At 36.7% G+C, this 57,671-nt stretch carries 60 protein-coding genes (1 of these 60 running past the window's edge); 33 read left to right on the top strand and 27 right to left on the bottom strand.

What is annotated here, in order from left to right; all coding sequences use genetic code 11:
* The 4 genes in view from fliD to HDT10_RS08600 are tightly spaced (at most 41 nt apart) and all read left to right on the top strand, a layout consistent with a single transcriptional unit that may run on beyond the window.
* A protein-coding gene (fliD, locus tag HDT10_RS08615; RefSeq protein WP_290882361.1) for a flagellar filament capping protein FliD crosses the window boundary here: on the top strand, nt 1-688 show its 3' portion. The gene continues 1,421 nt to the left of window position 1, outside the view; the window shows 688 of its 2,109 coding nt (coding positions 1,422-2,109); its start codon lies beyond the left edge, outside the window; it ends in the stop codon at nt 686-688.
* A gap of 13 nt (nt 689-701) precedes the next feature.
* Nucleotides 702-1,079, top strand: a complete 378-nt coding sequence (gene fliS / locus HDT10_RS08610) for a flagellar export chaperone FliS (protein ID WP_290882359.1) — start codon at nt 702-704, stop codon at nt 1,077-1,079.
* On the top strand, nt 1,066-1,317 hold the full coding sequence (locus tag HDT10_RS08605; protein ID WP_290882356.1) for a hypothetical protein: 252 nt from the start codon (nt 1,066-1,068) through the stop codon (nt 1,315-1,317). Before fliS ends, HDT10_RS08605 begins: the two co-directional genes overlap by 14 nt.
* 41 nt (nt 1,318-1,358) lie before the next feature.
* Entirely contained in the window at nt 1,359-2,261 is a 903-nt protein-coding gene (locus HDT10_RS08600) for a phosphatidylglycerol lysyltransferase domain-containing protein (RefSeq protein ID WP_290882353.1), read from the top strand.
* A 13-nt stretch (nt 2,262-2,274) separates the two neighbouring features.
* On the opposite strand, the gene HDT10_RS08595 is transcribed toward HDT10_RS08600, so the two are convergent.
* Genes HDT10_RS08595 through truB form a run of 9 tightly spaced genes read right to left on the bottom strand, consistent with a single transcriptional unit; the run spans nt 2,275 to nt 9,187 of the window.
* Nucleotides 2,275-3,018 carry an OmpA family protein gene (locus HDT10_RS08595; RefSeq protein ID WP_290882350.1) on the bottom strand — a complete coding sequence of 248 codons (744 nt, stop codon included), beginning with the start codon at nt 3,016-3,018 and terminating at the stop codon, nt 2,275-2,277.
* Nucleotides 3,018-5,711, bottom strand: a complete 2,694-nt coding sequence (locus HDT10_RS08590; protein ID WP_290882348.1) for a hypothetical protein — start codon at nt 5,709-5,711, stop codon at nt 3,018-3,020. The genes HDT10_RS08595 and HDT10_RS08590 overlap by 1 nt, the downstream gene beginning before the upstream one ends.
* Before the next feature lie 19 nt (nt 5,712-5,730).
* The gene (locus HDT10_RS08585; RefSeq protein WP_290882345.1) at nt 5,731-5,913 is read right to left on the bottom strand and encodes a hypothetical protein; all 183 of its coding nucleotides are present in this window, start codon (nt 5,911-5,913) and stop codon (nt 5,731-5,733) included.
* Nucleotides 5,914-5,925: 12 nt separating this feature from the next.
* A complete protein-coding gene (exbD, locus tag HDT10_RS08580) occupies nt 5,926-6,315 on the bottom strand; it encodes a TonB system transport protein ExbD (RefSeq protein WP_290882342.1) in 390 nt (129 codons plus the stop codon).
* A complete protein-coding gene (gene exbB, locus HDT10_RS08575; RefSeq protein WP_290882340.1) occupies nt 6,312-6,764 on the bottom strand; it encodes a TonB-system energizer ExbB in 453 nt (150 codons plus the stop codon). Before exbB ends, exbD begins: the two co-directional genes overlap by 4 nt.
* A gap of 8 nt (nt 6,765-6,772) precedes the next feature.
* The gene (gene smpB / locus HDT10_RS08570; protein ID WP_290882337.1) at nt 6,773-7,231 is read right to left on the bottom strand and encodes an SsrA-binding protein SmpB; all 459 of its coding nucleotides are present in this window, start codon (nt 7,229-7,231) and stop codon (nt 6,773-6,775) included.
* Nucleotides 7,228-8,109 carry a 4-(cytidine 5'-diphospho)-2-C-methyl-D-erythritol kinase gene (locus HDT10_RS08565; RefSeq protein WP_290882335.1) on the bottom strand — a complete coding sequence of 294 codons (882 nt, stop codon included), beginning with the start codon at nt 8,107-8,109 and terminating at the stop codon, nt 7,228-7,230. Before HDT10_RS08565 ends, smpB begins: the two co-directional genes overlap by 4 nt.
* Nucleotides 8,110-8,114: 5 nt before the next feature.
* Nucleotides 8,115-8,351, bottom strand: coding sequence for a carbon storage regulator CsrA (gene csrA / locus HDT10_RS08560; RefSeq protein WP_290882332.1), 237 nt, complete (start codon nt 8,349-8,351; stop codon nt 8,115-8,117).
* A complete protein-coding gene (gene truB / locus HDT10_RS08555; protein WP_290882329.1) occupies nt 8,345-9,187 on the bottom strand; it encodes a tRNA pseudouridine(55) synthase TruB in 843 nt (280 codons plus the stop codon). Before truB ends, csrA begins: the two co-directional genes overlap by 7 nt.
* Before the next feature lie 68 nt (nt 9,188-9,255).
* On the opposite strand from truB, the gene HDT10_RS08550 reads away from it, so the two are divergent.
* From HDT10_RS08550 to HDT10_RS08495, 12 genes are all read left to right on the top strand, one after another.
* Entirely contained in the window at nt 9,256-9,699 is a 444-nt protein-coding gene (locus HDT10_RS08550) for a hypothetical protein (RefSeq protein ID WP_290882326.1), read from the top strand.
* 1 nt (nt 9,700) lies between these two features.
* Nucleotides 9,701-10,822 (top strand): hydrogenase formation protein HypD, encoded by a 1,122-nt coding sequence (gene hypD, locus HDT10_RS08545; RefSeq protein WP_290882324.1) that lies wholly within the window; start codon nt 9,701-9,703, stop codon nt 10,820-10,822.
* A complete protein-coding gene (locus HDT10_RS08540; protein ID WP_290882321.1) occupies nt 10,782-12,512 on the top strand; it encodes an AAA domain-containing protein in 1,731 nt (576 codons plus the stop codon). The genes hypD and HDT10_RS08540 overlap by 41 nt, the downstream gene beginning before the upstream one ends.
* Nucleotides 12,513-12,536: 24 nt before the next feature.
* Nucleotides 12,537-13,973 carry a hypothetical protein gene (locus HDT10_RS08535; RefSeq protein ID WP_290882318.1) on the top strand — a complete coding sequence of 479 codons (1,437 nt, stop codon included), beginning with the start codon at nt 12,537-12,539 and terminating at the stop codon, nt 13,971-13,973.
* Between the two features lie 66 nt (nt 13,974-14,039).
* Complete coding sequence (hisC, locus tag HDT10_RS08530; RefSeq protein WP_290882315.1) at nt 14,040-15,143, top strand: histidinol-phosphate transaminase; 1,104 nt, start codon at nt 14,040-14,042, stop codon at nt 15,141-15,143.
* Nucleotides 15,144-15,152: 9 nt separating this feature from the next.
* The gene (gene fliF / locus HDT10_RS08525) at nt 15,153-16,871 is read left to right on the top strand and encodes a flagellar basal-body MS-ring/collar protein FliF (RefSeq protein ID WP_290882313.1); all 1,719 of its coding nucleotides are present in this window, start codon (nt 15,153-15,155) and stop codon (nt 16,869-16,871) included.
* Nucleotides 16,871-17,905: a flagellar motor switch protein FliG gene (gene fliG, locus HDT10_RS08520; RefSeq protein ID WP_115550754.1), complete on the top strand. Its 1,035-nt coding sequence runs from the start codon at nt 16,871-16,873 to the stop codon at nt 17,903-17,905. Before fliF ends, fliG begins: the two co-directional genes overlap by 1 nt.
* Complete coding sequence (gene fliH / locus HDT10_RS08515; RefSeq protein WP_290882309.1) at nt 17,898-18,731, top strand: flagellar assembly protein FliH; 834 nt, start codon at nt 17,898-17,900, stop codon at nt 18,729-18,731. The genes fliG and fliH overlap by 8 nt, the downstream gene beginning before the upstream one ends.
* The gene (dxs, locus tag HDT10_RS08510; protein ID WP_290882307.1) at nt 18,731-20,593 is read left to right on the top strand and encodes a 1-deoxy-D-xylulose-5-phosphate synthase; all 1,863 of its coding nucleotides are present in this window, start codon (nt 18,731-18,733) and stop codon (nt 20,591-20,593) included. Before fliH ends, dxs begins: the two co-directional genes overlap by 1 nt.
* 9 nt (nt 20,594-20,602) lie before the next feature.
* Complete coding sequence (locus tag HDT10_RS08505; RefSeq protein WP_290882305.1) at nt 20,603-21,343, top strand: VacJ family lipoprotein; 741 nt, start codon at nt 20,603-20,605, stop codon at nt 21,341-21,343.
* Nucleotides 21,344-21,461: 118 nt separating this feature from the next.
* A complete protein-coding gene (locus HDT10_RS08500) occupies nt 21,462-22,004 on the top strand; it encodes an ABC transporter substrate-binding protein (RefSeq protein ID WP_290882419.1) in 543 nt (180 codons plus the stop codon).
* Nucleotides 21,973-24,411: an MMPL family transporter gene (locus HDT10_RS08495; protein WP_290882303.1), complete on the top strand. Its 2,439-nt coding sequence runs from the start codon at nt 21,973-21,975 to the stop codon at nt 24,409-24,411. The genes HDT10_RS08500 and HDT10_RS08495 overlap by 32 nt, the downstream gene beginning before the upstream one ends.
* Before the next feature lie 67 nt (nt 24,412-24,478).
* Here the strand turns inward: HDT10_RS08495 and recJ are convergent, their stop codons facing one another.
* The 3 genes from recJ to HDT10_RS08480 form a co-directional block, all read right to left on the bottom strand.
* Complete coding sequence (recJ, locus tag HDT10_RS08490) at nt 24,479-26,062, bottom strand: single-stranded-DNA-specific exonuclease RecJ (protein ID WP_290882300.1); 1,584 nt, start codon at nt 26,060-26,062, stop codon at nt 24,479-24,481.
* On the bottom strand, nt 26,059-27,720 hold the full coding sequence (locus HDT10_RS08485) for a CTP synthase (protein ID WP_290882297.1): 1,662 nt from the start codon (nt 27,718-27,720) through the stop codon (nt 26,059-26,061). The genes recJ and HDT10_RS08485 overlap by 4 nt, the downstream gene beginning before the upstream one ends.
* 72 nt (nt 27,721-27,792) lie before the next feature.
* Complete coding sequence (locus HDT10_RS08480; protein WP_290882294.1) at nt 27,793-28,137, bottom strand: helix-turn-helix domain-containing protein; 345 nt, start codon at nt 28,135-28,137, stop codon at nt 27,793-27,795.
* Nucleotides 28,138-28,288: 151 nt separating this feature from the next.
* On the opposite strand from HDT10_RS08480, the gene HDT10_RS08475 reads away from it, so the two are divergent.
* The 3 genes from HDT10_RS08475 to HDT10_RS08465 all read left to right on the top strand — a co-directional run bounded on the left by HDT10_RS08475 (nt 28,289) and on the right by HDT10_RS08465 (nt 30,030).
* Nucleotides 28,289-28,885, top strand: a complete 597-nt coding sequence (locus tag HDT10_RS08475; protein ID WP_290882293.1) for an NAD(P)H-dependent oxidoreductase — start codon at nt 28,289-28,291, stop codon at nt 28,883-28,885.
* Nucleotide 28,886: 1 nt separating this feature from the next.
* Entirely contained in the window at nt 28,887-29,366 is a 480-nt protein-coding gene (locus tag HDT10_RS08470; protein ID WP_290882291.1) for a nuclear transport factor 2 family protein, read from the top strand.
* A 70-nt stretch (nt 29,367-29,436) separates the two neighbouring features.
* Nucleotides 29,437-30,030 (top strand): LysE family translocator, encoded by a 594-nt coding sequence (locus HDT10_RS08465; protein WP_290882289.1) that lies wholly within the window; start codon nt 29,437-29,439, stop codon nt 30,028-30,030.
* Between the two features lie 25 nt (nt 30,031-30,055).
* Here the strand turns inward: HDT10_RS08465 and HDT10_RS08460 are convergent, their stop codons facing one another.
* Nucleotides 30,056-30,790, bottom strand: a complete 735-nt coding sequence (locus HDT10_RS08460; protein ID WP_290882287.1) for a hypothetical protein — start codon at nt 30,788-30,790, stop codon at nt 30,056-30,058.
* Nucleotides 30,791-30,867: 77 nt separating this feature from the next.
* On the opposite strand from HDT10_RS08460, the gene HDT10_RS08455 reads away from it, so the two are divergent.
* Nucleotides 30,868-31,356: a peptidylprolyl isomerase gene (locus HDT10_RS08455; RefSeq protein WP_290882284.1), complete on the top strand. Its 489-nt coding sequence runs from the start codon at nt 30,868-30,870 to the stop codon at nt 31,354-31,356.
* 181 nt (nt 31,357-31,537) lie between these two features.
* Here the strand turns inward: HDT10_RS08455 and HDT10_RS08450 are convergent, their stop codons facing one another.
* On the bottom strand, nt 31,538-32,905 hold the full coding sequence (locus HDT10_RS08450) for a hypothetical protein (RefSeq protein WP_290882281.1): 1,368 nt from the start codon (nt 32,903-32,905) through the stop codon (nt 31,538-31,540).
* 223 nt (nt 32,906-33,128) lie between these two features.
* Between HDT10_RS08450 and HDT10_RS08445 the strand changes: the two genes are divergently transcribed.
* From HDT10_RS08445 to cysK, 9 genes are all read left to right on the top strand, one after another.
* Nucleotides 33,129-34,010: a carboxymuconolactone decarboxylase family protein gene (locus HDT10_RS08445; RefSeq protein ID WP_290882278.1), complete on the top strand. Its 882-nt coding sequence runs from the start codon at nt 33,129-33,131 to the stop codon at nt 34,008-34,010.
* A gap of 238 nt (nt 34,011-34,248) precedes the next feature.
* Nucleotides 34,249-34,383: a hypothetical protein gene (locus HDT10_RS08440; RefSeq protein ID WP_290882276.1), complete on the top strand. Its 135-nt coding sequence runs from the start codon at nt 34,249-34,251 to the stop codon at nt 34,381-34,383.
* A 369-nt stretch (nt 34,384-34,752) separates the two neighbouring features.
* Nucleotides 34,753-36,792 carry a contractile injection system protein, VgrG/Pvc8 family gene (locus HDT10_RS08435; RefSeq protein WP_367159075.1) on the top strand — a complete coding sequence of 680 codons (2,040 nt, stop codon included), beginning with the start codon at nt 34,753-34,755 and terminating at the stop codon, nt 36,790-36,792.
* 153 nt (nt 36,793-36,945) lie between these two features.
* On the top strand, nt 36,946-37,278 hold the full coding sequence (locus HDT10_RS08430; RefSeq protein WP_290882274.1) for a hypothetical protein: 333 nt from the start codon (nt 36,946-36,948) through the stop codon (nt 37,276-37,278).
* Nucleotides 37,279-37,358: 80 nt separating this feature from the next.
* On the top strand, nt 37,359-38,105 hold the full coding sequence (locus HDT10_RS08425; RefSeq protein ID WP_290882271.1) for a hypothetical protein: 747 nt from the start codon (nt 37,359-37,361) through the stop codon (nt 38,103-38,105).
* Between the two features lie 395 nt (nt 38,106-38,500).
* Nucleotides 38,501-39,316, top strand: a complete 816-nt coding sequence (locus HDT10_RS08420) for a hypothetical protein (RefSeq protein WP_290882268.1) — start codon at nt 38,501-38,503, stop codon at nt 39,314-39,316.
* Entirely contained in the window at nt 39,313-39,606 is a 294-nt protein-coding gene (locus tag HDT10_RS08415) for a hypothetical protein (RefSeq protein ID WP_290882266.1), read from the top strand. The genes HDT10_RS08420 and HDT10_RS08415 overlap by 4 nt, the downstream gene beginning before the upstream one ends.
* A 3-nt stretch (nt 39,607-39,609) precedes the next feature.
* Nucleotides 39,610-40,863, top strand: coding sequence for a hypothetical protein (locus HDT10_RS08410; RefSeq protein ID WP_290882263.1), 1,254 nt, complete (start codon nt 39,610-39,612; stop codon nt 40,861-40,863).
* 649 nt (nt 40,864-41,512) lie between these two features.
* Nucleotides 41,513-42,430, top strand: a complete 918-nt coding sequence (cysK, locus tag HDT10_RS08405) for a cysteine synthase A (protein ID WP_290882260.1) — start codon at nt 41,513-41,515, stop codon at nt 42,428-42,430.
* 76 nt (nt 42,431-42,506) lie between these two features.
* Here the strand turns inward: cysK and HDT10_RS08400 are convergent, their stop codons facing one another.
* Genes HDT10_RS08400 through ribA form a run of 3 tightly spaced genes read right to left on the bottom strand, consistent with a single transcriptional unit; the run spans nt 42,507 to nt 45,070 of the window.
* Nucleotides 42,507-43,247, bottom strand: coding sequence for a DNA alkylation repair protein (locus HDT10_RS08400; RefSeq protein WP_290882258.1), 741 nt, complete (start codon nt 43,245-43,247; stop codon nt 42,507-42,509).
* On the bottom strand, nt 43,244-44,470 hold the full coding sequence (locus HDT10_RS08395; protein ID WP_290882255.1) for a molybdopterin molybdotransferase MoeA: 1,227 nt from the start codon (nt 44,468-44,470) through the stop codon (nt 43,244-43,246). The genes HDT10_RS08400 and HDT10_RS08395 overlap by 4 nt, the downstream gene beginning before the upstream one ends.
* A 9-nt stretch (nt 44,471-44,479) precedes the next feature.
* Complete coding sequence (gene ribA / locus HDT10_RS08390) at nt 44,480-45,070, bottom strand: GTP cyclohydrolase II (protein ID WP_290882254.1); 591 nt, start codon at nt 45,068-45,070, stop codon at nt 44,480-44,482.
* A 122-nt stretch (nt 45,071-45,192) separates the two neighbouring features.
* Here ribA and hypB point away from each other — a divergent pair, with 122 nt between their 5' ends.
* Both hypB and HDT10_RS08380 read left to right on the top strand, forming a co-directional pair.
* Nucleotides 45,193-45,885: a hydrogenase nickel incorporation protein HypB gene (gene hypB, locus HDT10_RS08385; RefSeq protein WP_290882253.1), complete on the top strand. Its 693-nt coding sequence runs from the start codon at nt 45,193-45,195 to the stop codon at nt 45,883-45,885.
* A complete protein-coding gene (locus HDT10_RS08380) occupies nt 45,863-46,126 on the top strand; it encodes a HypC/HybG/HupF family hydrogenase formation chaperone (protein WP_290882251.1) in 264 nt (87 codons plus the stop codon). Before hypB ends, HDT10_RS08380 begins: the two co-directional genes overlap by 23 nt.
* Before the next feature lie 447 nt (nt 46,127-46,573).
* Here the strand turns inward: HDT10_RS08380 and HDT10_RS08375 are convergent, their stop codons facing one another.
* Nucleotides 46,574-47,671 (bottom strand): methyl-accepting chemotaxis protein, encoded by a 1,098-nt coding sequence (locus HDT10_RS08375; protein ID WP_290882250.1) that lies wholly within the window; start codon nt 47,669-47,671, stop codon nt 46,574-46,576.
* A 161-nt stretch (nt 47,672-47,832) separates the two neighbouring features.
* On the bottom strand, nt 47,833-49,356 hold the full coding sequence (locus HDT10_RS08370; protein WP_290882247.1) for a Na+/H+ antiporter NhaC family protein: 1,524 nt from the start codon (nt 49,354-49,356) through the stop codon (nt 47,833-47,835).
* A 164-nt stretch (nt 49,357-49,520) separates the two neighbouring features.
* Between HDT10_RS08370 and HDT10_RS08365 the strand changes: the two genes are divergently transcribed.
* A complete protein-coding gene (locus tag HDT10_RS08365; RefSeq protein WP_290882246.1) occupies nt 49,521-50,033 on the top strand; it encodes a hypothetical protein in 513 nt (170 codons plus the stop codon).
* A gap of 111 nt (nt 50,034-50,144) precedes the next feature.
* On the opposite strand, the gene HDT10_RS08360 is transcribed toward HDT10_RS08365, so the two are convergent.
* The 6 genes from HDT10_RS08360 to HDT10_RS08335 all read right to left on the bottom strand — a co-directional run bounded on the left by HDT10_RS08360 (nt 50,145) and on the right by HDT10_RS08335 (nt 55,507).
* A complete protein-coding gene (locus HDT10_RS08360; protein WP_290882243.1) occupies nt 50,145-50,426 on the bottom strand; it encodes a hypothetical protein in 282 nt (93 codons plus the stop codon).
* A 54-nt stretch (nt 50,427-50,480) separates the two neighbouring features.
* Entirely contained in the window at nt 50,481-50,939 is a 459-nt protein-coding gene (locus tag HDT10_RS08355) for a hypothetical protein (protein WP_290882240.1), read from the bottom strand.
* Nucleotides 50,929-51,144, bottom strand: a complete 216-nt coding sequence (locus HDT10_RS08350) for a hypothetical protein (RefSeq protein ID WP_290882237.1) — start codon at nt 51,142-51,144, stop codon at nt 50,929-50,931. The genes HDT10_RS08355 and HDT10_RS08350 overlap by 11 nt, the downstream gene beginning before the upstream one ends.
* Nucleotides 51,145-51,358: 214 nt before the next feature.
* Complete coding sequence (locus HDT10_RS08345; RefSeq protein WP_290882236.1) at nt 51,359-52,003, bottom strand: hypothetical protein; 645 nt, start codon at nt 52,001-52,003, stop codon at nt 51,359-51,361.
* Nucleotides 51,996-53,192: a DUF262 domain-containing protein gene (locus tag HDT10_RS08340; protein ID WP_290882234.1), complete on the bottom strand. Its 1,197-nt coding sequence runs from the start codon at nt 53,190-53,192 to the stop codon at nt 51,996-51,998. The genes HDT10_RS08345 and HDT10_RS08340 overlap by 8 nt, the downstream gene beginning before the upstream one ends.
* Nucleotides 53,193-53,281: 89 nt before the next feature.
* On the bottom strand, nt 53,282-55,507 hold the full coding sequence (locus tag HDT10_RS08335) for a galactosyltransferase-related protein (RefSeq protein ID WP_290882232.1): 2,226 nt from the start codon (nt 55,505-55,507) through the stop codon (nt 53,282-53,284).
* A 125-nt stretch (nt 55,508-55,632) separates the two neighbouring features.
* Here HDT10_RS08335 and HDT10_RS08330 point away from each other — a divergent pair, with 125 nt between their 5' ends.
* Nucleotides 55,633-56,043 (top strand): helix-turn-helix transcriptional regulator, encoded by a 411-nt coding sequence (locus HDT10_RS08330; protein WP_290882229.1) that lies wholly within the window; start codon nt 55,633-55,635, stop codon nt 56,041-56,043.
* Nucleotides 56,044-56,146: 103 nt separating this feature from the next.
* Here HDT10_RS08330 and HDT10_RS08325 read toward each other — a convergent pair whose 3' ends face one another.
* Nucleotides 56,147-56,401: a hypothetical protein gene (locus HDT10_RS08325; protein WP_290882226.1), complete on the bottom strand. Its 255-nt coding sequence runs from the start codon at nt 56,399-56,401 to the stop codon at nt 56,147-56,149.
* Nucleotides 56,402-56,621: 220 nt separating this feature from the next.
* Nucleotides 56,622-57,398 carry a TIGR02757 family protein gene (locus tag HDT10_RS08320; RefSeq protein WP_290882225.1) on the bottom strand — a complete coding sequence of 259 codons (777 nt, stop codon included), beginning with the start codon at nt 57,396-57,398 and terminating at the stop codon, nt 56,622-56,624.
* Nucleotides 57,399-57,671 lie beyond the last annotated feature (273 nt).

Raw genomic sequence — 57,671 nt, 5'->3', positions numbered from 1 at the left:
TGATGATGTGGTTTCTGGATTGTCTTTAGAACTCACTAGTGTTACAGAAGCTAATAAAGATGTTATTGTACGTGTTACCCGTGATGATTCTGGAATCGCAGAAGAGTTCCAAAAGTTTGTAGATAATTACAACACAATGTATAATAAAATTCAAGAATTAATGCGCTACGATGAAGACACTAAGGTTGCTGGAGTATTTAATGGAAGTAGTGAAATTAGAGAAATCATTAGAGGATTTAATTCTATTATTTCTTCTAATGATGCTCAAGGAAATAACCTTATGAAATATGGAATCTACTTCAACGATAATGGAATGCTTGAAATGGATACAGAGAAATTCAACTCTGCATTCAAGAATGACCCTGATGCAGCAATGGCTTTCTTTAGAAGTTCCACTGCTACCGTTAGAGGAGTAGAAACAGAAGTAGATGGTATTTTTACACAACTTCAGAAAAAGATGGATAGCTTAATCACGGGTAGTAATTCTACACTAAAAAACTTGGAAACCTCTCTTGTGAATGAGCAAAAAACTCTTGACAAGGATAAAACTTCCACACAGGAATCCATTGATAATCGTTATGATATGATGGCAGAAAGATGGTCAGCTTACGACCAAATGATTGCAAAGATTAATCAAAATGCCAATACGATTTCAAATATGATTCAATCAATGTATTCATCTAATTAGGAGAGAATAAACAATGAAAGGTAATTTGGCTTATAGTTCTTATCAGCAAAATTCTGTTGCGGTAGAATCGCCAGCAAAGCTTGTAGAAATGCTCTATGAGGGTATTTTACGCTTTGCCTCTATGGCGAAACGTTGTATTGATTCTCAAGATATTGAGAAAAAGATTTATTACATTAACCGCACTACGGATATTTTTGTAGAGCTTTTAAATTCGCTTGATTACGAGAAAGGTGGGCAAGTCGCCCACTATTTGACAGGGCTTTATACACATCAAATCAAGCTCCTAACGCAAGCAAATATGGAAAACAATAAAGACAAAATTGATATTGTGATTAAAGTAGTCAAAGGATTGCTTGAAGCATGGAAAGAGGTAAATTATGAATTGGCTTAATGAATTAAAAGTAGCATATCTAAACAAAAACGATAACAAAATCAATGAACTTTTGGATAATACACCCATTCTCAAAACACGCGATGAAATGTTTGAAGCATTAGCGATTATGGAGCAAATCACAGAATACGCTAAGGCTCAAAAAGAAAAATTAGGTATGGAAATGCGCAAACTCAAACAAACAAAAAATTTCCTCCCTAAACAAGAAAATGCACAAAAGCTTAATATTTCTTTTTAACTCTTTGTATTAAAATATCCTTTTAACTAAAAGGAATGCAAATGCAATGGAAACCAATTGATATTGAAGATAAAGAATTGCTTACTAGCTTCTTTACTTCACAAAATATTCTTGTTTCAGACCTTACCTTTACTAATCTTTATCTTTGGCATTATGCGCGTCATATCAGTTGGACGATTCTTAATGATTGTTTAATTATCAAAACACAATACCCTAACGAAAATCCATTTATCTTTTATCCAATCCACAAACAAAATGACTTGAATCAAAAAAAACAAACCTTAATGCAATTACAAGAAATCTGCAAAGCAAAGGGGTTGGGATTCTCTATCCACTCTCTAAGCCAAGTAGATAAAACCGAATTAGAATCCCTATTCCCCGATACTTTTGATTTTATTTATCGTGAGGACCGCAGTGATTACATTTATTCCACTCCTGAACTCATTGAGCTAAAGGGTAAAAAATATCACAAGAAAAAAACACATCTCAATCGCTTTACTGAACGTTATGCCTTTACTTACGAAAGATTAACTAATGATAATCTTAATGAATTGATTGCCACTTACCAAGCTTGGTTTGGCAAGATAAACGATACTGCAAGCGATGGTTTAAGAAATGAGTATGTTGGCATTATAGAATCGCTCAAGCAATTTCGCAGACTAGATTTTAAGGGTGGAATCTTGCGCGTAGATAACAAAATCATCGCCTTTAGTTTTGGAGAACCTCTCAACGAAAATACCGCTGTAATCCATATTGAAAAAGCCGACATTGAATATCAAGGGGCTTATCAGGCAATTAATCGCGAATTTTTGGCTCACGAATGGAGTGCCTATCCTTTTGTTAATAGAGAAGAAGATTTAGGCATTGAGGGCTTGCGCAAAGCCAAGCAATCCTACCAACCGCTTTTTTTACAAGCCAAATTTGACGCATTTTTGAAATCTTAATCAGCCAATTAATTTAATTTTCGCCATTCTCTGCATTTTGTAATTCTTGATTGACATTCAAAATCTTAAGAATCTTTTGATTGCTTTTTGTCAGGGCTTTAAACTCTACCCTCCTTGAAAGTTCAGGCGTTTCTAAAGGCTTAGCAAAAGATAATCCATTAGCACGTAAAACACTAATCAACCATTGTTTTTGCGTGTCAATTTGCTTATTATCAAAGCAATATTTCAAGACTTCTAACGCTCTTGCTTGAGAGAGTTCAGCATTTCCAAGATAACGAGATTCCAATGTATTTGCATTTTGCCATTCTGTTGAAGTATGCCCCTCAATGCGAATCTCCTCAATATCTTGCTTATATTTTTCTTGGCTTAGGATTTTGATATAACGTGGGAAAAAATCATCTAAAATCTCTTTGAAGCGCATTTTAACTTCTTTTTTTCCTTGGTCAAATAAAATCTCTGGCTCTTTGAATCGCACCGTATTATCTGTATCAATCTCGGCATTCCAACGTTCTAAATTGCTAGAAAATTCCGAAATCAAATCTTGGTAAAGCTCGGTTTGCAAGTCTTTATGGGTTTTTGCAATATCACTCATCTGACGATTCAGTTCTAAAAGTTCGGCATTTTGAATCGCAAGCTTTTTCTCTGTTTTGCTAATGACTACCATATAAGAAACAGCAATCAGCAAAAAAATCATCATTACACCCGCCATCATATCCGAAATGCTAATCCATTCATTGCCTCTATAAGAATTTGCCATTAGCCTCTAGCTCCCATTAACTCTCGGATTCTGCGCAAAAACCATTCATAATCTTGACGGAATCCTAAAGTAATATTTGAAAGTGCCCCGTCCAAATCACCGAGAGATTTACAAAGATTTTCATTCAAACTAGAGGTTTGATTCAAAGAAGTTGCGATATTGGTTTGTATGATTCTTAAAATCGTATCAATTTCTTTGCGGTTATTTTCCAAAGATAGATAAGTCTTATCAAGCGCATCGCTTAGATTTTTTTGCAGTTTATTAAATTCATTCAATAGCTCCACACTCGCATTTTTAGGAGTTTCTATGCTTTGTTTTGTAAGAATCTCAAGACTTGTCAGATAGTTTTTTGCCATTTCAACTAAAGTTGCTTTAATGCTCTTATCCAACGCGCTAAAACTCGCCATCATCTCTTTTGTATGCGATTCTAATTGCGCATTGTTTGATTTTAGCAAATGATTTGCCAAGTTTTCAGAGCTTGCCAAAACTTTTTGCGCATTGCTTTCAAAACCTTGTGCAATAGCTTGTAAGCGCATTTGCAAATCCTGCTCTAGTTTCTGATGTGTTTCTAGGCTTGTCTTCTGTGTATTTTGCGCCAATGTCGTGAGTTGTGTTTGATACGCATTGGTTGTATTCTTTAAAAATGCGCTTAAGGATTCCAACGCATTTTTATAGGATTCACCAAAGCTGCTACGCATTTGATTCTGAATCTCTACATTATGGTTTTGACTCTCTTTGTGCATTGTTTCTAAACTTTGGCTAAATGTATCAACGCTTTTTGCCATTAAATCTTGGAGATTTTGATTATGTGTCTGATTCTGCGTTATCAAACGCGTTACGCTCGTCCCGATTTCCTCTGTGGTTTTGGCTAGATTTTCTCTCACATTGTCATTAAAACTTCGGAATCCCTCCCCTATGCTTTGTGTGCTTTGGGCAAAAGAATCCATTAAGGTTTGATTGGTATGCACGAGAGATTCTTCAATATTTTGCGTGCTTTGGCTTAAAGTATTTGCCGTGTCATTAAGCAAAGAATCTAAAGACTTTGTAGTTGTCAGCATAGAGCTTTCTATCTCTTTGCTAAGTGTTGTAAGCGTATCTTTAGAATCTCGGAAATTTTCCTCTAGGGTTTTTGTCGTATTTCCTAGAAGCTTATCAAAGTTTAACACCGCATTAGTAATATGTTGCTCTAGCGCATCAGAATTTTTCGTGAGATTCTTTTGTGTTTGCTCGCCTAATGCTTGCAAATTATTGCTTGCTTTTTCTAAAGAACTTTCCATTTCTTGCGTATGACGCAACAAGGCTTCATCACTTCTTTTTGTTTGTTCCTCTACCAATAATAAGGATTCTTTTTGCGCATTTTCTAGTGTCTCTAAACTACTTTCAAAGCTTTCTTTAACTCCCTCTAAACGTTCTTTGATACTTCCCTCAATCTGCGCTATCATCTCTAAGTTTTTATGCTTTAATGCGGAATCGCTCTCCACTAAAGATTCCATAAAGTCTTGGGATTTTGCTTTAAGGGATTCCAATGCCTTAGCCAAATGCTCTTCATTTTGTGTTAAATACGCCTGATTAAATTCACCAAAAGCATTTTGCAAGGCGTTGAGTTGTTCTGATTGCCTTTGTGCGTCTTCCTCAAGTGCTTTGAAGCTATTTTCTAATAAATTCTGTGTCTGCTCTTGATGTGTCCTTGTGCTTTTTGCCAAGAAATCTTGCACTTCCTCTAGCGATTCCTTAGTGTATTCCAATGTTTGCTGATGTGTGTGCTGCAAATTTTGACTTAGATTTTCTACACTCACAAGGGCTTCCCTTGCGTCCTCGTGCATTCTCTCAAAGCCTTGTAGAAGATGTGAGAGCTTCTCATTCTCAATACGCGAAGCCTCAATGCTATGCGCTAACGCGTTATAGACTTCCAATACTTCTGTATTGCGCTGCGCAATCAATTCTAAGGATTCTTTTGTAGATTCAAATAGCTTCAATGTGCCTTTAAGGCTAGAATCCAATCCTATAATGGAATCCTTATAATTGTTCTGCCATAAAATCATCTGCGCCACAGCACTATTTAATTCTTTAAAATTATCTCCGAATTGCTCCGTAATGCGCTGATTGAAATCCTTAATCACTCCCTCTAATGCCGCAATCAATTCCTTTGACGCCCCTTGTGCAAGATGGTGCATTGCTTCTTTTAAGGAGACATTGGTTTTAACAAAATTATCCTCTAAAACCTTAAAATTACTGACTTGCTGCTTATAATAAGCATTTTGTGAATCCATTTGTTGCTGATTTTGCGTAACGATTTCTTGTAATTTGCCTAGAGATTCCAACTTCTCTAGTTTTTCTAATTTGTCTAACTTTCCTGCTTGTAAGGAAAAATAATCTAGCATATTTTCAAAATCACTCTTGACGGCTTTGCTTTTTTGCACAATAGAGAGTAGAATCGCTAATACCATTCCCAAAATTGAAGTATAAAATGCGGTTTTTAAACCCGCAAGCAATGAGGGGACAGAATTTTCTACATTGCCGACATCAAAATCTTGCAAACCGACAAAAATCCCGACAAATGTCCCCAAAACCCCTGTGCTCATAATGATAGATTTAAAATCGCGATGCTTTTGCTTACCATAGCTTAGATAGTCCCAAAACGCAAGTGCGAGCATAAATGCAGTAAAAATTGCATTGATGATTAGATTCTCCATTGTTCTTCCTTATCTTGATTTATTTTCGTTTGTGTTTTTTCGTCTGCACATCAAAACGTTCATCTTCTAGCCAATCAGGCTTTTGAATCTGTGAGTTATTGCGATTCGCTAGATAGAGCGCGAAACGAATCGCAAGCACGACAGCCATAAAGGTAACCACCGCTGAAATAATCGTTGATAAATCATAGCTTTCTCTAAACATCAAAATCCTTTATCATTGACTTTGTTCCACTTGCACATCTATATTATCGTGCCCGCTAGAGCTCAAAACCCCAACCAAAGCGATAAAACTTTCAAAATAACTTTTTTGGTCTCCCCGCAATAAAATAGGTGTATCCTTTGGAATCTTTAGGATTTCACTTTGGATTAATTCCAAACTCATAGGAGTTTTATCAAGATAATATTGCCCTTGTGCATCAATGGTGATTTCAAGCGTTTTTAAGGGTTGCGTGATTTTATCAGAACCTTGTGCTTGTGGTAAGGCAATGGGAATCTTGCCTTGTGCGATAAAAGTCGCACTTGTGAGGACAATCACAAGCAAAACAAGCATAATATCTATAAAAGGCACGATATTAATGCTATCCATTCTCCTAAAATGCTTCATTGCACGCCTTTGTTTGCTTTATTTTCCTGCATAATTTCCCATTGCGCAATCAAAACTTCACTTTTACGCATTAAGAGATTATAAAACACAATGCTTGGAATCGCTACAAGCAATCCACCCGCTGTGGCTTGGAGCGCAAGTGCAAGCCCTGTCATAATATTTGCCGTATCTACCATACCGGATTGTCCAATCTGCACAAAGGTAATGATAATCCCAAACACCGTTCCTAGAAGCCCAACATAGGGAGCATTAGAACCAATAGTAGCAATCAAAGTAAGATTCTTTGAGAGGTCTATTTCTAATTCTGTTTTATTTGTATAAAGCACGAGTTTAATGTATTTATAAAACAATAGTCGCTCCAATGTTGCCCAAAGTGCCACTACACTCATCAACATTAAAACTCCAATCACTCCATATTCTACCAATTCTTTTAGGGATAATCCAAGCATTTTTTTCCTTATTTTCTTTGCATTTCTTTTAGGGTTTGTGCAATCTCTCGTTTTTGGATTTTTTCTTTTAGAGATTCGCGTTTATCGTGCAAATTCTTACCCTTAGCCAAAGCAATTTCTAGCTTTGCTTTATTGCGGGCATTAAAATAAAGCTTCAATGCTACAATACTCATACCAGAAACTTGGCTTTTGCCGAAGAGTTTATCAATCTCCTTGCGGTGCAAAAGCAATCTGCGTGCACGTTTTTCATCGGGTTTGTAATGGAGATTCGTTGTTGCAAGTGTCGCAATATGCGCTTGAAACAAAAAGGCTTCTCCTTGAATGATTTTCACAAAGCTATCCTTGAGATTCACGCGTCCCGCACGAATAGATTTCACTTCACTCCCTTTGAGCTCAATCCCTGCTTCGTATTTTTCTAAAATAAAAAAATCAAAAGTTGCTTTTTTGTTTGTTGCGATGATTTTCATCTTCTTGCCTCTTTGAAATCACAAGCTTTATACAACGCTTGCTTATCTTGGGATTCCTTTGATGATAATCGCCAAAAAGAGCTACCACTTCCACTTAAAAACAATCCCTCTTTCCTATAAGATTCCAACTCTGGATAAAGAGCCAAAACCGCGGCAAACAAATCATTATTTTCTAAAGCATTGTTTTGCAAAATGGCTTGGTTTGACTTCTCTAACCAATTTTGTGCTTTAGTTTGTTGGATTTTTGTTTCATTATAAAATGATTCCGCATATTTTTGATACACCTTTGCGGTATTGCAATGTAGTTTTGGCATCACAATTTCCACTTCAAAAGGTGCAAATCCTTGCGATTCTTTCTCTTGCTGGCAAGATTCTATAATTTCTCCCCTACCCTTGACATTTGCAATCTCTAAACCGCTTAAAAAAAACGGCACATCACTCCCGACTTGTGCGCCAAGATTCATCAAAGCTATTGAGTCTAAACCCATTGCCAATTTCTGATTCACTACCTGCAAAAAACAAGCGGCATTGGAACTCCCTCCGCCCAATCCCCCGCCACTTGGTATGTTTTTTTCTACTCTAATGCTTAAATGCTCTAATGTTTGTTTTTGTGATTCTGTAAGATAAGGCATAAGGAGACGATAGGTTTTAAAAATAGTATTTTGTTCTGTGGCACAATCAAAATTTCCCACAATCTCAAAAGCAGGCGTATTCCAATCAAAAGCCAAAGTATCATAGAGGCTTGACACTCTCATAAAACGCGATTCTAAGAGATGATAATTCACTCCATTAATGCAAGTTTTGCCGACAATTTTTAAAAATAAATTAATTTTTGCATAGGATTTATAAATATCTTGCGTCAAAGAATCGCAAACCATTATCTTTAAACTTTCTTTCTAGCTGCCACAAGTTTATCAAGCACATTGCCTTGTGTTTGCTGCTGGAGAGATTTTTTATTCTCTTCTGAAATGGCAAGTTTTAATTCCTCGCGCAAAATTAATAATTCTGGGGGCGCATCAAAACCAATCTTTACATTACCTTTATCAATAGAAATCACCCTAATTGTGATATTCTCACCAATAGTAATACTCTCGTTTTCTTTTCTTGATAAAATTAACATAAAGGAATCCTATTTACTAAATATTGTAAGTTTTGATTTTCGTATGAAATTATAGAGAAAAAATCTTCAAATTGCACTATATATTTTCCAAATTCATTAATTTTCAACATTTTTGGAGAAATTTTTTTGCCCTCTTGCATTAAAGAACGTAAAAACAAATGATGACGCAAATCCAACTTGGAAAAAGGCAGAATCTCCAAAGGATTTAACGCCCTCTCCCCTTGATAGCTCAATCCTCCCTCACTGATACGTTCCAAATAGCTAAGAGAGCCGACACAGCCTAGTTTCCTTGCGATTAACGCCCCTAAAGAGCGAATGTAAGCCCCCTCACTTACCCAAGCCCTAAAGCTAATAAAAGGGTGAGAATAGCCCAAAAACTCTATTTTATCTACCAACATCGTTTGTTCTTTGAGATGCTGCTCTAACAATTCCTCTTTTCCCGCACGCGCTAATTTATATGCCTGTGTGCCTTGTATTTTTTTGGCACTATACTTTGGAGGCACAAAGGACACAATCCCAACAAAACTTTGTAAAACAGATTCTACTTCGCTTTCAGAAAATTTCGGCACAAACTGCACCTTGCGCACATTTTCCAAATCTAGCGAATCGCTCTCCATTCCAAGCCAAAGTGTCGCCTGATAGACTTTGGGGGATTTTTCCAAAAAACGAAAAAGTTTCGTATATTGCCCAAATGCCACAAGCAACGCTCCGCAAGCAAAAGGGTCTAAGATTCCACTAAATCCGCCCTTTTTCTCTCCAAATCTTCGCTTTAAAAGATTGAGATAATGATTAGAAGAAATAAAAAGTGGTTTTTTTGCAACAAAAATACGATTCAAACTTTAAAATCCTTATTTATTTTGCTAGAATTTGCACTTCAAAATTCTTTTAATCCAAGAGAAATAGAATGCAAAGCAAGATTCTAACATTTTTTCTTTTAAGTATCGGCTTATTTGTCTTTCTGGGTTGCGCCAATCCCCCTTTAGCAAATCCTAATTTTTCTTACCCCAAGATTACATATTTGAAAGCCAACGATACAGATATTGTGCCCCAAGATTTTGCAAACACTTTCATTAATCGTTTTCAAATCCTTTATGAACGCAATCCCAATGAAAATTTACAAGAAGTGCAATTCTATTTCAAAGACTATCACAATGAGGCAAAGGAGGATTTCTCTCCCACTGCTTCATTGAGCCTTGTGCCGCGTTATTTGTTTAAAATTTATGTGCAAGCAATTACCTTTTCGCATACACAAACTTTCACGCAATATTATGAGATTCCTGTAATGGGCTTCAATCCTCCTTATTCACAAGACTTTGATGGTTTAATTACAAAAATTTTACGAGAATGATATGATACACAATCCCTACATTGACACTTACCGCGATAGCAAAGCCATTAGCAGAATCTTTAATGCCTTAAAAGTTTTAAGCAAAGATTTGATACAACCTCTAAAGATTATGGAGGTTTGTGGCGGACATACACACACGATTATGAAATATGCTTTGCCAGAACTTCTGCCTAGCACAATAGAATTTGTACACGGACCGGGCTGCCCTGTGTGCATAATGCCCAAAAGTCGCATTGATTGCGCTTACAAAATTGCAAGCCAAAAAGATGTGATTTTGGTTACACTTGGGGATATGATTAAAGTGCCCGGAAGCTATGGAAGCCTACAAAACGCTAGAGCAAAGGGGCTAGATGTGCGGTTTGTTTATTCTCCACTAGAAGTCTTAACGATTGCAAAAGAGAATCCCACAAAGCGCGTAGTGTATTTTGCAATCGGCTTTGAAACTACCACTCCAATGTCCGCTGCCTTGCTAGAACGCGCAATTTCCCTTAAACTACAAAATGTCTTCTTGCACACCAATCATGTCTTAGTACCTCCCCCACTAGAAGTGATTTTAAGTGCGCCAGATTGCCAAATCAACGCACTTTTAGCACCCTCACACGTCAGTGTCATCACAGGTTCTAAAATCTACCAACCGCTTTGCGAGAAATTTAAGATTCCTATTGTTGTATGTGGATTTGAACCCTTAGATGTTGGGGAGAGTCTTTTGAGTATCGTCCAACAAGTCTTAAACAAATCCCCTAAAGTCGAAACACAATACGCGCGCAGCGTAACAACGCAAGGTAATCTTAAAGCCCAAGAACTCACCCAACGTTATTTTGAACTAGATGATAGCTTCTATTGGCGTGGGCTCGGAGAGATTCCACATTCCTCCTTACGTTTAAAAGAAGAATTTGCAAACTATGACGCGGGCATTCTCTTTAAAGAATATCTAGGCGGAATCGCAAAGGAAGAGCATAAAGGCTGTTTGTGTGGTGAGATTCTAAAAGGAAACAAAAAACCTTTTGACTGCAAACTCTTTGGTACTCTTTGCACACCACAAAACCCTCTAGGAAGCTGTATGGTGAGCAGTGAGGGAGCTTGTGCGGCATACTATAAATATCAAGGAATGCGCCCTGTTTAGTTTAAATTCGCGCTCCAAAGCCTTTTTGATTCAAGCAGCAGAAAATTATCTGCAATATATGCAAACTTACGACAAAGGATTTGAGATTATCAAAGTCCAAAATATTTCTAAAGATATTTTTGGATTGCGTTTGCAGTTGGAATACAAACTAAAAAGCACTGAAACCCTCATTCTCCGTACTCCACTAGGAGAATTTGCACTAGAAAAAGAATCTGAAGAGGACATTAGCATTCTTTCTTATGATGAAAAATCCAAAGTGTTAAGCCTTAATGTAGAGGAAAGACTTTGTGAAAAACTATTCCAACAAAAAGAATCGCTCCAACTCATTTCGGATTTGAAATTTTTAGTTCAAAATGTCATTAATTTCTATCTGCAAGATTATTCCTTGCAACTCCCTGCGATTCCGCCTATTTTAAATCCCGATATTGACGCATTAAAAGAGCTCCAAATCCCGCCACATTTAGAGCAACTCAATGCGCTTAAAGGAATCTTTAAAAGCCCCTTTTGTTATGTTTGGGGTGCTGCGGGCAGTGGCAAAACAAAAGTCGTGTTATTGCACGCATTGGCGTTTTATCTCAAAGCCAATCTCAAAGTAGCGATTCTTGCGCCCACAAATAACGCCTTAGAACAATGCTTAACGACTTTGATTGTCAATTTAGACGAAATTGGCATTGAAACTTCCAAGATTCTAAGACTTGGCACACCTAGTCAAAGATTTGCCGAAAATTTCCCTAAAAATTGTGATTTATTACTCATAAATAAAGCCATAGATTACAAAAAATCTCTACAAGAAGCCTTAGTTATCGCAATGACTTTAGATACTTTTTTGCGCAGAAATGATTTGCATACGATAGATTTCAAGCATTTCTTCATTGATGAAGCGGGATTTTCTCCCTTAATTAAAACTCTGCCACTTTGCGCATTTAACAAACCTATCACACTTCTAGGAGACCACAAACAACTCCAACCCGTGTGCTTATTGGGTTCTACTAATGCTAAAGAATCCCAATGGAAACCCTCAAGACTTTGGCAATATTCTGCACTTTTTATGGAAAAATTCTTTGCAACACAGAGTAATTTAGATGAGGATTCTCCTTTTTTGGATTCTACTTTACCAAACGAAAATCCTCCGATTACACAGACCTTTACTCTCACGCAAACCTATCGCTATGGCAACAATCTCGCACAATTACTCAATGCCTACATTTATAAGAACGATTTGCAAGGATTAAGCACGCAGACCTATTTGCATTGCCTAGATATTTCACAAATGCCTAAGGCACAGCCCCTAGACAAGGCAAATCATAATGAAGCGTTGCAATGCTGCAATTTAGCGCGCGAGTTTCTTAACACACATCAAGATTTTGCGATTCTTACTCCTTTTGTCAATCAACGTCGGTTGATTCTTGAACTTATGCCTGCTCTTTATAGGGAAGAATGTGTTTGGACGATTCATTCCTCTCAAGGACAAGAGTTTGATTATGTGCTTTTCTCCCCTGTTATCTTGCACTATCACCTAAACAATTCCAATAATCAAAATGCACTTTTTGCGCTTAATGTCGCACTCTCTCGTGCAAAAAAGGGGATTATTTTAGTTTGCGATAAAGCCTATTGGCTTAGACAAAAAAATCAATTTTTGAGTGATTTAGTGCGAATCGCAAAACCTTATCCAAATAAATTTTTGATATAATAAAATTTTATTACAAGGGACAAAATGAATGGTTTTTTGGTTGGGTTAAATGCGCAAGCAAAGCGCGGTTTAATTGAACAAGCACACAACAAACGCAAGTTTGAATTTGATTTGCGCGTATGGGACGGAGATTTCAAAGAAATTTCACCCAATATGGAAGTAGAATTTGAGCTTGCAGATAACAACAAACAAGTCAGCGTGGTGCGTCCCAAAAAACAGCCAAAAGAAGAATTCACAATCCACCAAACCAAAAGCATTAAAGACTGCATTTATGACTATTTTGGAGGGGTAGAAAATCTCATCAAGCATTATGAAAAAGAAATTAATTCCAAAAAAGATTTAGATTTCTTACGCATTAAGCGATTCTTATTCACAGCCTATAATGACTTATTTGAGCTAGATAGTACGATTCCAAACTTGGCTTTAAGCAACCTAAAATCCGAGCTTGGAAAATTAGATAAGGAATATGAATCTTTTATTAAAAAATCTTCCTATCCTCCACAATACTCCTATGAAAAAATCTTTCTTGCACACCAAATTGAGTTTGTCAAAAACGAGGAATTAATCCAAACCACACAATCTATCATCAAAAGCACTACAATCCAGCAAGCCTCTATGGGACAGGCACTTAAAAATATGGAAAGCCAATTTGCCGCACGCAATGACACGAGTAGTGCGAGCTATCTCCAAGCACAAAACAATTTAAAAAGCTTCCGCAAACGTTATGTGGATTTGCTTCATTATCTCTCACAACAAAAAGAAAAATTAGCAAAAATCACCAAAGCAGGGGAGGATTTTTCAGAGAAATTTTTCGAGCCATTTTTGAAAAGCTATCTCCCCCTTACAAAAGAATTAAAACAAGATTTTATTAAACTCTTAAATGCTAAAGCTTACGATTTGGATTCTTTGTTATGGCAGCGGGCAAAACGTAGTTTAAGCGTGCGAAGATTCTTTATTGAAGCAGGCATTACAGGCACTTATAGTTCTAAAACTTTTCTCAAATACTTTTTGCGCAGTTTAGACCACAATAAACTAAGCAAAGAAACCAAAGGGCTTTTTGATTTATTAAAGTATCTTGAAGCATTTTCCAAAAAAAACATTCTTTTAATCCAAGAAGACCCTAAAGATAGCAAATATTACAAGGAATATTTAAAAAATTTTGACAATAGCTTGCAAGTTTCTACTTCTAACGACCCACGCGACAATTTACGCTTGTCTCACCCCGCAGAAATTCATATTGTCGTAATGGAATGGGAAGTAAAGGAAATGAACATTTTAAACTTTAGACAAAAATATATTGAAATGTTTAAAGATTCCGTTGGCACACCTATTTTTTGCGCAATTATTCCCAAAGAAATGGAAGAAGAAATTTTGCAAAACGCCAAGCAAGAGGGAATCTCTTATTTTGTTATCAAGGGCAGCACAGACCAGTTTATTGATATGATGCGTATGATTTTATAAAATTTTGCTTCTTATTGGCTAAATTTTGCTACAATAGCAAAGTTATTTTAATTTTAGGGTATTTAGATGACTTTTAACACCACGCTTGATTCTATTAAAACCTACGAAGCGGGAAAACCTATTGAACTTGTTGTGAGAGAGTTTGGAATCCCAGAAAATGAAATCATCAAGCTTGCCTCTAATGAAAATCCACTAGGCGCGAGCCCCAAAGTCATAGAAACAATCATCAAAAACGCTTGCAATGCGCATTTGTATCCAGACGATTCTATGTTTGCTTTAAAAAACGCTTTGAGCAAATATTATAATATGCAAAGCAAAGAAGTGATTATTGGTTCAGGAAGCGACCAAATCATTGAGTTTTGTATCCACGCTAAAGCCAATCAAAACAGCAAAATCTTAATGGCAAAAACAACTTTTGCAATGTATGAAGTCTATGCTAAAGCCGTAGGCGCACAAGTCATTCGCACTGCAAGTCATGAACATAATCTAAAGGAATTTTTAGAATCCTACCAGCAACACAAACCACAAATCATTTTCCTTTGTATCCCCAATAACCCTTTGGGAGAATGTTTAGACGCAAAAGAAACCTTTGATTTTTTAAAACAAATAGATAAAGATTGTTTGATTGTCATTGACGGGGCTTATCAAGAATATGCTAAAGCCAAAGATTCTAGCAAAGAAATCAATCCAAAATCCCTCATTGAGACATTCCCTAATGCGATTTATTTAGGCACTTTTTCCAAAGCTTATGGATTAGGAGGTATGCGCGTAGGTTATGGAATCGCAAGGGAAGAGGTTATCCAAGCCCTTTTAAAGCTCCGCCCACCTTTCAATATCACGACTTTATCCTTAGCTGCAGCTATTGAGGCTCTAAAAGACCAAGAACACATTAGAAAAAGCATTCAAAACAATCTTGCCCAAATGCCAGAGTTTGAAAAATTTGCCCAAGAAAAAGGCTTCAAATACACCCCGAGTTTCACTAATTTCATCACTTATTATTTTGAAGCACCTCTCAATTCTACCCAGATTGCAGATTATTTATTGCAAAGAGGTATGATTATTAGAAACCTTGCTTCGTATGGCTTAAATGCGATTCGCATTACTTTGGGCACAGAGACACAAAACAAAAAGTTTTTCACACTTTTTCATCAATATTTAGTTCAAAAATAGGATTAAGCATTGGATTTAAAAGCATTATTTGAACAAATTAGAAGCCTCTATAAGCGGCTTAATCAAAGGCAAAAAATCGTTATCTTGGCAACAATCGTTGCGGTAGTTGGCTTCATCTCTGCTCTTGTGGTTTGGAATTCCTCCAATAAAGCGGGTGTCTTATATCCGGGTTATGCAGTATTGTTTGAGGGAGTAAGCCCAGAAGATGGCGCGCTAATCGTGCAGCAACTCCAACAGGATAGAATCCCCTACCAAATCCCTAAAGACAATACGATTCTGATTCCTCAAGAATCTGTCTATGAACAAAGAATGAAGCTAGCAAGCAATGGAATCCCAAAAAGTAGCAAAATTGGTTTTGAGATTTTTGACACTAAAGACTTCGGTGCAACTGACTTTGACCAACGTATTAAATATTTGCGTGCGCTTGAGGGAGAATTATCCCGCACCATTGAGAGTTTAGCCCCCATTCAAAAAGCAACCGTGCATTTAGCGCAACCTGAAAAAACCGTCTTTGTCAGCGAGCAAACACCTCCTACTGCTTCTGTCGTCCTTGTTTTTAAACCCGCGCAAGCCTTGACTCCAAAACAAATTTCGGGAATTAAAAACATTGTTTCCTCTGCGATTCCAAATTTAACCGTTGAAAATGTGGAAGTCGTTAATGAAAAAGGCGAGCCCTTAAGCGAACTAGACGAACTAGGAGGCGCGCGTGAGCTTGCCGCTGCACAATTGCGTTACAAAACAAATTTTGAACAAACCTTAGAGGAAAAAATCGTCAATATCTTAGCACCCATTACAGGCGGAAGAGAGGGCGTTGTCGCAAAGGTTACCGCAGAATTTGACTTTGCGCAAAAAGAAAGCACGCAAGAATATTATGACCCCAATAATGTGGTGCGAAGTATCCAAGATTTAGAAGAAAAACGTGAAGGATTTCGTCCAAAAGAAATTGGCGGGGTTCCGGGCGTTGTAAGCAATATTGGTCCTGTGCAAGGACTAGAAGATGAAGACACAAAAGAAAGATACGAAAAAACTCAAAATACCACTAATTTTGAAATTAGCAAAACAATTTCTAATATCAAAGGAGAGTTTGCCACGATTCGCAGGCTTTCTGCTGCGGTTGTCGTAGATGGCAAATATTCTCGTCAGTTAGATGAAGAGGGAGTGGAAAAACTAGAATACACCGCACTTAGTGATGAGGAGATGGAACAAATTTCAGCCCTTGTGCGTCAAGCTATTGGTTATAGTCAGCAAAGAGGAGATGAAGTCTCTGTGAGCAATTTTCAACTCAATGGGCAACTCTCTGGATTCAAAGCACGCACTCCTTTAGAGAGATTCTTAGAGGGCGCATCTGCCCTCTTAGCACCTTTTATGCCATTGCTTAAATATGCGATTGTGGGCTTGATTCTCTTCTTCTTCTACAAAAAAGTCATTGTGCCCTTTAGTGAGCGTATGCTTGAGGCAAGAGCAGATGAAGAAGAAGAGCTTGATTCTCTCATTAAGATTGATGAAGACGAGGAAGAAAATAGTGATAGGTTGAATGAAGTGCGTCGTAGAATTGAAGACCAACTTGGCTTTGGCGGAGGAAATGAAGACGAAATCAAATACAATGTCTTATTAGAAAAAATTAAGGAAATTGCAATGGAGAAACCAGCTGAACTTGCGAATCTCTTTCAAACCTTAGTGCATGATGAACTAGGGCTTGAAAATATGGGTGGAGGAGGAAAACACTAATGCCTTCTATTACGCTAAGTCCGCGCCAACAAGCACAATATGACGAATTTTCAATGGCGGAAAAAATCGCGATTCTACTCGTGCAACTAGGCGATGAAATCACGGGTGAAATTTTTTCAAACCTAGACTTGGATTCTATCACAGAGGTTTCTAAATATATTGCTCAAAATTCAGGGATAGATAAAGCACTTGGGGGAGCAGTTTTAGAAGAATTTTACGCAATTTTCCAATCTAATCAATATATTTCTACCGGTGGTTTTGAATACGCCAAAGAATTGCTTTACCGCACACTAGGACCAGAAGCTGCGAAAAAGGTTTTGGACAAGCTTGCCAAATCTATGCAATCCTCTCAAAACTTTGCTTACCTTTCTCGTGTGCGCCCACAACAACTTTCAGACTTCATTATTCACGAACACCCACAAACGATTGCTTTGATTCTAGCGCATATGGACCCGACAAATGCCGCAGAGACATTAAACTTTTTCTCCGATGATTTGCGGGCAGAAATTGCGATTCGTATGGCAAACTTGGGTGATATTTCCCCTAATGTCGTCAAGCGTGTTTCTACGGTGCTAGAAAATAAATTAGAATCCCTCACAAGCTATAAAGTAGAAGTAGGTGGAATCCGTGCAGTTGCAGAAGTTTTCAACCGCTTAGGACAAAAAGCAGCCAAAGCAACGATTGCCTATATTGAACAAATTGACGACCAATTAGCCGCAGCAATCAAAGAGATGATGTTTACTTTTGAAGATATTGAGAAACTAGACAACAATGCGATTCGTGAGATTTTAAAAATCATTGACAAAAAAGACTTGATTTTAGCACTCAAGGCTTCCCCAGAAGAACTAAAGCAAAAATTTATGTCCAATATGTCGCAAAGGGCGGGAGAACAATTCTTAGAGGAAATGCAATTTTTAGGTGCGGTAAAAGTCAAAGATGTTGAAGCAGCTCAACGTAGAATCGTAGAAACCGTCCAATCACTTTCAGAACAAGGCATTATCCAAATCGGAGAACAAGAGGATACCATTGAATAATATTAATGAGCACGAAAACATTATTACAGAAGCACACAAAGAACGGCACGACATTAAAAAATATAATTTTAGAAATATGGAAATTTCTAATAAAACAGAAGCTCCTGCGCAAGCCAATGCAGAATCTCAAGTCGTTGAAACACCACAGCCCACAATGCAGATAGTAGAACCTCCAAAACAAGCAGAACCAAGCATTGATGCGCCCGCATTGAAGCTATTTGAAACTGAAGTGATTGATAAGATTCTACAAAAAAGTGATGTGCTCGCACAATCTTTGCAAAAACTGCAAGAACGATTTGATAAACAAGAAAAAGAGATTGGCGAAAAAGTCAATTCTGCTAAAGCCGAAGCAAAAGAACAAGGCTTTAACGAAGGCTATCAAAAAGCCAAACAAGAACTAGAAGCGCAAATCAATAGCCAAAGAGAACTCTACGCATTAAGCATTCAGCGCATTGATAGCAATATTGCAGAATCCAAAAATCACATTCTAGGCTTAGAAAAAGAATTAAGCTCCATTGCCTTAGATATTGCAAGAGAAGTCATTGCAGCAGAAATCAGCACCAATAGTGCGAAGATTGCCTCGTCCCTAGCGCGCACGCTTCTACAAGATTTATCACAAAACACACAAGTAACACTCAAGGTTTTTCCCGGTGATTTAGAGGAATTAAAAGAATCTCTCAAGGACTTAAACCAAGTCGTGTTAGAGGCTGACCAAGCGATTTCCAAAGGTGGTGTGGTGATTTTGAGCAGTGAGGGGAATATTGACGGGGATATTTTTATGCGTTTTGAGACTTTGAAAAAATCTATTTTGGAGAACAAGCTATAATGCCTTTGGATTCTAAATATTTGGAGCTTTTACGTCAAAGGGAATTTAGCGAAGAAGACTTTATCACTCTCAATGAGCTTGCACAAAAGGTGCGGGATAGAATCCTAGAAGTCGTATCTAAAAACGGGGGACATTTAAGCTCTACTTTGGGTGCGGTGGAACTCATTATCGGTATGCACTGCGTTTTTAACAATCCCAAAGACCCTTTTATCTTTGATGTCAGCCACCAAGCCTATGCTCACAAACTCTTAACAGGACGTTGGGATTCTTTTGAGACTTTGCGCCAAAGGCAAGGCATTAGCGGTTTTACCAAGCCAAGTGAAAGCGACCAAGATTATTTCATTGCAGGGCATAGCTCCACTTCTATTTCCTTAGGTGTTGGTGTCGCTAAAGCCTTTCACCTTAAAGGCGTGGAAAATATCCCTGTGATTTTGATTGGCGATGGAGCGATGAGTGCGGGGCTCGCCTATGAAGCCTTAAACGAGCTTGGCGATAGAAAATATCCTATGGTGATTATTTTAAATGATAATGAAATGAGCATTGCAGAGCCTATCGGGGCAATCAGCAAATATCTCTCCCAAACGATTGCGGGCAAATTCACCCAAAATATCAAAAACAAAATTGGAAGCGTAATCAACAATATGCCCAATGCAACCTACCTCGCAAAGCGATTTGAAGAATCCATCAAGCTTATTACGCCCGGAATGTTGTTTGAAGAGCTTGGATTGGATTATATCGGACCCATTGATGGACATAATTTAAAAGAAATCATTAAATCTTTGCGTCTTGCAAAGAGTATTCAAAAACCTATCGTAGTGCATGCTCAAACCCTCAAAGGCAAGGGTTATCCCATAGCAGAAGGGCATTTAGAACAATGGCACGGCGTGAGTCCTTTTGATAGGCAAAATGGCACAGCATTATCCAAAAATAGCGCGAAATCTCCGACACAAATCTTTTCCCAAACTCTGTTAGAAATTGCCCAAAAGGATTCCAAAGTCGTCGGAATCACTGCGGCAATGCCAAGCGGCACGGGGCTTGATTCGCTCATTAAATCCTTTCCAGAACGTTTTTGGGACGTTGCCATAGCCGAACAACACGCCACCACACAGGCAAGCTCTCTTGCCAAGGAGGGATTTAAGCCTTTTGTCGTGATTTACTCTACTTTCCTCCAACGCGCCTTTGACCAAATTGTCCATGATGTAGGAATTATGCAAATGCCTGTGAAATTTGCGATTGACCGCGCAGGAATCGTAGGGGAAGATGGGGAAACGCATCAAGGCGTCTTTGATATTGCGTATTTAAATATGATTCCAAATTTCGTGCTCTTTGCGCCTCGAGACCAAGCGACTTTAAGGCTTGCAGTGCATTTTGCCAATGAGTTTTCAAGCGCGCCTTGTGCCTTTCGTTATCCCAGAAAATCCTTTAAACTTAAAGAGGATATTTTCTCGCCAACGCCTTTTACATTAGGCAAATTAGAAATCTTAAAAGAATCCCAAAACGCGATTCTTTTGCTTGGCTATGGCAATGGTGTAGGACGCGCGCACGCTTGTTTGCTGGAGCTAGAAGCGCGAAACATTCCTTGTGCGCTTGTAGATTTGCGCTTCATTAAGCCTTTGGATAAAGAATCTCTGCTTCATCTTGCGGAATCTCATTCCCGTTGGTTTATTTTTAGCGATAGTGCAAAAATCGGTGGTGTGGGGCATATTCTAAGCGCATTTGCACAAGAACATCATCTAAAAGTCAAAATCCATTCTTTTGAGTTTGGAGATTCTTTCATCTCTCATGGCAAAGTAGAAGAAGTGGAAGAGCAACTAGGATTAAGCACTCCTCAACTGACACAACAAATCTTACGATACATATAGGAAAATCTTATGCACAAGCTCTTTTTAATTTTTCTTTTGAGTTTCTTTGTTTATGCACAAGATTCTATGGAACAAAGTTCTGCACAATCCCCCATACAAAAAGAAGAATCTTTAGATGAATTTGAAAATGAATATAACCAACAAACCCCCATTAAAGACCCGCTTATGCGTTATAATCGCTGGATGCACAATGTGAATTGGGGAATCTATGATTATGCAATTAGCCCTGCGTTAAATGTATATAATCGTGCAATGCCACTTGGGATTAGAATCGGTATTTATAATTTTTTTGACAATCTCACTTTCCCATTGCGTTTTCTCGCCTCTTTACTCGCTGGAGAACCAAAAAACGCTATGGATGAAATGGGACGTTTTGCGATTAATTCCACTGCTGGGATTCTAGGAATCTTTGATGTTGCCTCACAAAATGGTTTATACTCTCATCACAATGATTTTGGCATTACCTTTGGCAAATGGGGAATGGGAAGTGAATTTCATCTTGTTTTGCCGCTTCTTGGACCTAGCAATCTACGCGACACTTTAGCTCTGCCGCTTAACACCCTAGCCTATCCGACAAACTATATTCAACCTAGCGAACTTGCAATTAGTGCTGGTGTGTTAGAAGTAGCCAATTACACTGCAAGACATAAAGAGACTTTGGATTCTCTCTATCAAGACTCTTTAGATAGCTATCTATTATTTCGCGATTCTTACGAACAAAGGCGCAACGAACTCATCTTAGATAAATAAAGGAAACCAAATGACGACTTCAAAGACTTTTCACAAAATCCTATTTGCTTTCTGCCTTTTTTGGGGAGTTTTTTATTCTTTTGCTTTTGGATTAGAACTGCCCGAAATCCAGAGCACAATGACACAAAATATACAAAAAACACTTGAAATTTTGCAAAAAAACATCGCAAAAAATCCCAAAGATTCTACAATCTCCAACGCACAAGCAGAACAAATTGCAAAAGAAATTTTCACGCTCTTTGATTCTATTTTTGATTACAATCTTATGGCGCAACTCTCCCTCTCTAAGGATTACAAAACCTTAACCCAAGCCCAAAAAGAGCAATACCACCAAGCCTTTGAACAGAATCTCAAAAAAAGCTTTACAGACAAGTTAAAGCTCTACAAAGACGAAAAGATAGAAGTTGTCGGTGGAGAAAAAACCAAACCCAACCGCTATAATCTCAAAGCTTCTATCATCTTAGATGGCAAATTAAACTTCATTATTTTCAAATTTCACGATGACAAGGGGGATTGGAAAATCTATGATGTGGATATTCTAGGAATTAGTGTGATTCAAACTTATCGTTCCCAATTTGGCGATATTTTAGCCCATAGCGATTTTCAAACTCTACTAACAAAGCTCAAAAGTGAAATTGCCTTTGAATCTCAAAAACAATAATCTTTCCTTGCGATTCTATCGGACAATCTTAAATGCGCCTAAGGTTGTCCTCGCGCTTTGCATTATTGCTCTGTTTGTCTTTGGTTTCTTTGCGCTTAGGCTTCCTATTGACGCAAGCTCCGATAGCTTAATCCTAGAAAACGACAAAGACTTCAAGACTTACGAATCCATTGCCAAAAACTATTCCTCTCAAGATTTTCTCATCTTAGCCTTAAGCCCCAAAAGTGGCGATGTGTTCAGTCAAGATTCGCTTGCAACATTGCAAAATCTCACACAAGATTTAAAAGAGATTCCACAAATTGACGGAATCTTAAGTATTTTAAATGCTCCCCTGCTTAAAAGTGTGCCCAATTTGGATTTACAAGAATCCCTCCAAGCCAATATTACCTTGCTCTCTCCCCAAACAGATTTCAAATTGGCAAAAAACGAGATTTTAAATCACCCTTTCTATGCGCAAAATCTAATTTCCAAAGACGCTAAAACTGCCGGGGTTCTAATCTATCTTACTGCAAATGAGAATTTAGAAAAGTTAAGAGAACTCAAAAACACGACAATAGACGAATCCCAAAAACAAGAGATTCAAAAGCTCATTGAAAAAGAAAAAGAAAAGGCACAAGCACAAAACGACACCACTATCGCTAAACTCAAAAACTTGCAAAACAAATATGAGGGATTACAAATCGGCGGAATCACGCTCATTGCTAGCGATATGATTGCCTATGTCAAATCCGACCTCATCACTTATGGGACAAGCCTAAGCGTGATTTTAGCCTTGATGCTTTGGATATTTTTCAGACATTTTAGATTCGTGCTCCTCACCCTATTCATCTGCTTTTTCACTCTTGTTGTGAGTAGTGGAATCTTCGCTGCATTAGGCTATCAAATTACGGTGGTTTCCTCTAATTATGTTTCTTTGTTGCTGATTATCAATGTCTCTTTAGTCGTGCATTTAATTGTGGCTTATTTGGAGTTTCATTCCAAATTTCCCAAAGCCTCACAAAAAAATCTCCTCTTGGCTACGCTTTTAACCAAACAAATGCCAAGCTTTTTTGCTGCTTTTACAACTATTATCGGTTTTATTAGCCTCGTTTATTCTAATATTTTGCCCATTATTCATTTGGGTATCGTGATGAGCTTGGGCGTGAGTGTTGCCTTGCTCTTTACCTTTGTGCTTTTTGCAAGCATTCTAGCTCTCCTTGAGAAGCCAAAACACATTACCAAACTCTCTACAAGGCAGCAGAATTTCTTAGAATTTTGCGCGATTTTGAGTATCAAAAAGCCAAAGGTGATTTATTCTCTCGCGCTTTTTTGCATTGTATTTAGCCTCTATGGAATCCAAAACCTAAGAGTTGAAAATAGCTTTGTGAATTACTTTAAAGACTCTAGTGAAATCAAGCAAGGCTTACTCAAGATTGATAAAGACTTGGGCGGCACAGTGCCTTTAGAGATTCTTATTACTTTTATGGATAAACCCCAAGCTCAAGATTCTGAAGATGACTTTGAGGCGGAATTTAATGCGTTAGAATCGCAAGATATTTATTGGTTTGATAGCCAAAAGTTAAGATTAGCCAAACGCGTGCATACTTACTTAGAAAGCAATCCTTATGTCGGCTCTATCTTGAGTTTGCATAGCTTGGTGCAACTGATAGATACTTTAGGAATCCAAGCCGATGATTTCACTCTTGCCTTTCTCTATAAAAATTCCCAAGATTCGCTAAAATCTCAACTTTTTACGCCCTATGCCAATTTAGAACAAAACCAGCTAAGATTCGTCTTGCGCACATTTGATTCAGATAAGAGCCTCAAACGCAATGAGTTCATTACTCAAATCACAAAGGATTTAAACGGTTTATTACTCAATGAAAAAGTACAACTCCAAGTCAATGGTGCAATGGTGTTGTATAATAATTTACTCCAAAACCTCATTTCCTCTCAAGTGGATACTTTAAGCTTCGTAGTCGGAATTATTTTTCTTGTTTTCTTATGGATTTTTAGAAGTCTTAGGCTTGCTATCATTGCGCTTTTGACGAATCTAATTCCACTAGGAGCGATTTTTGGAATCTTAGGCTTGAGTGGGATTCCATTAGACCTTATGGGCGTTACAATCGCTGCAATTTCTCTTGGAATTGGCGTAGATGATGTGATACATTACATTCATCGCTTCAAGGTTGAAATCAAAAACAACTCCATTCAAGAAGCAATTATCAAATCGCACGATTCTATCGGAAGTGCAATGTATTATACGACTTTAATTATCGTGGTTGGTTTCTGTGCAATGATGAGCAGCAACTTTATCCCCACAATTTACTTTGGATTCTTAACAACACTCGTAATGCTTCTAATGCTACTTAGCGCACTCCTCTTGCTCCCTACTTTGCTCAATAGTTTCTATAAAAAGACTCGTTAAGATTCTAGCGGAATAAATGAGGGGCAAGAGTAGAGACTTATGAATTTTCTGCAACTTGCCTTGCAAATCATAAAAACTCATAATGTTCAAGATTCAAAACTACATTATGATTATATTTATCCCATTGTAAAGAATAAATACAGCCGATTTTCTTTCCTACACTCTCTCGTAAATCTTGAAAAAACACTAAGGCATTTTGCTTGCTTTGATTTTCTTGCAGTCTCACACTGCTATGCCCTGCGCCAAAATAACGCACTTCTATAATCAATGCTTCTGTATAGAATTTGGGCAACGCATTGCCTTGCCCAAAAGGTTCAAAATTTTGGATTCTTTGAAAAAATGGCACATCAATCAAATCCAAAGGCAATCTCCCAAGCACCTCTTTAAAATAAGATTCCTGCGCAGGAATCGTTTGCTGGTATTCAAGCTTCATTAATCGTTGTTTGAAGTTTTCTAAATTTTCTAAACCCAAACTCAATCCTGCCGCACCAATATGTCCCCCAAAGGCTATCAAATATTCTTTGCTAGCCTCTAAAACCTGCATACAATCTACATTAATAGAACGCATACTCCCCTTTAGGATTCCGTCCTTTAAAGTCAAAACAATGCTTGGCTTTAGAAATTCCTCACTCAATCGTGCGGCAATAATTCCAATGATTCCCTCGTGCCAAGATTGATGAAATACCAAAACAAAAGGCAAATTCTGATGATTCTCTTGTGCGCAAAACATTGCCTTTGCCTCTTCATAAATGGTATTTTGTAAAGTCTTGCGCTTAGCATTCAAGTCCAATAATTTCTTAAGGAGTTGTTTAGACTCTGCAAAATTATCCGCAATCAAAAAATGATATGCCAAGAGTGCGTTTTCCATTCTGCCTGCACAATTTAATAAAGGCGCAATATAATAGCTAATCAGTTGTGCGTCTAAATTATACTTTGAAAAATGTTCTTTGAGCCCAAGCAGTGCGATTCTTTTGCTTTGACGCAAAACTTCCAAGCCTTTTTTGAGAAGCACACGATTGATTCCACGCAATGGCATTACATCACTTACAATCGCAAGGGCAAGCAAATCTAAAAACTCCACCATTGACACATTGGATTGCATTTCATTTTTTAATGCAGCACAGAGATACCACGCCACACAAGCCCCGCAGATTTCTGGCTCTGGAAACTCACTAGATAGCTTCGGATTACAAATCAATGCTTGAGGCAATTCCTCTTGGGGTGTATGATGGTCTGTGATGATGAGTTCAATGCCCCTTTCTCTGCAAATTTCCGCTGCTTCTATCGCATTGATTCCATTATCCACCGTGATAATCATCTCGCAATCCAAACGCGAAATGACGGAGGCGGATAAGCCATAACCATCTAAAAAACGATTAGGAATCTCAACCTTTATTGGATAGTGGAGTTTCTTAAAAAATTCATAGAGAATCGCACAAGAGACTACCCCATCTACATCATAATCCCCCACAACTACGATTCTTTTGTTTTGTCTGATTGCCTCTGCGATTCTTTGGGCAATTTTAGGTAGATTTTCAAGGCACTTGGGCAATGGCAAGTCTTTTAGGCTTACAATTGTATCTTCTGCAAAACGTTGTGCAAGCTTCGCTTCTATTGCTTGAATATCAAGCAAATCCAAATGCGGAATCAAAGAGAATCTTTAAGGGTGCAATTTTTACTATAAGCCAAAGACTGCTTGATAAATTCTAAAATTACCAAATTGGGTGCTTGCAGACGTGAAGTAAATTCTGGGTGAAACTGCACCGCGACAAACCACGGGTGCTCTTTTAATTCAATCGCTTCAATAAGTCCATTACTCTCGCCGCTCACTATCATACCTTGCGATTCTAGTTTGGAGCGATATTTTGGATTGGCTTCGTAACGATGACGATGTCGCTCTTTAATGATTTCTTGTCCCCCATAGGCGGCTCTTAGCTTACTGCCCTCTTTCGTGCAGCATTCATACTCTCCTAGTCGCATTGTGCCACCCATAGGCGAAGTGTGTGTGCGGATTTGCTTTTTGCCATTTTGGTCAATGAAATTTTCAATCAAATAAATTGCAGGATTTTTCGTTTCTGGGTTAAACTCCATAGAATCCGCATCTTCAATCCCAAGCACATTGCGACAAAATTCCAAGATTGCTAATTGCAAGCCTAAGCAAATTCCAAGAAATGGAATCTTGTTTTCTCTCGCAAACTCAATTGCTTTCATTTTACCCACGATTCCACGTTCGCCAAAGCCTCCGGGAACTAGGATTCCATTGACATATTTTAGACTTTTCAAGGATTCCTCATTTTTCTCTAACTCTTCGCTATCAATCCATTGGATATTGACTTTCGTATCTAAATTTGCGCCGGCGTGAATCAAAGCTTCTATCAAAGATTTGTAAGATTCTTTTAAGGTTAAATATTTACCCACAAATGCAATCGTTACTTCCTCTTGCGGTGCTAAAATCTGCTTGACTAGCAAATCCCATTCTTTCATATCAGGCTTAAATTCAGGCAATTTTAAGAATCTAGCAATCGGAACTAACACGCCCTCTTTTAAAAAATTCAAAGGCATTTGATAAATGCTTTTAGCATCTTGCGCCATTATCACGCAATCATAATCCACATCGCAACTCATAGAAAGCTTGTTTTTGAGCTCTTTTGGAATCTCTTTCTCGGTACGTGCAATAATGATTTGTGGTGTGATTCCGATTCGCCGTAATTCCTGCACGCTATGTTGTGTCGGCTTTGTCTTGAGCTCACCTGCGGCGCGAATTAGTGGGATTAAAGTTACATGCAGACTAATCACGCGTTCAATGCCATATTCGTGCTTCATTTCACGCATTGCTTCCAAAAAAGGCAAGCCCTCAATATCTCCAACCGTGCCTCCAAGCTCAACGACTAAGATTTCTTTCCCTTCGCCCGCAAGAGAGATTCTACGTTTAATCTCATCTACAATATGGGGAATAACTTGAATCGTTTTCCCCAAATAACCGCCTTTGCGCTCCCTATCAATCACGCTTAGATAAACTTGCCCCGTGGTGAAGTTGTTTTTAGAAGAAAAATTCATATTCAAGAAACGTTCATAATGTCCGATGTCCAAATCTGTCTCTGCCCCATCGTGCGTTACAAACACTTCACCGTGTTCTAAGGGGCTCATCGTGCCCGGGTCTACATTAATATAAGGGTCAATCTTTAAGATTCCAACTTCAAAGCCAGAATTTTTTAACAAAGTTGCAATAGATGATGAAGTGATTCCTTTGCCTAATGAACTTAAAACGCCACCGGTTACAAAGATATATTTTGTTTCAAATTTGGACATTATCAACCTCTAAAATTAAAGATATAATTATACTTTTAAGCAAGTTAATTTTTGCTTTTTATTCTCTAGGAATTATTCTTTGTTTTCCTTGCCCCATTCACACATAGAATCTAAAATCGGAATCAGAGATTTTCCCTTTTTGGAGAGACGATATTCTACTTTTGGTGGGATTTGGGGATATTCTTTGCGTTCTATTAGCTTATCGCTTTCAAGTTCTTTCAAGGCATTTGTCAGTGTCTTAAAAGAGATTCCAGACAAGTAACGTTTGAGCTCATTATAACGCACTACTTCAAAGCGAAAGAGACAATACAAAATGCTCATTTTATACTTCCCCGCTATGAGTGAAAGCGTATAGGCAAAGGGCGAATCCTCAAAACATAAATCACACGAAATTTGTGTAGGACAAGTATTTGACATTCCTATCTCCTAAAAGATTATTTGAAGTTTTATTATACTCTCTTTTGAGTATGTATCGCACGAAATTTTCCGTATTGCACTTTTAAAAAGTTTAACTTATAATTCTTGCGAACTTTTGCGCAAGAGTTTAATCAATGTAATAGGAGTAAAAATGCAAACGATTTTACTACTCAATGGCAGCAAACCATTCTATAATTCTGAAGGCAGACTAAGTGCGACTTTGATAGCCACCGCAAAAGGGACTTTAGAATCCTTAGGCTTTAATGTGCTAGAAACACAAATTGACAAAGGTTATGATGAAACACAAGAAATCGCAAAGATTCTCCAATCTGATTGCCTTATATGGCAGTTTCCGGGCTGGTGGATGGGCGAACCTTGGATTGTCAAAGAATATATTGATAAAGTCTTTATGGCTGGAGCATCTCAATTCATCACAGGCGATGGACGACACAGAGACAATCCTACCAAAAACTATGGCACAGGCGGATTACTAAAAAACAAAAAATATCTCTTAAGTACCACTTGGAATGCTCCGCTAGACGCATTTAATGACAAAAACGAATTTTTTGGAGGAATCGGCATAGATGGAGTGAATCTGCATTTGCACAAGGCACACGAATTTATAGGAATGTCTGCATTGCCAAGCTTTACTTGTTATGATGTGGTTAAAAATCCTCAAGTAGAACATTATATTGCGGATTACAAGGCACATTTACACAAAGTATTTGGGCACGACTTAAGGAGCTAAAATGCAAAACTACCAACGCAGAAAGTTTTTAAAAACTTCTGTGCAAATTGCGGGCGTGTTGGTTCTTGGTGGCACAACACATTGCTTTGCGAATTATCATAAAATTAAAGGAGAAAAAATGACAAAAGTCAGTGAATACGAAGCTATTATCAAGGTGATTAATTTTTACCTAGAGGGTGCAAACAAAGGCAAAAGCGAAATAGCCAAACGTGCCTTTACTCAAAATGCTCTAATGCACGGCACAGACAAAGACGGCAGTATCGTGAGTGGAGGTATAGACAATCTCTACAAAGGACTTGAAACAAGCGGAGAAGCGAAAGACTGCAAAACACACATTGATGTGCTTTATGTTGATGAGAGTATCGCAAGTGTGCGTGTGATAATGGAAAATTGGCACGGATTAAACTTCACGGATTTACACCAACTATTCAAAAGCAATGGAGAATGGAAAATCGTCTCAAAGGTTTATCAAGCGCATTAGTAAAAGCATTGAGGGTGAGGGGGGGATAACTTCAACGATTCCTAATCATAAAAACTATAAAATGTAGTCAATGGATTATCTTTTGTTTATCACGACTTTTGCCTCCGTGTCCTTTCTACCCGGCGTTACTATGAATCTCGCACTCTCTCTTGGGCTTAGCGTAGGATTCAAAAAAACTTTATTGATGATGTTTGGTTCGCTTTGTGGATTTACACTTGTAGTTATGCTCTGTGGTTATGGGGCAAACTTCATTTTATCCTATTCCCTTGCTTTTAGAATCTTTCAGGTGCTAAGTGCCCTATTTTTGATTTATCTTGCTTGGAGATTCTCTACTCAAAAGATAACACTACAAGAACAGCATTGCGAGAAAAAAGACAGAATCTCACTTATCCTTCAAGGATTCATTGTCTCTATTTCCAATCCCAAAGCCTATATATTTTTTCTCGCACTCCTCCCACCTTTTTTGGCAAAATCCAATCTTTTTACCCTCGCAAGCATTATGGTGATTTTAGAATTTATCGCACTGACAACTTACGCACTCGGAGGAAGCATGTTTCGGTTGTTTCTCTCTGAATCTATCAATAAGCTTTCTAAACTCTCTGGGCTTTGCCTCTTTGCGCTCGCATTAGGGATTCTTTATGAAGCAATCTTTGAATACTCTTGATAGATTCAATCCATCACAAGATAAATTAATGCTGCACACAAAACTTTTTAATATCCTCTTTGCCCCTAAAAACCAAAGTTTCTTTTTGTAACCTGCATAAAAATTCCAAAATCTCTTGATGTGTAAGGATTCCGATTTTTAAACTCTCGCTTTGCGCATTGGGAAATTCTTTGACTTTCAATCCTAAAAACTCATTCTCTATAAACAAGGGCATTCCAAGCATTGCTTCTTTCGTCTCTTCAGAGAGTGCCAAAAAATCTTTCAGTGTGATTCTACTGCGTAAAAATTCCGACCAATCCTGCTCACTAAAATAAGAAATACTTAAATCTTCTCTCAAAGGGATTCTAAAAGGCTCATACAAAAGATTCAAATAACTTTTTTTAAAGCCCAATTCTCTAAAATTTGGCGTGGGTAGAATATTACAATAAATATCCGTGAATTGCTCCACTTCAAGCACTGCCAAATCCAAATTATCATCTAATGCCAAAATCTTAGCGTGGCTTAGACAAGCAATAGGCTGTCCCAAAACCTCTGTATGATAAAGTGTAATATCCTCTGCTTTTTCTTTATCCAAGACAACTTTAGCACTTGTAAGCACCAAATTATCATTTATCACAAGACCATAACCCTCAATAAAACTAGAGATATGTTGGTTGGGTTTTTTAAATTCTGCAACCACTTTGACGCTATTTTGTAACCACACTGGATATTTTGCATAGGCACTTAGTGCTAAGAATGCTATCAAAATCAGTTTTGCCATTTTTGCCCTTTTTGCAACTTTTAATACTTAAAATACTACAATAAAAACTTTAATTTTACTACTTTAAGGATTCAAAAATGGAATTAAAAGAATTTAATCCTACACAAGAAGATCTTGACGCAATGCAATACGCAACAATTTCCACAGAAAAGGGAGAAATGAAATTAAAGCTTTTTCCACAAGAAGCTCCAAACACTGTCGCGAACTTTGCAAGTCTTGCCCGAAGCGGATTCTACAATAATCTTAATTTTCATCGTGTGATTGCAGGATTTGTCGCACAAGGTGGCTGCCCTGAAGGAAGTGGGCGCGGCGGACCGGGCTATTGTATCAAATGCGAACTAGAAAACAATCCACACAAACACTTTAAAGGCACGATTTCTATGGCACACGCGGGACGCAACACAGGCGGAAGTCAGTTTTTTATTTGCTTTGCACCCCAACCTCATCTTGATGGCGAACACACGGTATTTGGGCACATTCTCCCAAACGACAAAGCAAGTCTAGCGGTATTGGATTCTATCAAACAAGGAGATAAGATTCTAAGCATTACAATTTCTAAAGAATAATATTTTAAGCAAGAATGCTTGCAACATTGCGAGATTCTAAATAGAATCTTGCGCAAGGGAAAACTAGAAATTGCAAGGCAAAGAGAAAGCTCTATTTATCGGAATTTTCTCCCATATAGCCACACGGCAAAACCTATCAATCCAAAGCATAGAATCTCTAGCATAAGAGATTCTAACTCTATCATACGCTCTCCAGCATATTTTTCAACAACACTTCGCTTTTGAGCCAATTTTCTCTTGTCGTCTCATCTAGCGATTCTAAATAACTTGCGTCCAAAGCGTCTTTGAGTTTCTTGCTCTCAATGATTTGTGCGGAATCCTCTGCTTTTACACCCAAATTCAATAAAGTATCACTCAAGGATTCCATATTTAATTCTATTTTAAAACTTTGAATCACTAGAATCTCTACGCTACTTGCGCTCGCACTCTGCATAGTTTTGAGAAAAACCGCTTCCTTGCTACTACTAAGAATCTCATTAAGACTTAAACCTCCATCAAAATTGCTATCTTGTGAAATAGAATGATTGATAAAATCGCCTAGATTATCAATAAATCCCACTTGCTCTAGGAATTTCTTTTGCATTTCCACATTGCCGCCAAACTGCTCCGAAACAGAAGAGTAATTCCCATTAACTAAGCTCACAAGATTCTTGAGATTCAAGCCCTCCTCTAGGCTAATTTTGCCATCGCCATCGGCATCACTACTAAGATAACCCATTTTATAAGCCGCATCATAGTAGAATCCCTTGACATAATCACTCGCTGCCTCAAGACTTCCAAAATGTTCTACTAATTTGTCCGCATTTTCTTGGCTTAGTGGCACACGCACATTTGCTCCACTCACTTCATCAGTAAATTCCACCGCGAGAGATTCTAAGGCACTCACTTCCGAACTTGCGTTCATCGCTAAGGGATTGTGCGCTATTTTGTCCGATTCGCTCACATTGCTTGGCGCAGTAGAAGAAGTCGTAAAAACATGCTTATCAAAAAGCCCTCCACTTGTTTTATTTGCCATTCTATCTATCAGCGAATCATTTTCTACACTTTGCCTAATGACTTCTTTTGCCCTCTTGGCTTCGTCTGCGTCTTTATCTGTAACGCCACTTGCTTGCTGCAAAACATTTGGAATGGCATCTTGGGGCTTGACTTGTTCTTTATCCAACACATTAATAGCCGATTTCAAAGCTGCGCTTTGGGTTTTAGCATTGAGTTGGCTTTGTTTCCGTGCCTCGCTAGATTCTGAACCCTCGCCGATACTAAGCGCATTGGATTCTCCATTTTGTGCATCTTGCAAGCTTTTTTTCAAAGATTCTACATCAACTTCTTTCGCAATCTTCGCACTCACACTCCCATTGCTTTGCAGCTGGGCAATTGCTTCTTGAATCAAACGTTGTTTTTTGAAATAATCCTCTTGACTTGAAGTAATACTCAATCGTTTATTTTCGGCGGATTTGTTTTCTGGATTCAAGGCTTCTTGTATCCAATCTGAATAATTGACACCTGCTACATACGACTGCACACCAAATTGTTTTGAATAAGAATAAGACATTTTCTCTCCTTGTTCTTAAGTTATCCCTGCTTTAAATCAATTCCTTTGTGATTTATTAAGCAAAAATCATTCCTTAATATTAAAAGATTTGATAATAAAGAGATTTCAAAAGTTATTAAGATGGAAAATTGATACAAAAGCACACTATCCTCTTGACAGAGACTAGCTCTCAAGATTTATAATATCAAATTTACTTTTAGATTCCATATTCTAAGGAACAATAATGCAAAATCACAAGCGTAGAAAGTTCCTCAAAACTTCACTACAAATCACAGGCGCATTGGCTCTTAGTAGCACAACAAATCTCCTTGCAAACCAACAAAATCAGACAAAAGGAATCTCTATGCAACTCACAAACAACGCACAACAAAACCTTGAAGCACTTTTTGGCAACCCAAATCTTAGCGAACTCGCCAAGACTGACCCGGAATTTATGCAAAACTATGCCAATTTTGCCTTTGACGAAGTCTATCAAGAGAGCGAAATTCTGCCTTTGCAAACAAGACTTAAGCTCATCTTAGGAAGTCTCATTGCTACACAAGGAATCAGTGAATTTAAAAACTTCGCACAAGCGAGCCTAAAAAATGGCGTGAGCCCTGTGGAGATTAAGGAAATCATTTATCAAGCTACACCCTATGTCGGAATGGGTAAAAGTTTGGAATTTATCCTTGCGAGTAATGAGGTTTTTAAAGCAAACAAAATCAAACTTCCCTTAGAGTCCCAAACAACAACTACGAGAGAAAACAGACAAGAAAAGGGGCTAGCCATACAGAGACATTATTTTGGTGAAAGTATAGACAAGGGAAATGCCGCAGCAAGGGCAGATGTCAAACATATCCGTAGATTCTTAAGCGCAAATTGCTTTGGAGATTATTATACGCGCAAGGGATTAGATATGAACTTTAGAGAGCTTTTAACCTTTGCAATTCTCATTAGTCTTGGCGGTGCAGAACCACAAGTCAAGGCACACATACAAGGCAATCTCAATATTGGTAATGGGAGAAAAATTCTCCTTGCCACTACGACTGCTCTAGTCCCTTATATCGGCTACCCAAGAAGCCTTAATGCGCTAAATGCAATAGATGAAATAACTTTAATGAAATAACAAACACCACCATAAGATTCCATACCAAAGCAATCTGCACTCTAAAATTCATTTCTTTTCTCTCCCTTTTTAAATCTTAATGAGCTAGATACCTTAATAAACACAAAGATAAAATTTAGCTAGAGAGATTTCCTAATTTCAATATTCCCTTAAATTATACTTTTTTCTCTAAAGAATCACTGACTTCATTGATTATTTTCCATATAATACAATTAAAGAATTTAATAAAGGATTTCCTATGTCTAACAATAATTTCTCTCTTTCTTTAAATGTCAATTCTCTTACTTTTCTTATTACCAAAGCGCATATCAAAGAGAGTTTAGAATCTTTATTTGTAATTACCTGTGAGGGATATATAGAAAGTTTAGAATAATACCCTTTGGCTTTAGATTCTTTTCTTTCTCATTCCCCTAAGAGTAATGCAACCTATCTTTCCTCACATACACTTCCTCCCAAGAGGAATTTAAACTTTCACCCTAATGCCTTAATTGATCAATTAGCTACCTTTAGGATTGGAAATCCCTACCCTCTCTCTAAGAATAAGACTTTAGACTTTAACTCTCTCTAAGACATCAACACTTTCTTCTCCCTTAGATTCTTTCAAGCAAACATCTAAAAAGAATGAAAAGCAAAAAAGTAAAGAATCTTTAAATTCTAAGGAGAACTCTAAAGAAAAGAGAGAATCTAAAGATTCTCTCTCTCCCCTTATAATCCTTTAGAGGAAGTCAAAGTTTATACAGGGATTCTCTCCTTTGTAGAATATTTAGGACTCAATTCTCAAAGCAGTGCCAATATTTTAAATCAATCTCAAGAGAGTAAGGCTTTAGGACATAAACATTTCTTTAGCTTTACACTCACCTCTCCCCTCTTTAGAATGTCTTTAAATAAGGCAAATAGAATCTATACAGACAAAACCATCCTTGAAGTAATCCAAACAACACTAGAGTTTTACAAAGAGGATTTAGGTAAGAATCTTGATTTCTCTCCTCTCCATTTGACTTATCCTAAATTAGAACTCATTACACAATACAATGAGAGTGATTTAGAATTTATCACAAGACTTGCCCACAATAATGGAATCTATTTCTATGAAGATGAACAGAGCATTTATTTTAAGGATTTAGATTCTCACTCTTTAGAAAAAAGAGGGGAAAGATGGATTGTGTTTAATCCTAAGAGCAATAATACTTTAAATGAACCTTGTATCTCTAGTCTTTATAAACAACAAACCTTAAGAGCCAATCACTTTACCCAAAGCAGTCAGAATGCTTCAAATCCTTTTGCCTTAGAGAGTGTAAGCTTGAAGAGTGCTTTAAGCTTACAAGAGACAAGTGAGGAATCTTCTCTGCAAGAGAGAACCTATAATGAGCATAATTATTTGAGTGAATCTTCTTTTAGCCAAAGAAATGATTTCAAGACACCCCTATCTTTAAAAGAAAAAAGATTGCAAGTCTTACACCATTGCTTCAAAGCACAAAGTAACATTTATGACTTATTTTTAAACCAACAAATTAAGATGGATTTCTCCCAAAGCATTCAAGCAAATAAGATTCAAGAGAAAGAAGAGACTCTAAAAGACTTTACGATTATAGGAATGGAACATTTCCTCCTTAATGAATCTCTTTTAGCAAACAACTTTAATTCTAATGATTATCTAGCCAAGAGAGGAAATGCTTTCTTAAAAGAGAATTTAGAGACTAACAAAAGCAGAAAGAATCCTCTAAAGGAAGAAACCATTTCCTCACCTACAACAAAGACTGCACAAGAATCTCTTGAGACTCTAAACACTCTAGGAGATTCTCCTGCCTATTCTAATCTCTTAACTCTTTTACCCCTACCCTTTTACTTTACTCCCTCTTTAAAGCATAAGCCTAAAGCTCCAAGCAGCACCTTAGGAATTGTGATTGGAGCAAGTGAGGAAATACAAAAAGAGAGAAACACAATCCATACGGATAGATATGGGAGAGTAAGAGTGCGCATTAATTGCTTTGCCTCTCAAGAGATCCTTGATAATAAGAGAGCCTATAACAGAGAAAATGAAACACAAAATGAAAGAGAAATACAGGGTGAAACGCAAATACAAAGCAAAAGAGAAAGACAAGAGAATGTGCAAGAGAGGAATCAAGAAACCAAAAGAGAGAATCCAACACAAGAGAATCTTTCTCTAAGAGAGAATCCAACAAGTCTTGATTCCAACAATGATTCTACACAGCAAACCAAAGCCTATTCCTATCATTACTCTCCTTATCTTAGAGTAAGCTCTCCGATTGCAAATCTCCATTCTGGTTTCTTTCATACTCCAAGAGTTGGAGATGAAGTGATTATTTCTTTCTTAGATGAGGATATAGACAAGCCTTATGTGAGTGCGAGTCTTTATAGTCAAAGCAATGCAATGCCCCAATACAATTATCCAAGACATAAAAGAGAAATTGCTTTAAATACCTTAGGTTCTTTAAACACATTGCCGCATAGTTTCAATCAAGATTTAGAACCACTCAAGTTTCAAGAAAACACAGAGTATCAATTAAAGCCCATTAATTTCCATTATCTTACTCTAGCAAATTCTACCATTGGTGTAGAGAATGCAGATGCAAAAGCAAGGAATGAAATCACTTTAAAAAATGATAAGGATAAAGAAGAAATTTATATCTTAGCACAAAAGGACTATAAGGAAGAGATAGGCAATAATTATGAACAAACCATTCAAAAGAATAAGGTTTCAGAAGTAGGAGCTTTCTATACTGAATTTATTACTAAAGGACATCTCCAAAACATTGTATGATTTAAAAATATCAATGTAGGAGCAGAATATTTAGAAAATACTCTGCTCTCTAAAGAAACTAATGTAGGATTAAACAATACTTTAAATGTAGGAGCAAATCATCAAGTAAGGATTGCTAAAAACTCTAGTGAGTTTGTAGGAGAGGATAAGTGGGTGGAGGTGGGGGGTGTAAGCACACAAAAAATAAAAGGACATTTTAATGTTGTTGGAGAATCTAGTGGAAATATTCATACAGCACACAATCTTAATCTTACTTCAATGGGAGAATTTAATATTGCAAGCTCAAACTTGCTAAATCTTTCTACTAAACAATCTCTAGGAATCTTAGCCAATAAATCTTTGGTTATTTCTGCTAATAAGGTGCTCCAATCTAGTCAGACTACCTATGAAATTCAGGCAAAAGATAACATACAAATACAAACCAATAAGGATTTAGAAATCCTCTTAGGAGAAGCCTCTAAAATCTTTGCAAATAATGCTCAATAATCCTACAAGTTAGAGAGAATATTATTAAAATAGACCAAGAGGGTATTAGTATTAAAGGGAAGCTTAGGGTAGAAAAGTAAATGTGCAAAAAAGTAACCATACAAATATATGATTTAGAGAGTAAAACAATTTCGGGATTAAAAGATTCTATCAATCTTTATATACAAAAAGACTTTAAATGTGGAAGACAAGAGGATTATAATCCTCAAGACTATCATATTCTCTCTTGCTCTAAAGAACTAGACAATGGAATCTATACATTTGAGATAGAAGAGCAAATCAATGCCTTTTCTCAAGTCTTTGTGCAACTTATAGGAAATACCACAAAAGGTTCTATTACTTATTATCGACAATCCCATTTTTTACATCCTAATTGTAAGCAAATTAATTTCTTAGAATGTATGTGCAATACAAGCGAACCTATTCCTTTCGTCTTTGCTCACTTTCCAACACTTCCTATTGGTATTCTTAAGGCTTATAAAAAGAATCCTCTAAACAATCAAGGAGAATCCTACTTTAAGAACATAAATACTAATACAAACTTAAATTCAAGCACAAACACAGGCATAGACAAAAACACAAATACAGATTTAAACACAAATTTAAATTTAGATTCAAGCTTAAAGATGAATACAAACACAAACCAAAGCACAGATTCAAATACAAACCTAAACTTCAATTCCACAAACCTAAACAATCCCCACAATGAAATCTATACTTTAGATACAGAACAGACAATACAATTAAAGGCTTTTATATATGAGGGGCAGAGGATATACGAAGTAAAAGCCAAATTAATAAAGGTGAGGAACAAAAACAATATATAGATGCCCTCCAACAAGGCAATATCACCAAAAACATTATTTCTCCCTCCCCAAAAGAATATTCACGAATCAGATGGGCTTTTAAGATAGTCAAGGGAACTTATTTAGCAGAGGAGAGTAAGAATAAAAGAGGAGAAGCCTTTCCTGATATTGGAGAGAAACAAATCTTTAGAATCTCACAAGATGATAAGCTTACCTCTATCCCAAAAGGTTATGTCATATTAGAGGATAAAATAGGAGATTGTATTACTCTAAAATTAAGTGATATATTTGATGAGAGTTTATTAAAATCTAATCCTCAAGATAAAAACAATCAAACCAATACCACAGAGAATAAAACAAACAATCCAGAAACATTAATTAATAAAAACATTATATTCTTTGCGTATGATAAGAATGTGGAAATCAATAAAGACAAAGATGTCAAACAAAATGCTTATCGTATTTATCAAGACAATGGACAAAGTGGAAGCAAAAAAGAAGTCTTACAAGATAGAATCACTTCCATAGAATTAAAAATTCTAAAGACTAGATTCTCTTTAGAATTTGATGGACAAAGTTTAAGTCTCTTAGAGAATCAAAGAATCATAGGAGAATGGAAAGCAAGAAGTGGAATCCCAATAGAAAATCTTAAAGAGGATTCTAAAGAGAATCAAGAAAGACAAAGATTCTGTATTCCCAACACAAACAATCAAAGCTTTTATTATGATTTATATTTACATAAAGAAGAAAATACTAAACCTATTCAAGAGGGAGAATATTCTATTGAAGTAACTTATAATCCTAATTCTCTTGATTTAAAAGGAATAGACTTAGACTTATTAGGAGAACAAAAAGAAAGATTTAAAGAAGACATTTGTAAAACTTTACAAATGTATAAGATTCAAGAGAATCTCTTAATTCCTTTAAAAGTTCAATACCAAAAAAGAATCTTAATTGTAATAGAGAGGTTTAAGCAAACCACAGAATCTACTAAAAGCAGAATGAATATTTATATAGATAGAAAAAGGGTAGATAAAAATGGTAATATCATAGGAGAACAAACAAAGCAATATGAATACTATAATCCTAATGTCTTACCAACAACAAATCCTTATGCCTATATCTTAGAGAGACCGGGACCTGATAGTATAGGAGGAGAGCTAAAGTTAAGAATCCCTAGTGGGAGGTATAATGTGGAATGGAAAGATAGTAACAATTTGGTGAAGTGTTGAAATTTAAAAATAATTTTGTAGGAGCAGGTAGAGAGATTCTTATTCATAATGGCAATTCTCCTAAAAACTCTGATGGTTGCTTACTCATTAATCAAAATCCAATCTTTAAAGATAAAGCACAAACAATACAAATAGATAATATTTTACAAGCAGGTAAGAAAGATATACTAGCAGAGCATATAAAAGATAAATTTACAAAGGCTATACTTGGTAAAATGACAAAGAATCTAAAAGGATTTGTGGAAAAGCATATTGAAATACAAATTATTAATCATTTCACAAAGGAGTAAAGAATGGCAATAAAGTCTTTAAAAACGAATGAATACTATATATATCCCTTATTTTTTAATTATCAATTAGAGCCTCCAGAAGTCTCTTCCACTCTCAAACTCAAAGGCAATCTTAGAATCTCTTGGGCTTTTGATATGCAATATAATAAAAGCATTGATTTAATCTTTTTCCCTGAAGAGAATCCTTATATCAATTATGCTTTATTGTTTGCAAGAGACTTTGAGAAGAGTATAGATAAAAATGCTTCCATAGAGAGAGAATTAAGTGATATTACAATTCCTTATAACATTAACTATGACTTTGTCAAAGAGATTCTCTCTCAAAGTGATTTGAGTGTAATGCAGCAAGAGAGATTCTTTGAAGTGAGATTTGGAAGTGTATTTGTTCCTATGGAGATTGAGTTTGAAGGGTATAGTTATGGTTATGATTATAATGCAGCAGAGTTTGCATTTTTAAACTTTGATCCTAATTTGATTTTTAATGAATGGAACGATATTCCCAATATACTTTGTCTTGGCATTATCCAATCCTATCAAGTCTTATCTAAAGAGATTGCTTTAAACTTTCCTCCCTCTGTTGAAAATTGGAATTACGATTCCATAGAGGGAAGCTTCTCCTACTCCGAACTCTTCACCCCTCTCCCTACTGCTGCCTTAGCTACAACTAAAACAAACATTGGAGATTATCTTGTCAATGTAAGAGACAAACCAGATTCTAAAGAGGGAAAGATTGTTACACAACTACTCTCTCAAGAGATAAGTCCCCCTTCTAATTTCTGTCTTAGTTATGGCAACCACGGTTGTGATGAAGTCAATCCTTTGTATCAAGAAATGGTTGATAAGGGAAGAGAATGGTATAAAGAAGATGATAAAAACTTTACTGATGAAGACATAAGTGCTTTAGAATATTACCACTATAAAGCAGGACAACTCTATTATGAAAAAGAAAAAGGAAATCTTATTCATCCTTTAAATGAAAAGGAATATCTTATTTTAGTATGGAATATAGATTCTAAGGATTGGGCAAAGGTATGGATTTTAAAAATGCCAAACAAAAAAAGTGTAAATCCAGAGGGAGAAACATTTGAAGAGCTAAGGGAACATTATAGCATAGCAGATAGCGTAAAAGAAGTTATCTCTAGCTATGCCCAAACTTTCTTAGAATCTCCCTCTAAGCTTAAACTCTATGAGGGCTATATCCATTGTAGTGGTTTGCAATATTATATACCCTTTAGCGAAAATTATATTAAACGATAATTGCCTTTATAAAATAATACTACAATAATCCTACAAGTTGGAGAGAATATTATTAAAATAGACCAAGAGGGTATTAGTATTAAAGGGAAGCTTAGGGTAGAAAAGTAAATGGAAAGAGACAAAGTAAAAGTAATACAAATTAGAGCCAATGATAGAATCCAAAAAGAATGCTATGGAAATCAAGATAAAATGAAGAATCCCCCCAAGGCTCTCTATGTATGGTAAAGATTTAAAGAGAAATCAAGTTGGATACCTGAATCCACTTTAGAATAAAGAAATAGCATTGAAACTCTTTTAGAATTAAGTATTTTTATCTCAGATTGCTGAATTTTATGAAATTAGAATCAACAATTATGCTTGGACTTTAGCGTATTGATTCTTAAGATTTACACCACTATATTTTAAATTTTCTCCAACAATCAAGAAAAATATTATAAAAAACGAAAATTCCAAAATATTTCCTAGACACATTCTAAGATAAAATCAACCCATTCAAATATTAACTAAGATTTAATAAAATTTTAATTTTATTTCTATTATAAAACACACATAAAATGAACTTAATAAAATATGATAAGCGAGTTTTTGAAATAAACATTGCATACAGAATTATTATCTTTATTTTTAATTTATTTTGAAAGGTAGAGCAATGAAAGTCATTTATTCCATTACAGAGGCGATTGGTAATACACCACTTTTGAAATTACGCGCATTATCTAATGAGGCAAAAGCAAACATTTATGCGAAATGTGAGTTTCTCAATCCTAGCGGTTCCGTCAAAGACAGAATCGCACTAGGTATGATTGAAGAATCTCTTCAAAGTGGCGCAATCAATCAAAATACAACCCTTATTGAGCCCACAAGCGGTAATACCGGAATTGGGCTTGCTTGCGTCTGTGCAACCAAAGGGATTAAGCTAATTCTTACAATGCCTGCTTCTATGAGTATTGAACGCAGAAGATTAATGGCAGCACTTGGGGCGAAGCTAGAACTCACTCCACCAGAGCTTGGTATGAAAGGCGCAGTCAATCGTGCAATAGAATTGCAACAAAAAATTAAAAATTCTTTCATCTTACAACAATTTGAAAATCCAGCCAATCCTAAAAGTCATCGCGAAACAACCGCATTAGAGATTTTGGAGGCATTAGAGGGAAAAGTGGATATTTTCGTTTCTGCTGTGGGTACAGGAGGTACATTAAGTGGTGTAGGTGAGGTGTTAAAATCAAAGAATCCCAATGTTAAGATTGTTGCGGTTGAACCCATTAATTCCGCTGTAATCAGTGGCGAAAAGCCGGGACCACATAAAATTCAAGGAATCGGAGCGGGGTTTATTCCGCAAACGCTAAAAACCGAATTGATTGATGAGATTTTAAAGGTAGATGTCGCTTGGGCAATTGAGGAATCTCGCAAAGCAGCATTGCAAGAGGGGGTTTTAGTCGGTATCTCAAGCGGCGCAAATCTATGGGCGGCTAGAGAGATTGCAAAAAAAAATCCTAACAAAAATATCGTAACGATTCTTTGCGACACAGGCGAACGTTATTTAAGCACGGATTTATATGCAGAATAGTCGCTTGGATTTGCAGCCATAAAATTTTCAAAATTTTCGTTGCAATCCATAAGGAAAAATCCTCACTGAATATTTTTTATATTTTGCTTTTGCCTTGATTTCTCATTCCGTGCTTAATAATCCACTCACAAGCCTTGCTTGTGGGAGTTTGCCTCCACTTTGCAATGAGCCAAGTGGCTTTTGTGGGGACTTCCTTGTATAAATCGTTCAGATTGTTTCCTACACTTTTTTGCACAAATCTTTGCGAATCATCTTTCAAATTTGTCAAAATTTCCGCAGTTTTTTCAAACTCATCAAGTGCGACAAATAACTTCTGCGACCAAGGGAGCGAGATTCTTATGCCCTCGCTGCTCAATCTACGAATATGCACATTACTCTCCTTGCTCCAGCAAAGCAACGCGTCCATTACTTCCTTTGGGTGTTCTTTGAGCAAAGGGCGGATAGCGTATTCACCAGTGAATCGCTTGGTAAGCTCTTTGATGAAGTCAAGGGACAAACGCCAATCGCAATTCCCATACCGCTCCACATAGCGAGAAATAGGAAACAACCACCAGCCAAAGCTAAACATTCCCTCCGCTTTGGGCAATTCCTCGCCAAGCAGCTGCGTAAAGGTATGGATATTGTTCGCATAATCAGTCCCCATTGTCTCGACTAGCGCGAACACAATGCAATCCAATCGCGCAAATAGCTCCTTATCCTCTAGCTTCCCTGATAGAATCTGACGCAACTTTAGCACATCAAATGCAGGGCTTACCGCGTGGATTTTATCAGACAATTCTATAATGTAATTTGCATCATAATAGTCTTTGTATTTCATAGTAAAATCACCCGCACACGCTCACCCACGCTTTTGGCAGATTCTAAAATACACAATCCATTGTGTGCAGAATCTAGCGGGCAAAAGTTGTTTAAAATCGCACTTTGGAAGTCCTTTTTATCCCTGAAATCCATTGTCCATTTTCCCTCAAGATTACGCACATTGCACACGCGAAATTCCAAACGCGAATCCGTTTTGCTGACACTCTCTGTTAATGGAATCTCCAAGATGATTTGTTCTAAATATGTTCCATTTAAGCGCAATAGAATCTCTTTGACAAAGAGTTCAAAGGTTACTAGAGTAGAGTTTGGAAATCCAGGCAAACCAAAGAATTGCTTGCCCTCAAAATGCGCATAAGCTATGTGCTGCCCGGGCTTGATTCGCACTCCTTTGAATACCATTTCGTTTTCTCTCTCTTTGCAAAATGCCGTGATGAAATCATAATCCCCTACACTCGCTCCTCCACTGCTAATCACCAAATCACACTCTTGAAGAGCTAAATGGACATATTTTTCCACCTCCTCTTTCTTGTCTTTTAGAAGTGGATAAAGTTTTGGGATTCCACCACATTCTAACACTTTTGCGGCGAGTAAATGCCCATTGGCATTATAGATACTCGCGCCATTTTGCGTGCTCTCGCCTATTTCTAGTAACTCATTACCGCTAACGAGAATCCCGACTTTTGCGCGTTCAAAGACTTCCACAAACACACAATTCAAACTTGCCAAAAGCCCGATATGATTAGCATTTAGTCGCGTCCCTTGCGAGAGGAGTTTCTCGCCCTTATGATAATTTGCGCCTTTTTGGCGAATGTATTGCCCCTCCTTTGGAATCTCTAAAATGCGCAGGGTTTGAGATTCCCTCTCTGTATGCTCTAGGGGCACTAATCTATCGGCATTTTGTGGAATCTTTGCCCCTGTAAAGGTCTTAATTGCATAAGGCTTCTCAAGGGGCAAGAGAGAATCCTGCGCATTGCCCGCTGGATTTTCTCCCAAGATGATAAACTCTTGCATCTTGGCATTTTCTTGCAAAAATTTGGAATTTATCGCATATCCGTCCATATTCGCACACGCAGATTCTGGCATTTCTTGTGTTGCAATCACATCACGCGCAAGCACACGCCCCAAAGCATCGTGCAAGAACACACGTTCTACCCCCAAAGTCTTAATGTCTTGGGATTGTAGAATCTCTTTTGCTTCTTGATAACTGATTTTTTGTTGCATTGGATTCCTTTAGAGTAAATGTCCCATTTTGGTTTTTTTAACCTCCATATAATGCGCATTATGTGCGTTACACTCTACGATAATTGGCTCACGCGTGAGTGAAATCATAGATTCAAATGCACGAATTTTGGCTGGATTGTTGGTAAGCAATCGGATTTGACGCAAATGATAATAGTCAAAAATAAACTTCACGATTGCATAATCACGCTCGTCTTCTTGGAATCCCAAAGCAAGATTTGCCTCAATCGTGTCCAATCCTGTATCCTGTAAGGCATACGCATTGACTTTGTTAAAAAGCCCGATTCCGCGTCCCTCTTGACGCAAATAAATCAAGAATCCCTGCTCCTTTGCGATTCTGTGCAATGCCGCGTGCAGCTCTCCACCACAATCACATTTAAGGCTTAAAAGTGTATCGCCTGTCAAACACTCCGAATGCACCCGCACAAGGGGATTTTCTGGAATCTTATCCGTCCTTAGCACCAAATGTTCTAAAACACAAGATTCGCCTTGAAAGGATTTCTTTTCTCTGAAAGATTGGATTTTGAAATCTCCAAATTGCGTTGGGAGATTTGCTTGCTTTGAAACTTCTATCATTATCATTCTCTTTAAATTTTTTAATTTGGAATTATAGCAAACTTGCCATTAGTGGTTTTAGATTTTAAATTTGACTTTGGTTTTATGCGTAAATTTGCTACAATGCGCCAAAAATAAAAGGCTGCAAAATGGAATCGCAAAATGGAATCAAAAGCATTGAAGTAGGACAAAGGATTCTATCCAAAAACGATAAAGTCGCAAGGGAATTGCGCGCAAATTACGCTAAAGAAAATCTTTTTGTCATCAATCTAATGAGTTCGCCCGGCAGTGGCAAAACAACGCTCCTAGAAAACATTGCAAAAAACAAATTACTTCAATTTAGTGTGATAGAGGGGGATTTGCAAACCAATCGTGATGTCGAGCGTCTCCAAACTTATGGCGTCAATGCACACCAAATCACCACAGGCGATGCGTGCCACTTGGAAGCCTTAATGGTTAAAGAAGCATTGGAGAATCTACGCACACAAGGCGAGTTAAAAGAGTTTATGTTTATAGAAAATGTGGGCAATCTTGTGTGTCCTGCAAGCTATGATTTAGGGGCGAATATGAATATTGTTCTGCTCTCTACTCCAGAGGGTGATGATAAGGTTTTAAAATATCCTACGATTTTTCTATGCGCCGATGCGGTCGTGATTTCTAAAGCAGATTTGATAGAAGTCTTTGACTTTAAGGTTTCTCAAGTCCAAGAGGATTTAGAGAAACTCAAAAAAGACATTCCATTGTTTTTAGTTTCCTCTAAAGATAAAGAATCTCAACGCAAATTTTGTGCATTTTTACGACAAAACAAGGAGGAAAACTATGTGTCTAGCCATACCTTCTAAAGTGGTTGCGATTGATACTGCTAACAATACTGCGATACTGGATACATTAGGCGTAACGCGTGAAGCAAGCTTGGATTTAATGAATGAGGAAATCAAGATTGGGGATTATGTGCTGTTGCATATTGGCTATGTAATGGGCAAAATTGATGAGGAGCAGGCGAAACTCTCTTTAGAAACCTATACAGAAATCATCAAGACGCTTGAGGAAGAGGAATCCGAGCTTAAAGAATCTATGCAATAGGTTGTCCTTGCGATTCTTTGTGTATTAGCTTTCAATTAGGAGAAAATTTACAAAATCTTCGCGGCAATTAATACTCACGATTCTACTTGCGTCCTTGCGAGATTCCTCAAAGGAATCGTGGCACTCTCTAATAATAGAGCCTCTTTTAATTAATCTACTTTATGCGAGATTTAAGATTTACAAGTGTTAAGCAAGCTTTGCTTTGCAGTGTGTGCTTCTGGCTCTGCTCTCGTAACAACGAGAATCTTGCCAATCATCTTTAAGATTCTATTATAAAATTAATGTATGTGAGATGATAGATTGCCAACAAATCGGCTTACATAATGCAAAACTAATCTTTCATTTGGGTTGCTTCATCGTAATGTGTGCAACTCGCAATGCAGTATAAAGTTTGCAACACCCAAAAAAGAGTGGCAAACTTAAGAGATATAAGGAATAGAATCCCAATTATACTAAAGTCGCTAATTTCTCTTCTGCTAGTCCGTCTAAATACTTGACAACATCATCACTTGCCAATTCTGCAGCTTGGAAATATTTGTAAATATCATCTAAGCAATCGTGCGCATTGCCGTGCTGCTTCATTAACGCGTGTCCCGCGATAATGTTATCATGCACTCCTTGATGTGGTGGCTCAATTTTTGGATAACTTGCGTATTGAGAGAAGAGCTGTTTGCCTGTTCCTGTATCATACCATTTACCTAAGCGGCAATCGTGATGCCCTGCAAATTTCGCTTCCATATCTTCATTAAAGATTGCTTTATAACCATTGATTTTGAAAAACAAGTGGTCTAGTTTGATTAATCCAACAAAGGTAATCGTTAGGATTTTATCCGTATCGGTATAGATTTGGTCTGCTGATTGGTTAATATGCTCTAAAACTTCGTTTTGTGTTCCTAGATGTTCCATTTCTTTAATAATCTCATCAGAGGAAGTTTGCACTTCAGAGAAGTTTTGTTGGACGACTTGAATATTCATTTCAATTTCTTTTGTCGCCTTTTGTGTGCGTTCCGCAAGCTTGCGCACCTCATCGGCAACGACTGCGAATCCTCTTCCATGTTCTCCAGCTCTTGCAGCTTCAATCGCGGCATTAAGAGCAAGCAAGTTGGTTTGGTCTGAAATATCAGTAATCAATGCAATGACACTTGAAATCGCTGTAAAATCGTTTTGCACCTGTGTAATCATTGTATTAAATTCTGAAAGCTTCGCAGTCATAGTAGATAAACCTTCTGCCAAAATGTTTTGAATTTCGGTAGAATTTTTCTTATTGTTTGCCGCGACAACTTTTGCAGAACGCAACAAATCCACTGTTTTTGCAAAGTCATCTTGGAGAATCTTTAGATTCTTGCCACAACCATTTGCAAGGGCTAAAGTCATATCTTTAAAAGTCCCGATTTTGTTAGTGGGATTCTCCTTTTCCTCTTGGGCGGCTTGAATTTTCGCGTGTAATTCTTCATTGTGTTCTTTTGCTTCTTGAAGTTTTGCCTTTAGAAGTTTGTTTTCTTCTAATGCACGATGTAATTGTTCTTTGTATTGACTTCCAAACATACTGCTCTCCTGTCTTTCATAAATCTTTTGTGTCTTTACAATCTCACACAAACTAAAAAAATATTTTACGCCTAATTAAATTAAACTAAATTAAATTTTATCCCGAAAACTTAATGAATTATAAAAATATTAATTACTTTTTGAATTTCAATAAACAACCTCTAAGCCAATCCCGTCTCTTTAAAATCAAGGGGCTTGCTAAAATATCTTTTGTATCCATAAAAGCTTCCAAACATCAGCACAAGCCCTACCAAGTATCCCAAGAGAAGCGATTCAAAAAATCCCGCAACACCAAAACTAACCAACGCGACAAAGGCGGCGGTTGTCGCATAGGGTAATTGCGTGATAAAGTGGCTTTGCACAGAGCAACCAGCCCCTGTGGCAGAGAGAATCGTAGTATCAGAAATCGGTGAAGTATGGTCGCCATAGACTGCCCCTGCAAGCACCGCAGAAATGCTCAATACTACATCAATGCCATTAAGGGTTGCAATGCTTGCGCCAATAGGTAACATAATCGCAAATGCCCCCCAGCTTGTCCCTGTGCAAAACGCAATAAAGCCCGAACTAACAAACAGCACAAGAGGAGCAATCACATTCGCAGATAAAACACCGCTTGCCAAAAACTCTTTACTTAAATTAGCAAGATAGATTCCCGTCTGCAAATCATTCTTAATCACAGGTCCAATCGCCCACGCGAGAATCAAAATGAGATTTGCAGGCAGCATAGACAAAAAGCCATCTTTGATAATCAAGACATATTCATTCCAACAAATACGATTCCAAGCAATCAGCACAGAAATCCCTAATGCGCAAACTCCACCCCAAAAGAGAGAAAAGCCAGTTTGGGCATTGGCAAGCATTTCAATCCATTCCAGACTTTGCGCGCTTTTGTAGCCGCTATAAAAAATAAAGAATCCCACAGAGACAATCAGAGCCACGATAGGCACAATCAAAAGCCAAATATTCCCGCCGCTATGGGGCTTGATTTCATCAAATTCTTCCACACCTACCCCTTGATTATGTCGCATAACAGGGAGATTGATTTGCCACCAAATCGTTAAAAAAACTCCAAGCAGAGCAAACCAAGCATAATAATTGCCCCAAATGCTTTGTGCTAAAACGCTAAAGCTTGAAGTATCTTCAACCAGCCCGCCCATAATACCCAAAATATAAGCCCCCCAACTTGAAATTGGCATTAAAATACAAACAGGCGCAGAAGTGGAATCAATGATATAAGCTAAACGTTCTCTTGTGGAATGATTCGCGTCATTTAGGGGACGCGCAATCTGCCCCACGGTTAGGGCATTGAAATAATCATCAATAAAAATCACGATTCCCGCAGTAAAGGCGACAAACTCCGAACCTCTCGCGCTTTTTACTCGTTCTCTTGCCCAATGCACAAAGGCATTCATTCCTCCAGAACATTGCATAAGCTGCGTCAAAATCCCGAGCACAATCAAAAACCCAAACACATACAAGGCGTTAGATTGCACCTCACCCTCGCTATAAAATACCCCCATAACCGCACCAAAAATATATTGCAAAATGTCCGCAATAGAATCTTGAAGCATAAAACTTGCAAGCACGATTCCAGCAAATAACGAGAGAACAACCCTACGCGTAATGAAAACCAATGCAATAACGCAAATAGGCACAACCAAACTCAATGCAGAATCCGCATACATTCCCTAACTCCTAAAATACAAAAAGTAAAAATGCGGTATATTATTTGCAATTTCATTAGTTTTACATTAAATGAGCAAGGATTCCTTATAATAACGCGAGGGTTGCAACTTATGGAATAAAAATTGCTTTAAAATCTGCATAATCCCTATTACAAGGAAACACAATGAATGTTACTGACAAAAACCAATCTATGTGGGGCTTGCTCAACCAATCCTACACACAGCAAAACACAAAATCCGATAATATTTCGGGATATTCTGACAATTCTCATTCGCTTTTTGGCACACAGAATGCAAAAAACACCCAAGAAGTAGATGCGATTTCTAGCCTGTTTGATTTGGGCTCAAAGACAACACAAACCACAACAGAGATTCAAGATTCGTTTGAAATTAGCGCGGAACTCTCTAAACTTCAAGAGTTTGCAAAGCAATTTAGTATGGATTCTCTGAAAAAACTTGGGAATTGGGAAAGCTTGGGTAATGCAATGCAGCAAAGCGGACTTCTAAGCCCTGAAGAAAAAATAGGCTTTGACATTTTGCAGAAATTCAATCCAAACTTTGATTCTACGCAAACGCAGAATCTCTTGCAAAATGGAAATCTAAGCAAAGAAAGTGCAAATCTGCTAAGTCAAGTGGATAGAAAAGTCAATGTGATAAGGTATTTTGGCGGATTTTAATCGTCCTTGCGAGATTCCGCAAGGAATCGTAAATCAAGATTCTGTCATTCTGTCATTGCGAGAAGTCGTAAGGCTTCGTGGCAATCCATAAGCTAGAATCTCGCCTTTAAATCATCTATCTTTTGCAAGATTATAGATTGCTTCGCTAACGCTCGCAATGACACGATAAGAGACACATTGTTTATTGTTATTGCAAGACTTCGTTAGAAATCGTGGCGTGCGTGCGAAGCACTCGCCACACAAACCCACAATGCAAACTAAAAGTAAATATCCAATGAATCTTAAAAGTAAGAGATTATAGATTGCCTTAGGCTCTGCCTTTATAATGACGAGGTTGTTGGCTTCTACTCTTGCGAGAAGCTGTAAGACTTTGCGGTAATCCATATCAAGCATAAAGCAAACTTTTGTAATTGCTTAAAGCCTATTGAAAAGTGTAGTAAAATTTTGCTATGTTTTAATATTTACTTCATTTGCAAGGCGAAAAGCCATATATAAACCATTTTTTCCGATAGCAACTTTATCGTTTTTGCTATCATTAAGCAACATTGCAACAATCTTAAAAATCAACTCACTAGAGACTTCCCGCTTGCACTTTTTTAATTGTTTGTTCATATAAAGACAAGCTATGATTAAAATCATCTTTTCTTTTTTGCTCTGATAAAGAAACATTGCAAACCAAGAAATAATTTTAAAAATATCACAATTCTTAACATAGCATATTCGTTTATAAGTGTCGCGGTGTGTTTTGTAATGTTTATTTACATCTCTAAAAGTTTGTTGTGCTTCTAGGTTAGAAATTTCAATATTTTTCTTCTCCAAACTTTTTAAAAAATTATTTAAAGCCTCTGTTACAAATTTAACTTCCTCATCTAAATTTACAATACTCCCATTGCATTTATTTATCATTAAAAACCTTTTCAATCTCCTCAATTTCTTCTAAGGCTTTTAATGTATCTTCTACATCATTATGATTGCCGCCAAGAATGCTATCGCGGATTTCTTTGGGTGTCTCATTGCATAATTTTTTCTCCGAAATATCTTCGGGCTTACTTAGATAAGAGCCTTCCTCTTGAAAAACTTCACGCACAAATTCTTCTGTAAGCTTTCCCATAGTATTCCTTTATATCATTCTGGCTAAATTTTTTAACTTTTATTCTATTTAAAATTCAATTAAAACTAAATTAACTTAGGCTATTGCAGCCTCTTGATTCCTTTGTTTAGCTCTTGAATTTTTTTCTTATTTTGAATTAAAATTTCCTCTAAATCAAATGGAAAATTTATTTGAGATTCTAATCGCCTATACCAGAACAAGAAATAAGGAAAATTCACTCCCCTCTATTGATTCTCTCATAATCCTCAAAGGCTTCTATAAACATTTCATCAAGCTTAATTAAAACTGCAAGATAGAATAAAAAATCTTCAAATCTAATATTTTTATTATTTTCACTTTTGGCGCAAAAGCTTATAATACTTTTATCAGGATAGAATGACTTAAAATGCGCAATATAATTTCTTTGTTCTCGTAAATCTGTAATTAAGCTATTTAAATCTTTTTTAGGAATGTCATTTTCAAGAACAAAAAAATTATATTCTAACTCTTCAAATAAAGAGAAAGAAGATTTTATCACTTTTTTAATACTATCTAAAATATCAGGTTCAATTTCTAATTTAAAATTAAAATTGTTATCATCTGTTTTATTTTTCAGTTTCTTATATAATTTATTCAGTTTGTTAAATTCTACACTTTCCATACCATAATCTTTAAAAACATTATATCTATTCAAATGTTCTCTATATCCAATTTCCCATACAATACAACTAATTTTTTGCTCTATAAAGCCTACTGATTGCAAAAATAGCATAGAAAGAAAAAAGTAAGTTTGCGGGGTTGAAATATTATCGGCAAAATGTTCCACATCATATTGTATATGTTCTCGCAATCTTTGATTGATTAATTCTATATTATTCATTGTTATTTTCCTCTGGACAAACAACATAAAATGCAGACCATATTCTATCTTTGATTCTTTTAAGCGCATTGGGTTGTTTATCATATTTTGCTTTTTCTTCTTTGTCCATCTTTTTAAAATATTTATCCATAGTATTTTTTGCTGAAGCTAACAAATTATTAATACTTTCTTTGTTAATTGATTTGTTAGTAAAATAAACGTAGTATGTAAAAGAAAATAAATATATATCTTGATAAGAAATATTCTTTTCTTCTGATATTTGATTGTTTTTAAAAAAATCTAAAAAATAAACTTTTCCCTCTTCAAATCTTCCTTGATTATTTTTAATGCACTCAATATTGTCTTTAGTCCATATTTCATTATATTCTTTTTTTCCACAACACAAAAGAAAATCAACGATATACCTGTCAAACCTTTTTATGCGATTGTAGCCTTTCATTGTGCTATCTTCTCTTAATTCAAAATCACAAATTATTGCAAGATAGGCTAAAAAATCATTATTACCTTGAAATGTTTTAATGTTCTTAAGTTCCTCCTCAAATTCCTTAATACCTTTTGTGTAAATATCTTTTTCTATACTCTCATAAAGCCAAAATGTAGTTCGTCTTAGCTCTCTATCAGTTAATGCTTCCCCCGATGTATTAATTCTTCTAAAAGTTTCAGCAAGAAAATCTCTTTGTTTTTTATCTTCATTGAAGTTCGGCACAATCAAACAATAAGGAAAAAATATATTATTTATATTATGAATTTTTAATTTTTGTTTTTCCTCTAGAGCATTGCTTTTAGTAAAAATTATTTCTCGAAATTCGTCAGGTTTTTCTAGTAAATTTTTCACATTGTCCAATTTTAAATTCTGCAAAACCTTAAAGGTAAATTTAGAGGAAAACCTTTCTTCGTCCTCTTCTTGTATATCAATCTCATTTCTAGGCCACACTCCTAAATAAAGACATATTATACTTGTTAATCTTTGCTGTCCATCAAGCAAATAAATTTTGTCATTGTACTTTGCAAGTGTTATAGGAGGAATATAATAGCCTTTCTCTAATGAGTCCTTTAAGTCTTCAGCATCATCTAAACTCCACTCAAAATCTCTTTGATAATCTGGCAACTCAATTTCTTTTTTAAAAATTTTCCTAATCCAAGTTTTTAAGCTATATGCACCCATATAGGTAATATGTTTATATGCCATTCATCGCACCTTTTATGAATTTTATAACTTTCAAATTCTAAAATCATACTAAATAATAACCAAAATTCATATTTTATACAGCAGAAAATCTATACCCCCCTCAAACGCCTTTGAAAATAAATTTTAAGAGGATAAAGCAAGGGATTCTTAGAATCTAGGAAAAATCTTCTAGGCTCTCTTAAAAGTTTTCTTAATTTTCTATAACTCTTAAAGCCCTCCAACCACGATAAGAAATTCAATAATAAACGATTTTTGGAAACCTCTTTAAGAAAGGACGATTTATCCTTATTGATTTCATAGGCAAAGGGTAAATAGCACAAAGAATCCAAAGTGTAATTTTGTTTCTCAAACTTCTTGCCTCGCAAGAATTTCTGCCCTCCAAGATTCATTTGATAAAAATAAAAATCAGTTGTTCTCCTAAAGAGTTTCCCATCTAATCCTTTTAAAACAATTGATTTTATTGTAGCGTAAGAATAAAAATCCTCCCGCAAATAACGAATGAATGCAAGCATTTTCTCCTCATTGATACAGAATCCCCTACCCAATACCCTATCAATCTGTGCCTTCAATTCCTCTTTAGATTTCGCTTGCAGATTGAGCCCTTCAAAAGCATAAAAAGCCCTAGCACATAGAATCGCGGGTTTCTTTGCAATCATTGCATACATTCCCACCCCAGAGTTGAGCAGCACACACATTTCACTTAAATTCAAAAGGGAGAGAAAATTACAATTATCAGGCGCAAAAATTAAGTTTTTGTAACAATTCCTATCAATCTTTGCACTTAATGGGTGTTTTTTACACACAAAGACAACATTTTCTTTAAAATACTCTTGTGCAAGCTCATTTAAAGCCCCCAAGAATCCCTCAAAGCTAAAATAAGGAGAAAAATGCTGAATCGCTGTATCGGATTCCACTTGCAAGGGGACAAAAATCACTTTTTTATGCCTTATGCCTAAACTCCTTTTCAAATGCTCTTCACTGATAGGCTCATTGTTAGATTCTAAAAACACATTAGGGTTTAACAGAGATTCAATATAGACAAAAGTCGCTTCCCTTTGCTCTTGCGTGATAGGGTGATTCCAAAGCCTTTCATCGTAATTATCGGAATCACATAAGAATCCGCTATTATCAAAAAACCAAGCATCGGGAAACGCTCCCCGCTCAAGAATGTAAAAGCTGATTTTTTGCTCGCGCATAAACTGATAAATACCTTGAATCTTATCTCTTGCATAAGGATTAAAAAACAAAAAGCAAGTGATTTTATGCGCTTCTTTGAAATTTAAAAATCTTTGTGCGTTAAATGTCTCCTCGTCAAAAAACATTCTCTCTTCTGCCGCTATAAATTCGCCCAAAAAGACGCAAGCTTTTTGAAAAGCACTATATAGGTAACTTTTCTCGCTACACAAAATACAGACTTTTTCCTTTGTATTCGCAAACACAAGCGAATCTAATTTCACAGAATGGCTTAAATTGCTCAAGAAAGTTTTTCTATTGACTTCATTTGCACTCAAATAACCATTTTGATTGGGTCTTATATGCCAAAGATGATAAAGGGAGATTCCATAAAACATCGCTTCTAAACCTACCAAAGCATACCAAGCACGAAATCCTCTAAAACTATTCATTCTCCAATTAGGGGCAAAATACTTTATCTCTTTAGGCAGAATCTCAAAAGTCGCGCAATGCCTTAAAAGACGATTCAAGAAATCAAAATCCTCATTTCCAAACCCTACAAAAGATTCACCATATCCCCCAAGCTCCAAAAAGGTATAGGTATTTAGCACAATACAGCTAGAAGCAGGCATAAAAAAAGAGATATGTTGTTTATTATTAAAAATAAGTTGATATTGGATTTCCTCCTCCCCTAACTCGCCCTTTGCAAACTTTTGTGTGCCAAACTCATTTAAGAAAACACAGGGTAACACAAGGAATCTTGCGGGATTCTCTGCGATTTCTTTTGTCTTTATAATCTTTAATAACTTCTCTAAAGCCTCTTGCGTTAGCACACAATCTACATCTAGTGTCATCATTGTAGGCGTCTGCACGAATCGTGCCCCATAATTCCTACAAGAAGCTAGAGAAAATGCCCCATTTTCTTGCTGCCTAGTATCTTTATAATAACGATGCCCTTGCGATTCTATTAAGTCTTTTAGCTCCAAAGAATCCTGCAAGGGGCACGAGGAATAACCCTCTACAAAAAGATATTGCACTTTTTCATCGCTTTTTAAATGTTTTGCTTTGTAGATTACTCTTTTTGCGATAAACTCTCTCTCTTTGCTTAGCCCAAAAGGCACAATGATACTTAAAATCTGCATTCCATAAATCCTATAAAATTTTTGACAATTATGAGATTTTGGCTTACAGCTAATCTGTAATTAAATTACTGCTTTCCAATAAATAAAAGATTTAAAATAGTTTAAATACAAAAACAAGAGTAGTGATGAAAGTCGTAGAAAGAATTAATGAAATCTTGAAACAAAAGAAAATGAGCAAAAAGGAGCTAGCCAATCGCTTGATTGACTTTGGTATGAAATCCCACAAAACAGGAGAGATTCCAAGTATTTCTAGTATCTATGCTTATCTCAATGGCAACATTGAAATCAAGGCGGATATGATTCCATACATCGCAGATGCTTTGGGGATTTATGAACAAGAATTTTTTTCTGATTCCAAACAAGCCTTAAAGATTATGGCAAAGATTTATGAGGACAAAATTAATTATAGTGAGTATGAAAAAATTATAGAATTATTAGAATATCTTTCACCTAAGACACTAAAAATACTAGAAGAGTTGCTCATACAAAACAAAAAAAGAGTGCAAGACTTAAACGAGATAATCCAAAGGTTGTAAAATTTGCTTTTAGTATGGACTTATCCTCGCAAAGAGTGCGTAGATTCTCTACTGCGTCATTGCGAGGAAATTTGAACTTTCACATACTTGCAAATTAGGTAGATTATTCGCAGACTATTGTTTTGATTGCCTCCATAATCTCCTTATCATCAGCACCTTCTTCTCCCAAAAGACTTGTTAGCAACTTAATGCTAAGTTGTGGAGGAAAAATCACACAAGCTTTACCTTGTGCTGGAAAACCATTGCTGTTTAAGCCTATACACAATCTCTCCTCTGGATTTGTCGTTGCTTTACCGACAACTATTTTAAAGCTATCCTTTTCGTAAATGACTTTATATCCTTCTTCAAAAGGTTTCATTTTTGCTCCTTTTATGTTTGTAGAACTTCATTTATATGACAAACCCACAATACCTAAAATATTTGGGTAAAACTACAAATGTAAAAACAATAAAAACAAAGTCTTAGTATTGCCATTTTGCTTTTACAGAAATATTTTGCTCTATTCTCACTTAAATTTTCATCAATAATCAAGTTTTTTGCAAAATTATAGATTGCTTCGCTATGCTCGCAAAGACGCCCTACTCTATCAATCCCAACTGCCCGATACGATACAAGGCAAAGTCATATTTCACAGGGTCTTTTGCATCAAACTCCTTAAGCCGATTCGTGATTTCTAATACCGCCTTGAAATCATAGGTTCTGCGTCTTAGAAGCCCTAATCTCCTTGCGATTCTAAAGGTATGCGTATCCAGTGGCAAAAGCAAATCACTGCGCCGCACTCTCTCCCACCTGCCCAAATCTACGCAATCCTTTCGCACCATCCAACGCAAAAAGAGATTCCATCGCTTCAGCGGCGAGGCAGAATCCATAGCCCCAAGCAAAAACTTCAAGCCCTCTGTCGCCTCTCCCACTCTTGCATAAAGCGCGCTTTGAAGTGCGCGAATCCCTCCTAAGATAGAATCGCCCTTGTAACCTTGCAAGAAAATTTCTTGTAGGGATTCCAAGCCTAAAAGGGCTTCAAAGAAACGTTGAATCTCGGCATTATTCTGAAAACGATAGACTTTTGCAGTGCAAGGCACAGAATCTCGCATTTGAGGCTTTTCAAGTGCATTTAAGTTGCAAAAATTTAGAAATTTTAAAATAGAGCGCACATTACCATAAGCAAACAAAGCGCAAAAAAGCGCGACTTTATCGCTTTGAAATTGCCTTGCGATTCCCAAAGGGTCTGGCAAATCCTCATTAATCGCCTCTTGTGAGTTAAAAAGCCGATATTGTTCCTCCAAAAGATGATAAAGGAATTTTTGAGATGGATTTTTTGGGATTCTTAATCTTTGTAGATTAGGTTTGGATTCCATATTTTTCCTTGAAATAAATTCAGAATCTTAACAAAAAAGTCTCCCTTTGTTTAATCACTTCTTTAAACTTAAATTACGCTAAAATATTTTACAAAATTGTTTTTGTAAAGGTAATTTAATGTGTCTAATTGATTTTTATTATTCTTGCGACAATAAAGGATATGTTTTGAATCTAATTAGTGATAGACGAACAAGTGCAAAGTTAAAGTATGGGAATGAAATTAATACTTTCACATTTACAAATTTTACAGCCCAAGATTTTAATTTGTTTTT

Source organism: Helicobacter sp. (assembly GCF_014799995.1).
GTDB lineage: Bacteria > Campylobacterota > Campylobacteria > Campylobacterales > Helicobacteraceae > Helicobacter_D.
This window is presented reverse-complemented; position numbering and strand designations above follow the sequence as displayed.

Bases quoted from the DNA above. Each gene is read 5' to 3' on its own strand.
- fliS (WP_290882359.1), top strand. From the start codon at position 702: ATGAAAGGTAATTTGGCTTATAGTTCTTATCAGCAAAATTCTGTTGCG.
- HDT10_RS08605 (WP_290882356.1), top strand. From the start codon at position 1,066: ATGAATTGGCTTAATGAATTAAAAGTAGCATATCTAAACAAAAACGAT.
- HDT10_RS08600 (WP_290882353.1), top strand. From the start codon at position 1,359: ATGCAATGGAAACCAATTGATATTGAAGATAAAGAATTGCTTACTAGC.
- HDT10_RS08595 (WP_290882350.1), bottom strand. From the start codon at position 3,018: ATGGCAAATTCTTATAGAGGCAATGAATGGATTAGCATTTCGGATATG.
- HDT10_RS08590 (WP_290882348.1), bottom strand. From the start codon at position 5,711: ATGGAGAATCTAATCATCAATGCAATTTTTACTGCATTTATGCTCGCA.
- HDT10_RS08585 (WP_290882345.1), bottom strand. From the start codon at position 5,913: ATGTTTAGAGAAAGCTATGATTTATCAACGATTATTTCAGCGGTGGTT.
- exbD (WP_290882342.1), bottom strand. From the start codon at position 6,315: ATGAAGCATTTTAGGAGAATGGATAGCATTAATATCGTGCCTTTTATA.
- exbB (WP_290882340.1), bottom strand. From the start codon at position 6,764: ATGCTTGGATTATCCCTAAAAGAATTGGTAGAATATGGAGTGATTGGA.
- smpB (WP_290882337.1), bottom strand. From the start codon at position 7,231: ATGAAAATCATCGCAACAAACAAAAAAGCAACTTTTGATTTTTTTATT.
- HDT10_RS08565 (WP_290882335.1), bottom strand. From the start codon at position 8,109: ATGGTTTGCGATTCTTTGACGCAAGATATTTATAAATCCTATGCAAAA.
- csrA (WP_290882332.1), bottom strand. From the start codon at position 8,351: ATGTTAATTTTATCAAGAAAAGAAAACGAGAGTATTACTATTGGTGAG.
- HDT10_RS08550 (WP_290882326.1), top strand. From the start codon at position 9,256: ATGCAAAGCAAGATTCTAACATTTTTTCTTTTAAGTATCGGCTTATTT.
- hypD (WP_290882324.1), top strand. From the start codon at position 9,701: ATGATACACAATCCCTACATTGACACTTACCGCGATAGCAAAGCCATT.
- HDT10_RS08535 (WP_290882318.1), top strand. From the start codon at position 12,537: ATGAATGGTTTTTTGGTTGGGTTAAATGCGCAAGCAAAGCGCGGTTTA.
- hisC (WP_290882315.1), top strand. From the start codon at position 14,040: ATGACTTTTAACACCACGCTTGATTCTATTAAAACCTACGAAGCGGGA.
- fliG (WP_115550754.1), top strand. From the start codon at position 16,871: ATGCCTTCTATTACGCTAAGTCCGCGCCAACAAGCACAATATGACGAA.
- dxs (WP_290882307.1), top strand. From the start codon at position 18,731: ATGCCTTTGGATTCTAAATATTTGGAGCTTTTACGTCAAAGGGAATTT.
- HDT10_RS08505 (WP_290882305.1), top strand. From the start codon at position 20,603: ATGCACAAGCTCTTTTTAATTTTTCTTTTGAGTTTCTTTGTTTATGCA.
- HDT10_RS08500 (WP_290882419.1), top strand. From the start codon at position 21,462: ATGACACAAAATATACAAAAAACACTTGAAATTTTGCAAAAAAACATC.
- HDT10_RS08485 (WP_290882297.1), bottom strand. From the start codon at position 27,720: ATGTCCAAATTTGAAACAAAATATATCTTTGTAACCGGTGGCGTTTTA.
- HDT10_RS08480 (WP_290882294.1), bottom strand. From the start codon at position 28,137: ATGTCAAATACTTGTCCTACACAAATTTCGTGTGATTTATGTTTTGAG.
- HDT10_RS08475 (WP_290882293.1), top strand. From the start codon at position 28,289: ATGCAAACGATTTTACTACTCAATGGCAGCAAACCATTCTATAATTCT.
- HDT10_RS08470 (WP_290882291.1), top strand. From the start codon at position 28,887: ATGCAAAACTACCAACGCAGAAAGTTTTTAAAAACTTCTGTGCAAATT.
- HDT10_RS08465 (WP_290882289.1), top strand. From the start codon at position 29,437: ATGGATTATCTTTTGTTTATCACGACTTTTGCCTCCGTGTCCTTTCTA.
- HDT10_RS08460 (WP_290882287.1), bottom strand. From the start codon at position 30,790: ATGGCAAAACTGATTTTGATAGCATTCTTAGCACTAAGTGCCTATGCA.
- HDT10_RS08455 (WP_290882284.1), top strand. From the start codon at position 30,868: ATGGAATTAAAAGAATTTAATCCTACACAAGAAGATCTTGACGCAATG.
- HDT10_RS08450 (WP_290882281.1), bottom strand. From the start codon at position 32,905: ATGTCTTATTCTTATTCAAAACAATTTGGTGTGCAGTCGTATGTAGCA.
- HDT10_RS08445 (WP_290882278.1), top strand. From the start codon at position 33,129: ATGCAAAATCACAAGCGTAGAAAGTTCCTCAAAACTTCACTACAAATC.
- HDT10_RS08440 (WP_290882276.1), top strand. From the start codon at position 34,249: ATGTCTAACAATAATTTCTCTCTTTCTTTAAATGTCAATTCTCTTACT.
- HDT10_RS08425 (WP_290882271.1), top strand. From the start codon at position 37,359: ATGTGCAAAAAAGTAACCATACAAATATATGATTTAGAGAGTAAAACA.
- HDT10_RS08410 (WP_290882263.1), top strand. From the start codon at position 39,610: ATGGCAATAAAGTCTTTAAAAACGAATGAATACTATATATATCCCTTA.
- cysK (WP_290882260.1), top strand. From the start codon at position 41,513: ATGAAAGTCATTTATTCCATTACAGAGGCGATTGGTAATACACCACTT.
- HDT10_RS08400 (WP_290882258.1), bottom strand. From the start codon at position 43,247: ATGAAATACAAAGACTATTATGATGCAAATTACATTATAGAATTGTCT.
- HDT10_RS08395 (WP_290882255.1), bottom strand. From the start codon at position 44,470: ATGCAACAAAAAATCAGTTATCAAGAAGCAAAAGAGATTCTACAATCC.
- ribA (WP_290882254.1), bottom strand. From the start codon at position 45,070: ATGATAATGATAGAAGTTTCAAAGCAAGCAAATCTCCCAACGCAATTT.
- hypB (WP_290882253.1), top strand. From the start codon at position 45,193: ATGGAATCGCAAAATGGAATCAAAAGCATTGAAGTAGGACAAAGGATT.
- HDT10_RS08380 (WP_290882251.1), top strand. From the start codon at position 45,863: ATGTGTCTAGCCATACCTTCTAAAGTGGTTGCGATTGATACTGCTAAC.
- HDT10_RS08375 (WP_290882250.1), bottom strand. From the start codon at position 47,671: ATGTTTGGAAGTCAATACAAAGAACAATTACATCGTGCATTAGAAGAA.
- HDT10_RS08370 (WP_290882247.1), bottom strand. From the start codon at position 49,356: ATGTATGCGGATTCTGCATTGAGTTTGGTTGTGCCTATTTGCGTTATT.
- HDT10_RS08365 (WP_290882246.1), top strand. From the start codon at position 49,521: ATGAATGTTACTGACAAAAACCAATCTATGTGGGGCTTGCTCAACCAA.
- HDT10_RS08360 (WP_290882243.1), bottom strand. From the start codon at position 50,426: ATGCTTGATATGGATTACCGCAAAGTCTTACAGCTTCTCGCAAGAGTA.
- HDT10_RS08355 (WP_290882240.1), bottom strand. From the start codon at position 50,939: ATGATAAATAAATGCAATGGGAGTATTGTAAATTTAGATGAGGAAGTT.
- HDT10_RS08350 (WP_290882237.1), bottom strand. From the start codon at position 51,144: ATGGGAAAGCTTACAGAAGAATTTGTGCGTGAAGTTTTTCAAGAGGAA.
- HDT10_RS08345 (WP_290882236.1), bottom strand. From the start codon at position 52,003: ATGAATAATATAGAATTAATCAATCAAAGATTGCGAGAACATATACAA.
- HDT10_RS08340 (WP_290882234.1), bottom strand. From the start codon at position 53,192: ATGGCATATAAACATATTACCTATATGGGTGCATATAGCTTAAAAACT.
- HDT10_RS08335 (WP_290882232.1), bottom strand. From the start codon at position 55,507: ATGCAGATTTTAAGTATCATTGTGCCTTTTGGGCTAAGCAAAGAGAGA.
- HDT10_RS08330 (WP_290882229.1), top strand. From the start codon at position 55,633: ATGAAAGTCGTAGAAAGAATTAATGAAATCTTGAAACAAAAGAAAATG.
- HDT10_RS08325 (WP_290882226.1), bottom strand. From the start codon at position 56,401: ATGAAACCTTTTGAAGAAGGATATAAAGTCATTTACGAAAAGGATAGC.
- HDT10_RS08320 (WP_290882225.1), bottom strand. From the start codon at position 57,398: ATGGAATCCAAACCTAATCTACAAAGATTAAGAATCCCAAAAAATCCA.